The organism is Pseudomonas sp. GG8 (genome assembly GCF_052976945.1).
The window spans coordinates 4,309,628-4,367,298 of record NZ_JBRIIP010000001.1; the positions used below are offsets into that span (position 1 = coordinate 4,309,628).

Genomic DNA, 57,671 nt, shown 5'->3' on the forward strand with positions numbered 1-57,671 from the left:
CGAGCCGTTGTCGGCCAGGTCGGCGATACGCTTGTGGCCCAGCTTACCCAATACGCTGTCGTAGAAAGCACGGGCTTTGTTCAGGTCGTTGGTGCCGACTGTAACGTGGGTGAATATGCTCATTTATTATCTCTCTAAGGTAAAACGAGGGGGGTGGGTGTTGCAGCTCCGTCAGGGAGGGTTACCCCGACAGTTATCCGTTGTGCTTATTGACTCAACGATCGAAGTGAATAACGGTGCGGATGCTCTTACCTTCGTGCATTAACTCGAAGGCCTTATTGATCTCTTCCAACGGCAAATTGTGGGTGATAAAGGTATCCAGCGGGATCTCGCCCTTCTGCGCCTTTTCCACATAGCTCGGCAGCTCGGTACGACCTTTTACGCCACCGAAGGCCGAGCCACGCCATACGCGACCGGTCACCAGTTGGAATGGCCGGGTGCTGATTTCCTGACCAGCACCGGCGACGCCGATGATTACCGACTCACCCCAGCCCTTGTGGCAGCTTTCCAGGGCGGCGCGCATCAACTGCACGTTGCCGACGCACTCGAAGGAGTAGTCGACGCCTCCATCGGTCATCTCGACAATGACTTCCTGAACCGGCCTGTCGTAATCCTTCGGATTGACGAAGTCGGTGGCGCCCAGCTGCCTGGCGATCTCGAACTTGGCCGGATTGATGTCGACCACGATGATTCGTCCGGCCTTGGCCATGCTCGCGCCAATGATCGCCGCCAGACCGATGCCCCCCAAACCGAAGATCGCCACCGTAGCGCCCTCCTCGACTTTGGCGGTATTGAGCACCGCACCGATGCCGGTGGTGACGCCGCAGCCGAGTAGGCAGACCTTTTCCAGCGGGGCGTCCTTAGGAATCTTGGCCAAGGAAATCTCTGGCAGCACGGTGTACTCGGAAAAAGTCGAGCAGCCCATGTAGTGATAAATTGGCTGCCCCTGATAGGAGAAACGGCTAGTGCCATCGGGCATCACGCCGCGCCCCTGAGTACTGCGAACCGCCTGACAGAGGTTGGTTTTGCCGGATTTACAAAACTTGCACTCACGACATTCGGCTGTGTACAGCGGAATCACATGGTCGCCGACCTCGAGCGAGGTGACGCCAGGCCCCACTGCGACGACGATACCACCCCCCTCATGACCGAGAATACTTGGGAAAATGCCTTCTGGATCAGCCCCAGACAGGGTGTAGGCATCGGTGTGACAAACGCCAGTGGCGACGATACGCACCAGCACCTCACCGACCTGTGGCGGCGCGACATCCACCTCAACAATCTGTAATGGTTGGTTGGCAGCGAAAGCTACAGCGGCGCGCGATTTGAGCATGATCTAAATTCCTGTTCTTTCTGCGGATTGATATAAGCCATGTGCATCTCACTGAAGCGAATCATTGCGCGCTGCAAGGCAAGCACCTGCTCCGCCATGGCGACGATGACGTGCGCGGTGATCGGGTCGCACTGCCGATCAACCCGTCCGCTGAACGTTTCGGTGCCAGCGGGGTAAGCGCGGTCATCTGTAGCCCTCCAGTGGCTATTGCCGAAAACAGATTGCGCCCGACCAAATTCCAAGTCACGCTCATTATTCTTGGCTTTTTTGTGAATTTTTTTCAGGTTCTGTCCATGAAACTCAGTTTGGATCATCTGGTAATGCTGCAGTGCCTGTCGGAAGTCGATTCGATAACGGCGGTTGCCGAGCGGTTATGGGTGACGCCTTCGGCGGTCAGTCATCGTATCCGTGAGGCGGAACGGCGCTTGGGTGTGAAGCTGACGGAGCGCGCGGGAGGCAAGTTGCGACTGAGTCCCGCCGGCGTGCGACTGGAGCGGGCGGCAAGAGATATCACAGCGATTCTGAACGAGGCGGAGGCCGATGCTAGTTCCATGGCTGGCGGCGTATCCGCCTTCGTACGGCTGGGGGTCACTTCCTATGGCCCCTTCCGCTGGATTCCGAAATTCATCAAGCATTACGCCGCACTGCGTCCCGATATCGAAATCACGCTGGTCATGGTGCATCGCGACGAAATTTACACCAGCTTGATTCAAGGCAAGCTGGATGTCTCGATCATTGACGATGGGATGGTGCCAAGTAGCGTCGCTAAACTCCCACTGTTTCGTGACGAGCTGATCGCCATCATGGCGACAGATCATCCCTTGGCCGGAAGGCACACTATTCACGCTGAAGATTTCAAGACCTATAACCTGGTCACCTATTCGACCGAGCGATCCAAAGGCTGGGAATACGACCGTTTCTTTGCCCCGGCCGGTGTTCTGCCGCGTCGCATGATCACGGTGGAGGTGATCGAAGCCATTATCGAGCTGGTGCGCTCCGGCTACGGCCTCAGCATCTTGCAGCGTGATCTGGTGACACCCAGCCTGGAGCGAGGTGAGCTTGCCTGGGCGGCCCTTAATGACGGGCTCGATATTGCCTGGAATGCCATTGTCAGGCCCGCGGAGCCGGAGGGCAGCGAGGTGAATCAGATGGTTACAGAACTGACTAGCTGGATGACTACGCAGAGAAACGCTGAAAACTTTCAGGACTTGCCCTAACACAGCCTAAAGATTGCGCTCGCCCAACCAACAACTCTGGTGGGCTCAACCTGACCACACATGGCGTCACCTCGCGCAACTGTCAAAAACTATTTGGCCGTAGTCGTTATTTCCTCAACAGTGCCAGCATCCGCTTGATATCGGCACGGCCGGTCTTGGCGATGGGCACAAAGGAGCAGTAAGGATGACCCAGTCGTAGTGACACCGATGACAAGGCGATCAGTTGTCCAGACTCCAGATCACTGCGCGCCATAAGCTTTTGCCCCAGTGCGATACCCAGGCCCAGGCGCGCCAGTGAAATCGACAGACTGGATAATCCGCTACGTCGACCTTGTTTCGGGTCAGGATAGTGGCTACTTCCCACCTGGGAAAACCAATCGCGCCAGGTCGGATGGGACGCATAGTTGATGCCCCAGTGAGTATGAATGAATAGGTTCTGCTGGATTTGCGCGAGGTCGAATTCCTGGTTGCCATGGGTATGCCAGAACTCGGGAGAACAGACCGGGATCACTTCGTCATGCACCAGAGGTATCACTTCCAGGCCAGGATAGTGGTAATCCCCATAACTAACTCTAAGGTCAATATCATGGCGCGCGAGATCCACTGGGTCATCTTCCACGCGGATATCGATCGACAGCTGCGGATAGAACTCCAGCAGCGCTGGCAACTTCGGCGCGAGCCAGGATTCGGCGAGGGAATACGGAACGCTGACAACCAGCCGCCGCGCATGCAAGTCCCCCTCGAGAATCCGCGTTGTCATGGCGGCTATATCGCTCAGCGCCCGGGAGGCCTGCGGATAGATGGCATGCCCGGCATCCGTCAGGGTGAGGCGGTTGCCGGCTCGCACGAAGAGTTTGCGCCCGAGGAAGTCTTCAAGATGCCTGACTTGCTGGCTAACGGCCGCGGAGGATACGCCCAACTCCGCGGCCGCTAATACGAAGCTGCCCATCCGCGCGGCAACTTCGAAAGTTTTAACTGCATTGAGCGGTGGAAGCCGGTTCATATCGAACTCCTTCGAAAGATTTTCTAAGGAAACGCTAACAATTTATGCCGTTGTTGGAAAGTTTTTCAGGGGGTAATTTCGTACTTCACTCACGGGGGAGGTACTGATGAAAGACATTCTAGATCTCGAGCGCTATCCACTGGACCAAGAAGGCAGCCCACAATGGCAGGCCGCAGTCGACCGTGCCGCTGTCGAGATGCAAACCACGGGCATGTTCAATCTGAACCAGTTGATGAAACCGCAAGCCTTGAAAAAGGCCACAGCGGAAATCAAACCAGTCATGGACAGCCAGTCGCATGCTCACAAGCGCCGACACAACATTTATTTCCAGCCCGACTTCAAGGGACTCGACCCCAAGCACCCAGCGCTGCGCGAGGTCGAATCAACCAACCACACGCTGTGCGCCGATCAAATCGTGCAGAGTACAGTGCTGGCCATCTATGAATATCCACCTCTGCTGCGCTTTATCGCCGCAGTCATGGGCAAGCCAACCCTGCATGTAATGGAGGACCCTCTGGCACGCGCCAATGTCATGAGCTATCGCGAAGGTGAAGCGTTGAACTGGCACTTCGATCGGTGTGAATTCACCACCACATTACTGCTGCAGGAGCCACTCGACGGCGGCAAGTTCCAATACCGGAGCAATCTGCGTACGGCAGAGAACCCCAACTACGAAGGCATTGCGGCCGTGCTCGACGGACGTGACCCCGACGTTAAAACCCTTACACTTGAGGCCGGAACCTTAAACGTATTTCGTGGTGTGAACTCGTTGCACCGCGTGACACCCGTACAAGGGTCGAAGGAACGCATGATCGCCATCTTCTCCTATTACGAGAACACAGGCGTAATGTTCAGCGATGAGGAAAGCATCGGGTTTTACGGGCGCGCGTCTTGATTAGTTTCCCCTGGTAAGCAACAACGGCTTCGCGGTCCACACCGCAAGCCATTACCTATGCCATCTATCGCTCACTGCAATGCGGAGCATTTATGAAAACAACAAAAATAAAAAACTCAGCAAAACTGGCGAAGTACGCCCTGATCGGCGCTGCTTGGCTCTGCGCATCAGCATCCGAGGCTAAAGAGTGGACCTCTGTGACCATCGCCACCGAAGCCGCTTACCAACCTTGGAACATGACGCTTCCAGGTGGCGCCATCGGCGGCTTCGAACCTGAGTTGATGGCAGATCTATGTGCACGCATCAAGCTTCAATGCACCCTGCTCGCCCAGGATTGGGATGGGATGATCCCTAGTCTGCAAGCCGGCAAGTTCGACCTCATCATGGATGCCATTGTGATCACCCCCGAGCGCGAGAAAGTCATTACCTTCTCTCGGCCCTACGCCGCAACCCAGGGTGTACTGGCTGCAAGCGACCCGAAACTGATCGCCCAAGCAGGTGTAGCCGGGGAGATAGTCAAGTTAACCGGGGATGCCAAGGTGGACAAACCCTATATCGACAAGATGCGGATCTTACTCAAGGGTAAAACTATCGGCATTGCCTCCGGCACGGCGTATACCCAATTTGTCGAAACCAACTTCAAGGACATCGCGACCATTCGTGAGTACAAAAAGTCCGATGAGCATGTGCTGGATCTGCAGGCCGGGCGCATCGATTTCTCCTTCGATGACGTGACCTTTTTCAGCTCCGTACTCGACCAGCCCGAGAACAAATCGCTATCCATGGTCGGGCCCAGGATCGGCGGCACTATCTGGGGTCCGGGCGAGGCACTTGGCTTTCGTCAAGACACACCTGAGTTGAAAGCGAAATTCAACGAGGCGTTGAGTGCTGCGTTGGCGGACGGCACGGTGAAGAAACTCTCCGAAAAATGGTTCAAGGCTGACATCACGCCATAAAAGACTGACATCGGGCCGGTAATGGTAATAGAGAATTGCTCCCGCGCTTGCGGATACGCGGTAATTCAATGCCGGCCCAATAACTCCTTGACCCGTCGTTGCGAGCCTAGCCCATTGGCTAAGGGTCAACGATGAGCGTTTCGATAAAAGGATACAGTTATGGATACCTTGCAGATGCTCAGTTTCGGTGACACCGGCTGGGGCTTCACGTTGTTGAAAGCCGCAGGCATGACGCTGTCACTGACACTGGTGTCGTTGCTGGTCGGTGCCGTATTCGGCAGCCTGGTGGCAGCGGCCAAACTGTCACATCGACGTAGCCTGCGATTGTTAGGTGACTCGTACTCGGTGCTGTTCAGAGGCGTTCCCGAGCTACTGGTGATTTACTTGTTCTACTTTGGCGGTGCCACGGTAGTGTCTGCCGTCGGTCACTGGTTCGGCGCCACAGGTTATATCGACATGCCGCCTTTTGCGGTCGGCGCGCTCGCGGTCGGCCTGCTTTCGGGCTCTTATCAGGCCGAAGTCTATCGTGGCGCATTCCTCGCAGTCCCCCGCGGTGAACTGGAAGCGGCACTGGCCATTGGCATGGGCCGCGCAATGCGTTTCAGGCGCGTGTTGATCCCGCAAATATTGCGTTATGCGCTCCCTGGCTTGGGCAACGTCTGGCAGATGACCCTGAAAGACTCCGCACTGATATCCGTCATCGGCTTGATCGAACTGATGCGCGCCAGCCTGATGGCCGCCGGCTCTACTCGCCAATATTTCACCTTTTATATCATCGGAGGCATCGGCTATCTGCTGCTGACCGGGTTGTCGGGGCGAATATTCAATATCGCCGAGGCTCGCGTGCGTCGTACGCAGCGCCACAGTCCTATCCAACACTGAGACAGGTGAGCCTCGAATGATCGACTTCGCATTTTTGCTCGATACGCTACTCAAGTTGCTGGCGGCGCTGCCCACCACGCTGACTTTATTCTTCAGCTCGCTGTCACTGGGGCTATTGTTGTCATTCGCCATTGTCAGCATGCGCGTTTGCCGTTGGCCACTACTGAGCTATCCGGCACGCTGCTACATCATGATTTTTCGCGGCACGCCGCTGATCATTCAGATGTACCTGATCTATTACGGGCTGGGTCAATTCCCAGCGGTCCGCGATAGCGTCGCCTGGGTTGTTCTGCGTTCGTCCTACGGCTGCGCAGTCGTCTCGCTGGCGCTGTGCACAGCAGGCTATACCGCCGAAATCATCCGTGGCGGACTGCTCAGTATTCCCTATGGTCAGATCGAGGCCGGGCAAGCCATCGGCATGTCGCGCTGGGAGTTATTGCGCCGGGTCATCGCCCCGATCACCTTGCGCCAGGTGCTGCCGGCCTACTCCACGGAAGCCATCCTGATGCTCAAGGCCACAGCACTTGCCAGCCTGATAACCGTCTGGGATGTCACCGGTATCGCTCAACAGATCATCCAGCGGACCTACCGCACGATGGAAGTGTTCGCCTGTGCCGCACTGATCTACCTGGTGCTCAACTACATCATCGTGCGCGCCATCGGTTGGTTCGAGCATCGCTTGACTCCGCACTTGCGTGAGCGGCCAGCGTACGTGCCGACGAAAGCCAACCTCGACGCCAGCAGCAATCCGAAATCCCTGCGGAGCTCACTATGAATAGTCAGTCAACGGCCGCCCTGTCGGTTACCAATATCCAGAAATCTTATGGGCAAGCGCATGTGCTCAAGGGAATATCCCTGAAAGCCCATAAGGGCGACGTCGTGTCGATTCTCGGTGCAAGCGGCTCCGGAAAAAGTACATTTTTGCGCTGCATCAATCTGCTCGAAACACCCGATGAGGGCAGTATCAGCCTCAATGGCGAAACCATCGAAATGAAGCGCCTGCGTGACGGACGCCAAGTACCGAGTAATACACGCCAGGTTGAGCAGATACGCAGTCGTCTCGGCATGGTGTTTCAAAGCTTCAACTTGTGGTCGCACAGGACCGTAATAGAGAACGTTATAGAGGGGCCAATGCGGGTTCTCAAACGCTCTTATGCCGAATGCATTGAAGAGGCAGAACACTTATTGCAGAAGGTAGGACTGTACGATCGACGTGATTACTACCCTGCCCATCTATCCGGCGGCCAGCAACAACGGGTTGCGATTGCCCGGGCCTTGGCGATGAATCCACAGGTCATGCTATTTGATGAACCCACTTCAGCACTGGACCCCGAGTTGGTCGGTGAGGTACTCAAAGTCATGCGCTCGCTTGCGGAAGAAGGCCGCACCATGTTGGTAGTCACCCACGAGATGGGTTTTGCCCGGCACGTATCCAATCGAGTGGTCTTCATGCAGGGCGGCCGTATCGATGCTCAAGGCACTCCAGCGGAGCTGTTCGAAGGCTTGCCCACCGAGCGTTTTCGTCAATTCGTGGCCAGCCATCAGTTGAGGAGCGCAGAATGACTAGAACCGCCCCTGCAGGTGACATCGATATGAGTCCAGTATCAGAGGACGCCTTATCACCTCTGCACCTGACCGCCGACCTCACAACTGAAAACCTCCATAGCGTTACTCTTGCCGACACCCCGTTGACGTGGAGAGAGATCGTCAAGGTCGCACGACAGGGTGCCAAATTGCACCTCTGCGACTCGACCTGGGCAAGAATCGACAACGCTCGCGCCATCGTCGACCACATTGTGGCACAGGGTGAGCGGGCTTACGGTATCAGCACCGGTTTGGGCGCTCTAAGCGACGTTATGCTGCAAGGTCCGCAACTGGCGCAGCTGTCTCGAAACACCCTGCTGAGCCACGCGTGTGGTGTCGGCGCACCACTAACGGTCGAGCAAACCCGGGCCATCATGTGCGCAGCTGTTAACAACTATGCGCATGGTCACTCAGGTATCAGCCGCAGCGTGGTAGAAGCGCTGATTGCGCTACTCAATCTGGACATCACGCCAAGCGTGCCGTCACAAGGCTCTGTTGGCTATTTGACGCACATGGCGCACATTGGTGTCGCCTTACTGGGCTTCGGCGAAGTGATGTGGCAAGGTCGGCCAATGCTGGCGATGCAAGCGTTGCGCGAAGTGGGCATGGCGCCGCTGGAGCTGCGCGCCAAAGACGGCCTCAGCTTGGTCAACGGCACTCCCTGCATGACCGGCCTGGCCTGTTTGGGACTAGCCGATGCCTTCAATCTGGCCGAATGGGCAGACATCATCGGCGTAATGAGCTTCGAGGCACTGAGAGGTCAGATTGATGCCTTCGATGAAGTGGTCCTGGCGCTCAAACCCCACCCCGGTATCCAGCGAGTCGGTGCCAACCTGCGCGCGTTACTGGCGGGAAGCGAAGTCATTGCCAGCAGCCGAGGTATTCGAACGCAGGATGCCATGAGTATTCGCTCGATTCCTCAGATTCATGGCGCATGCCGCGATCAATTGATTCACGCCGAGCGGCAGATCAATGCTGAACTGGCTTCGGCCACCGACAATCCTCTGGTAATGGGTACACCTGAAAATTATCGCGTTCTGTCTCAATCCAACCCCCATGGCGAGTCCCTGGCAATGGCTGCCGATCTACTATGCATCGCGGTCGCTGAACTCGCGGGAGTTGCCGAACGCCGCCTGGATCGTTTGATCAACCCCTTGGTCAGCGGATTGCCAGCGTTCCTGGTCAGTCAACCCGGAGTTAACTCGGGAATGATGATCGCGCAGTACGTGGCAGCCTCCTTGGTCGGAGAAAATCGCCATCTGGCACAGCCAGCAGTGGTCGATAACTTTGTGACCTCTGCCCTGCAGGAAGACCACCTCAGTCTTGGTACCGGAGCAGCCCTTAAACTGCTCAAAGTCATCGACAATACGACCCAGGTTCTCGCTATCGAATACCTTCTGGCAGCCCAGGCATTCGAATTTCTCAAGGAACAGCGCTTCGGGGTCGGAACCGGTTCTGCCTGGCGCCTCCTGCGCGAGCAGGTTCCACCTTATGATGAAGATCGCTGGCTCGCGCCTGATATCGAAAGCGCCGCTCGCCTGGTTCGAAAAGAACCTCAGCTAGATAGTTTGCGCAGTGGCTCACTGTCCCGATGATGTGCTGAGTCACCGAGAGCCCCAGCGTAAACGACTTATACCCTAGCGATACATAGTTTTTAGTGAGCAACCAGAAAACCTAGGCAGCACAAGGTTTTATGCATCAAGTCCTTGCGATGTATAAATACATCCTAATGGCATCGTAGCTTCTAAGCGCCGGCAGTAATGTCGACGCTTTTTTATGACGCGATTCGTACCCGTTTGGGGCGCTGGCCCAGACTCCCATACTTTCCTGTGAAGCAGCCATCGAGGGGACTTTAGCGCTCCACGCGTTTGTCTAAGACGCTACTCCACTTCTGATTCATCGCCGCAAAAACCGAGTTGAAATGATCGTCAGGGAATTTGGCAATCTTGCCGAACTGATCGGTTGCATCCATAAGTACCTGCAACCCAATGGCGATGACTGCCTGTAGAAACTCTGGGAGGGTCGGCGTTTTGCAAGCTTCCAAGTGATGGCGTGATGCAGCAGGTCCTTTTTCTACAACGGCTCGCAACGGAGCTCGAACATTCCATGCCTGTCGACGCGCTAACCTATCCGGCGAGCCAGCAGCATGGCCAACACCGGTGCCAAAGCGAAACTGGCAAACAACCACACGGCAGCCGACTGCGTGCCCGCGATGCCGTCCTGCCCGCCGAGCCCTGCCGCATTCGCAACCAATCCTGCGACAGCCGCGCCCATGGCCATGCCGTACAGTTGAACCGTGGTGATTGCGGCAGACGCCATGCCGCCTTCACCGGGTGGCGCCAGGGTCAAAACGCGGGTCAGCAGATGAGGCCAGCAAATGCCGACCCCCGCACCCAAACCGGCCAGCGCCAGACCGCAGAAAAGTGTGCGTATACCTGCAGGCAGGTCGTCGACTGCCGGCATCAGTATTGCCAGCACCAGTAAGCTGGCGGCACAAAGCATTGGACCGGCGCGCAATAGACGCGCTGCAGTAACACCGCCGTGGCCTGACGAAAACAGCGACGCCATGCTCCAGCCAGCCGCCATCGCCGCAGTCAGATAGCCTGCCGCCAGCGGTGTCAGACCCTGCAGTTTCTGCAGGAAATAGGGCACGAAGATTTCCGTCGTGGTACCGATCAACAGCAGGGCCACGCTCGCATAGACAGCGCCCAGCGGCGTGCCGATAGCGGTCGCGCCGACAGGCAGCAAGCGCACCGTGGCACGCCGATCACACACGACGGCACTCATACCCAAGGCCAGACCAGCGACGACACCAAGGCACTGCCAAATCAGGGCTGCCGACAAGCTGCCCGCAGCGATGGCCAGCACGGAGGTTGCCAGCAGCCCGATCTGCATGAAAGGAATACGAGGCGTGCTATCCACGGAGGATTCCCGCTCATCCATCGGGCGCAATTGCCCGATCACCAGCATTCCTTGCAACAGCGCCACCGGCAACAGCGTCCAGAACGCCCAGCGCCAATGTCCCGACTCGGCGAACAGCCCGCCCAATGCCGGTCCGCATAGCGTGGCCACCCCCCACATACCAGAGACCAGTGCCACAGCCCGTGGCCATAGCCGCGGCTCGAACACGACCCGAATCAACGCATAACTGAGCGCCGCCAGGGTGCCGCCACCAAGACCCTGCACGCTGCGACCTGCCAGCATCCAGGGCATTGAAGTGGCGAGTGCGCAACCGGCCGACCCCACGGCGAACACCGCCAGCGCCGCAACACAGGCTCCCCGTTGACCCAGCACCGCCAGCAGCCAGACAGACAGCGCCGCACCGACAATGGAGGCCACCACGAAGAGCGTGGTGTTCCAGGCGTACCAGTCGAGTCCTCCAATGTCCTGCACCACTGATGGCAACACCGTAGTGACAATGTGTACGTTGATCGCATGCAGCGCCACGCCCCCCATCAGTGCCAGCGCCAGCACACCATTTCTGCCTCGCAGCAAGTCACCCCAAGCGGTGACAGTCAGTGAATCTGTGTGCATTCTCATTCCCTCGACAAGTGGACAACCAACGCCTAATATCCAAGCATTGGCTTGGATATTAGGTGGCTACATTGAATTACACAAGTGAAAGCTTTGATATGTCGGATTCACTGCCAACGTCGGATCGCATCCTGTTCTTCATCAAAACCAAGGGCTCCGTTTCAAACGCAGCCATTGCCAAAGCCCTGGACATGACTGCCGAGGCGGCGCGTCAGCAGGTGCAAAAGCTGGTAGCAGCGGGCTTGATCGAAGGTCGACTGGAAGCAGCATCCGGCGTCGGTCGCCCCCACCAGAACTGGGTGCTCACCGAGGCCGGTAACGGCCGCTTCCCTGATACGCATGCCCAATTGACCGTGCAGTTGATTGGTTCGGTGCGCCAGATTTTTGGGGACGAAGGTCTGGATCGCTTGATTGCGCAACGCGAAGTGGAAGCGCGAGCGAGCTATCAACAGGTCTGTACTGGCGACTCCTTGCAGGAGCGACTGGAGCAGTTAGCGATGATTCGCACACAGGAAGGGTATATGGCGCGCGTCGAGCGCGACGGCAAGGATTGGTTGCTGATTGAAGACCACTGCCCGATTTGTGCAGCCGCCCGCACATGCCAAGGCTTCTGCCGTTCCGAGTTGCAGCTGTTTCAGGAAATCGCCGGACAGGGCGCGACGGTTATCCGGGAAGAGCATCTACTCAGCGCCGCACGACGCTGCGTCTACCGCATTGCCTGCATTCGAATGACCACGACGTGACGCTTTCTATGATCAATCGATACTTAATCATAAGTCTGCTGCTAACGCTGAGCGCAAGCGCACAAGGGTCGATGCGTTGTGGTAGCGGCATCGTTTCCGGAGGAGAGACCACCTCAGAGGTCATCGAAAAGTGCGGCAAACCGTCGGAGTCCAGCGTGATCAACCCCGTCATCGGCGAGAACGGATATCCAAAGCAAGGATCTGTGACCGTTGAACATTGGGTCTATGGACCTGCCAACGGTGGTTACCGATACCTTAAATTCATAGATGGCAAACTGGTAGGGATTGAGTTCAAGCGGAAATAATTGCGTATCGCTATAATCGATGCGCTTCGGTCCAATGGATCAGAGCCTGTATCCAATCCCGGCGACCCACGCAGATTACGCCGCGTCCGCCGAGCCCCCATGCTCAAGGAGATGTCCATGAAGCGCGTAGTAATGACTGGATTGTTCCTTACCACTGCACTATTGGTGGCCCCGGTGTTTGCCGGGAACGAAAGCAGCCTGTGCCAGATAAACCTGCAAAAAGTCAGAGACGCTCTGGTGAGCAATCCCCAATTGAACGAGCAACTGAAGGGCGATGTCGAGACCACCATCCATAGAGCCGAAGCAGCCCTCGCCAGGAACAACGATGAAGGCGCGCGAGAATGCATTTCTCTAACGACCCAGGCACTGCAAAAAGCCCAGAGCCATTAAGGCGACAGGTAAGTCGCGGCGAGCCTCATCAACTCCGCTCCAGGCGGCAGGTGATGGGGCTCGACACGGCAACTGGCCGCTTGTTGTTGCTCCCCTTGCTTAAACTTTGAACTGCCCCACCAACCCTTGCAGTTGAGCACCCAGACTACTCAGCTCGCGGGCTGTCTGCGCGCCTTCTACAGCGTCGATTGCGACACTGTCCACGGCGACAGCTATCTGGTGAACGCTACGATTGATCTCCTCAGCGACTGCGGTCTGCTCTTCCGCAGCACTGGCAATTTGGGCATTCATCGAGTTAATCGTTGTGATCAACTGAGCCATGGCGTCCAGCGACGTACCGGCAAGATTGGAGTGCTCCTGAGTGTCCTCTCCCATCTGACTGGCATGCTGCATGGCCGCAACAGCTTTGCTGGTGGCCGTTTGCAAACGATCAATCATTACCTGGATTTCACCCGTGCTGTGCTGGGTCCTGCTTGCCAAGGCGCGTACTTCATCAGCAACCACCGCGAAGCCACGTCCCGCTTCACCCGCTCGCGCCGCTTCGATCGCCGCGTTGAGCGCCAACAAATTGGTCTGCTCGGCAATCGAACGGATCACGTCCAGAACGCTCACGATGCTCTGCACATCCTGACGTAATGTTTCCATGGTATCGCTGGAGCCTCGAACCTCGGTCACCAACTGATGGATTTGGGCGATACTTTTATCCACGACTTGCTTGGCCGTCTGCCCTTCCTTGTCAGTCTCGCTCGCTGCGTCGGCAGCTTGCTGAGCGCTGTGAGCAACTTCATGGGCGGCAGCGGACATTTCATTGATGGCTGTGGCGACCTGGTCAGTTTCATGGCGCTGAGCACTGATCGCCTGCTCGGAACGATGCGCCTGATTGGTCACGGCCGTGACGAGCGTGGAGAGTTTGCCGGTAGTGCCCGCGACCTGTTGTACCAACACATGAATCTTTGCAACGAACAGGTTAAAGGAGTTGGCCAGTTCCCCCAGCTCATCCTGGCTTGTCACCAGCAAGCGCTGAGTCAAATCGCCCTCGCCAGAAGCCATATCGTCCAGATTGCGTTTAATCCGTAACAGTGGCTTGAGCAAGGTGCTGCTCATCATGACGGCCAGCACCGCCATGAAGACAAGTAGACCCACCGCAGAGCCGATCATCACCATCAAGAGGTTGTGAACGCTGGTATCAAATTTACTGCGCGCGGCTTTTACTTGCACCTCTACATCATCAAGATTGACGGACGTGCCGATGACCATGTCCCACTTGGGGAGGGACAGGGAGTACCCCACTTTCGGCACTAACACATTGCTATCACCCAAGAGAAAACTGTAGCTGACATAGTGACTATTGTCTCGCCCTGCACTCACCAACTCGCGAATTGCATACACGCCATTGGGATCTTTGAACTCATAGAAACTTTGACCAATTTTATCATTGGTGTTGCCTTGAAAAATACGTACAGCATGACTGTCATATCCCCAGAAATAACCACTTTTACCGTAGTTTAAACGCTTCAGTAGGGTGACTGCCTCGTCACGCGCCGTTATGTCGTTATTATCCGACCGGTCATAAATAGGTGCGATGGCATTCATCGCCAACTCTACATATTGCTTTATTTCGACGCGATGATCTTCAATCAGACGCTCGCGGGTCTGGGTTTCTTGTTGATCCGCCAGCGTCTGCAACGCCTGGACGACGATCGCGCAAACGATAAAAGCCAGCGCACAAATGGGCACCAGCGTTAGCAGCAACAGCTTACTTCTCAACCGCAAATTAGTGAGCATGGAAGACCCCTTCTAGTTATTAATAATGGCGCACGTAATCGAATCTGTTAACGCAAATACCTAGGGAAACTCTGAAAAAGGTTTCCAAATCTGGTGAAATACCCTCCATCACATGAGCTGAACGGTTGAGCCCCATGAAGCAGATTTCTTTCGCTGATGCTGAGTACGCAGGTAAACGTAAGCGGACCCGCCGTGAGATTTTCCTGAGCGAGATGGACAAGGTCGTGCCCTGGAAGGGGTTTATTGCGTTGATCGAACCGCATTATCCAAAGGGTGTTGGGGGACGTCCGGCGTATCCGTTGATGGCGATGTTGCGTGTGCACCTGATGCAGAACTGGTTCGGCTACAGCGATCCGGCCATGGAAGAATCGCTGTATGAGACAACGATTCTGCGCCAGTTTGCGGGTTTGAATCTGGAGCGCATTCCCGACGAAACCACGATCCTCAACTTCCGTCGCCTGCTGGAGAAAAACCATCTTGCCAGGGGCATCATGGAGGTCGTTAATGGCTATCTGGGCGACCGAGGCTTGATGCTTCGTCAAGGCACTATCGTTGACGCCACGATCATTCATGCGCCGACCTCGACCAAGAATAAAGAGGGTAAACGCGATCCCGAGATGCATCAGACCAAGAAAGGAAATCAATATTATTTCGGGATGAAAGCGCATATCGGGGTGGACGCTGATACGGGCCTGACCCATAGCGTGGTGGGCACGGCAGCCAACGTCGCGGACGTTACCCAAGTCGATCAGTTGTTGCACGGCGAAGAGAGCCATGTCTGCGGCGACGCGGGCTACACCGGGGTGGAAAAGCGGCCGGAACATGAGGGGCGCGAGATGATCTGGTCGATCTCCGCCAGGCCCAGCAGCCGTCGCAAACATGGTGAAAAAAGCGTCATTGGCCGTGCGTTGCGCAAGATCGAATATGCTAAATCGCAAACTCGGGCCAAGGTTGAGCACCCGTTTCGGGTCATCAAACGCCAATTTGGTTACACCAAAGTGCGGTTTCGCGGACTGGTAAAAAACACCGCGCAGTTGGTAACACTGTTTGCGTTGTCGAACCTGTGGATGGCGCGCCGACATTTGCTGGAGCCTGTAGGACAGGTGCGTCCGCAGTATGGAAATTAAGGGTTAATAAGCGCCTAAAACCGGCTTATTCATCGAAAAAAGTCGATATTTCAGAAATTTCAGCGAGGTATTCTCTTTTTGAGCGTCTGACGCCCGATTTTCTGTAAAAAGAAGGCCTTACTTCAGACCTTCCCTAGGGCTCCTGTGGCTCCATATGACTGTTATTAATCGCCAGAATAGCGGGCCAGTTTTTATAAAAGTGCTCGGCCACTGTCGGATCAAAGTGCTTGCCGGCATTGTCTCCGATGTACGCGGCCGCGTCCTCCACCGGCCAGGCTTTCTTATAGGGACGTGCTGAAGCCAAGGCATCGAAGACATCGGCCACCGCAACGATACGCCCTGCTTCAGGAATGGCTTCACCCGACAGCCCGTTGGGGTAGCCACTACCGTCCCATTTTTCGTGATGGCTTAACGCGATAACACGTGCCAGGCACAGTAACTCTGAATCTCCATGTTCCAGAATTTCCGCACCAATCGCCGCGTGGGTTTTCATCACCTCCCATTCTTCGGGTTCAAACTTGCCGGCCTTGAGCAGAATCGAATCCGGAATACCAATCTTGCCGACATCGTGCATCGGGCTGGCGTGCAGCAATAGCTCACACTCGCTGTCAGACCATCCCATGCTCTTGGCCAGCAGTGCCGAATACAGACTCATTCGGACAATGTGCAGTCCCGTTTCGTTGTCGCGGTATTCCGCGGCACGACCAAGACAATGCACAACCTGTATCCGTGCCTGGTACAGAGCATCCGTACGGTGCTGCACCATGCGTTCCAACGTTGCTTTCTGCCCGTGCACTAATCGATGAGCCAAATGAGCATCCAGCAAATTACGCACACGCATCAGTAGCTCGACACGCATAAAGGGCTTGATGACAAAATCCCGCGCCCCCGCCGCAAGCGCTTTCAGCAGATAGTCCTGGCCGCACTGAGCGGTCAACATGATGATGGGCGGCAACAAGGGATCATCAAGCGCTTTAAGCTGCTCCATCACCTGATAACCGTCCAGGTGGGGCATATTGATGTCGAGCAAAATCAGATCGGGCTGTAACGCCTTATAGCGGTCAAGAACCAGGCGCGAATCCTGTATCAAGACTGGGTTGGAATACCCCTCACTGACTAGCATTTTGTGCAGCAGTTTGAGGTTGGTCGTCTCATCGTCAATGACAAAAATGCAGGAATGGTTCGTGGGCTGTACGCTCATGTCTGAGCCTCCTTACTGTCAGCCAAACAGCCTTCTACCGTGCTCATGAGCAGGCCGAAGTCGATGGGTTTGGTGAGACATTTGGCGAAGCCGGCGGAAAGGGCTTTTTCGATGTCATGGGGCATGGCATTAGCCGTCAACGCGATAATGGGCGTTTTCTCAAAGCGCCCTTCCAGTACGTTGAATACTTTATAGCCGTCCATGTTCTGCATGTTCAGGTCTAAAAGTATCGCATCAGGCCGATAGGCTAACGCCAACTCAAGACCTGACTGTGGTGTGGCTGCGGTCACCAAGTGTATATGACTGTGCCTTGCAAACGCGCCCGCCATCAACTTTATATTGACTGGGTTATCATCAAGGTACAGCACACACTCTTGGCGCGAGGGCTCATTGCCAACGGGCATTGTATTGCCGACGTTGTTATTCGAATCGGGCCTCTCTTCTGTGGATTGAGTAGGCAGCTCAACCCAGAAGGTCGTACCAACCCCCTCCTCGCTGACAACACCGACCGTCCCACGCATCAACGCTATCAAACGACGAGAAATAGTGAGCCCGATACCGGTACCTTCAATATCACTGTGTTCTGCGCCCAGTCGATTGAAGGGTTGAAAAAGTTCGTGGATACGGTCAGATGGAATGCCAATTCCCGTGTCCGTCAGCGTGACTCTAAGTGTGTCATCGTCAACAGACTGTACACCGACGCTAATATCACCGCCCTCACGGTTATACTTAACGGCGTTTGAAAGCAGGTTCAAAAGGACCTGTTTCAACCGCACTCGATCCGCACACACGACGCTCCCCGCGGGTACATTGAAATGCAAGGTAATGTGCTTTGCTTCCGCCAGAATTTGGATAAAACTCCAACACTCCTTGAACAGGCTGCCCAGCTCTATTGTCTCGAGTGAGAGGCTGACATGCCCCGATTCAATGCTGGCTAAATCAAGCACTTCATTGATGAGTTCCAGTAGGTGTTTACCGCCTTTTAGAATCTCCTGGACACTGTCTTTCTGATCAGCGTTCAGGTCACTGTCGCATTCGAGCATTTGCGCAAAACCGAGGACGGCGTTCATTGGCGTGCGCAGCTCGTGGCTCATGCTCGAGAGAAAATCAGATTTAGCCTGGTTCGCTTGATCCGCCGCTTTCCTGGCGTCGGCGAGTTCACTGCGACGGGCCAGTTCTTCACTAAAGTCGGTGAAGATGTTAAATAAATTCTGCAGTTCCCCTCGCTCGCCTCTGACGAAACCAATGCTGCTGGCGGAGATATAGACACTGCCATCCTTGCGGCGAATGGGAATATACCCCACCCAGTCTTTACCCTCAGCCGCTGAACTTAACAGCTCAGTGATGTAGGTCCCTGCAGTCTTCTCGGGCAGAAAAAAAGTAAACGGTTGCCCGATACACTCTTTGTCTGAATAGCCTAATTCTTGAGCATGCCGCTTATTCTGGTAAATAATCAGCCCTTGACCGTCGGTGATACTGACGCATTGACCACTGGCGTCAAACACATTGCGAAACAGGGCCAAGCGTTGCTCGGCAATTTTGCGCGCCGTAATGTCCTGCACTTGATAGACGAAATGGACGTACTGCCCGTCGTCGTTATGCACTACCGAAATATTGAGCAACACCCAAACAACCCGGCCACCCTTGGCGTAGTAACGCTTTTCGTGCTGCCAGTTTGACATTTCGCTACTGAGAAACTGGCTTAAAAAAGCTTGATCGACCGCGATATCATCCGGGTGGGTCAAGGTTTTGAAATCGGTGGCGAGTAGTTCATCCTCGCTAAAACCGAGCATTGAGCACAAGGCGCTGTTGACCAACAACCAAGCGCCTGACAATGAGATCAAGGCCATGCCGATACCAGAAGCTTCGAACGCCCCGCGAAAGCGAACTTCACTTTCTGCTAACGCAATTTCGGCCATCTTGCGCACGTGAACATCTTGCACAACACCCAGCATGTGAAGAGCGCCATCGGTCTCGTCACTGACAACAGCCCCTTTTTCTTGCAGCCAATGCACCGTGTTGTCTGGCCACACGACTCGAAACTCAACTTCATAGGATGAGCGGTTTTCAATGCTGGCGTTAATGATGCGGGTCAGGTTTTGACGATCATCAATATGCACCGCGATGAGAAAGTCACCGTAGTCCCTCTTTAGTATCCCTGCCGGATAGCCAAAAAGTTGTAAGGTTCGGTCCGAACAGGAGACATCACCGTTCGCCAGGTTCATGTCCCAGGTACCGATATGGGTGACTTCCTGACTTAAGCGAAGCCTTTCGTGGCTTAAGCGCAGCGCGTTTTCACTGCATTTCAATGCGGTAATGTCCGTGCGAACGGACATGTATTGAACGGGTTTTCCGGCAGCATCTAAAAAAGGGATGATCGTTGCCTCAACCCAATAGGCATCACCATTTTTGGCTCTATTGCACAGTTCGCCGCGCCATGTTTTACCGGCACTGATGGTTCCCCACAACGCTTGATAATAGGTTGAGTCGTGAACAGTTGACTTAATCAGCCGGTGATTTTTTCCCAGCAACTCCTTCCGGCTGTAACCACTGATCTGACAGAAGCGATCATTCACATGCACAATATTGCCAGCGCCATCCGCGACGCTAATGATGGCATGTTGATCGATCGCGGAACGCAACGCTTTAAGACGGACACGCGCTCGAAGTGCATCCTCGCGTACGCGAACAAAAGCACTTTTTACAGAACGATAACCCAACGCTTGCGAGGTGAGGGTCGCCACCAATAACGCTAAGCCGACAGGCTCGGTCAGAAAACAAACGCCGCTCGACACCTTGGCCTGCGGCATCGCCTCAACGTCAGCGCTTCTCGTTAAAAAGATGATGGGCAATAAAGCGTTGTCAGGTCGTTGCCGTGCAATGACCAAGAGTTCCCCGGCTGATAGGGAGGGCAAATGAGCGCTCGCCACCAAAACGTCCGGTTTGAAATGATTAACGGCGTCTAACGCCGCCAGCGGGTCGGAGGTGGAGAAAACATTAACACCGACATCTCTTAAGGCTTCTGACTTGGAGGTCAAGCTTGACTGATCGCAGTCAAGCAAAATGACGCGCAATGGCTGTGCGTTGCATCGAGCCTGAGCGGCTTCGATGAGAGAAACGACACCATCGACATCCAGCGGGCACTGGAAAAAAAGACTGACCCCGAGTCGCAGCCACTCAATTTGATCCGGGACGCTATCCGCTGCGTCGGATAACACAATCCACTCGGCTGCATCGCGTGCGCGTTCACTTAACTCCCCTCGCTCGGTTAATGAGCGTGTACTGAGCCACGACTGCTCTGTCAGCAGCACCTCTTGGCGGCCCGATGGAGCGGGGAGTAATTTGAGACTGCGACACTCACTAACCTCGAATCCTTTTAAATCGAGGCGCGTTACAAGCAACGACATCTCCGTAGAGAATTCACCGAGCGTTATTATTATCAATGACTGGGTACCAACATCAATTCGTCGAACCACACCAGGAGGGGCTAGACGGATTAGCCAATACATTCCCCCTGTACAATGTCAGGTCATTAGAAGGGCTATTCGCTATTGTGTCCATCGCTAAACGTGCCACCGCCTTCACTCATATGGGCAGTCACCGGTCTCGTTGCGTAAAATCGAGTTAAAATAAGATCTACGCAACCCATTGAAAAATATCAACTTAATTAAAAATATCCTTGAAGAATGCGTGTAGCATTGACACCTTTCTGGGGGCACACCTTTCGTCTATAGTACTTTGATCTAATCAAATTAAGCCTTGACGCCTCCTCTAACCGATAGCTGCCTATCAAGAGCATTTATCAATGTAACGTTGCCCGAATAAAGTCATACCGTTTCCTCCGGTTCCGCACTTGGCCGCCTTGATAATCGACCCTGTGATACGGCAACTTTGCCAGCAAGCTATGCCTATTGCCATGAAGTATGTCATGTGCAATCCAATGCCTAAGTGCACATACCTGGCACCTACAAAAACAGGCGCCGAAGCACCTGTTTTTTTACAGTTTAAACCCGCCTGTCAACTTTCCAGCGCGCGCACCCGCTCCATTCGCCCCTGCTCTTGGGTCGTGTCGGAGGATTGCACGGTGAAGTCGAAGTCGATTTCGGCAAAGCGGCCTTCGACACCATGGGCTCGCGCGGCAGCCGGGTCTTCACTGAAGCGAATGTCGGCGATCAGCTCGTCACGTGTGGCGTAGGCGAAGTCGTCGTGCAGGTACTGCTCACCTGACAGGTTGATCTGGGTCGTCAGGTGGCGATGACCGGGGGCCGAGATGAAGAAGTGGATATGCGCCGGACGCTGCCCGTGGCGCCCCAATTGGTCGAGCAGCTTTTGCGTTGGACCGTCCGGTGGGCAGCCGTAACCCGACGGCACGATGCTGCGAAAACGATAGTTGCCTTGGGCATCGGTCTCGATACGGCGACGCAGGTTGAATTCCGATTGCGTGCCGTCGAAGTACGAGTACGTACCCCCGGTATTGGCATGCCAGACATCGACAATGGTGTTAGCGACTGGCTTGCCGTCCAGATCCTTGACCTGGCCTTTCATGAACAACACGGTACCGGCATCAGTGCCATCGTCCAGTCGCGCTTCGACTTTGCTCAGGGGAGCACCAGCCACATACAACGGACCTTCGATGGTGCGCGGCGTGCCACCTGACTTGCCGGCCTCTTCGTCTTGGGCGTCCATCACCAAGTCGAGGTAGTGCTCCAGGCCAAGACCTGCAACCAACAAGCCTGCTTCCTGGCGAGCACCGAGTTCATTCAGGTAGTTGACCGCTTTCCAGAATTCTTCCGGGGTCACACTCAGCTCTTCGATGATGTTTACCGTGTCTTTCAGGATGCGATGCACCAGCGTCTTGACCCTCGGATTACCCGCGTCATTGAGCTGACCACTGGCTTCCTTGAGGAACTGCTGGACGCCTTCGGTTTGAGCAATTTTTACAGTCATTATCAGAGCCTCAAATTTTGTATTTATTAGGAAGCACGCAAGCACGGGAGTCGGCTATCGGTCGTCTTCGCGAATGGATGAAGGGTGACGGCACAAGGCATTCACTTCGATGGCCATGTACGGATACAACGGCAATTGCATCAGCAGGTCGTGCAGCTCCTGAACGCTGTCGACGTCGAACACGCTGTAGTTGGCGTACAACCCGGCGATGCGCCAGATGTGTCGCCACTTGCCGGATTCCTGCAGACGCTGGGAGAGCGCTTTTTCTTCAGCCTTGAGCCGGACGACCTTTTCCGGGTCCTCGTCGAGGGGGATATTCACGGTCATTTTTACGTGGAACAACATGTTGATGGCCTCCTCAGGCAAGGCTGATAGCAGTGGACGTCTTGTCACGGCGGAAGAACGCCAAGCGCTCTTCATCCAGGCTCAAACCCAGGCCAGGCGTGCGTGGAACGTGCAGTTGGAAATCGCGATACACCAGCGGTTGGGTCAAAATATCTTCGGTCAGTAACAGTGGCCCGAACAGCTCGGTGTCCCAGGTCAGTTTGGCAAGGGTCAGGAACGCGTGAGCAGAAGCCAGCGTGCCGATGCCGCCCTCGAGCATGGTACCGCCATACAGACCGATACCTGCCGCTTCGGCGATTGCAGCGGTACGCAACACCGCACGTGGGCCGCCGTTCTTGGCGATTTTCAGGGCGAACACCGAGGCTGCGCCTTCGCGAGCCAGGTTGAAGGCATCTTCAACACATTCGATGGATTCATCGGCCATGATCGGTGCCGGGCTGCGCGCATTCAGGCGGGCCATGCCCGCACGGTTATTGCGCGAAATAGGTTGTTCGATCAGGTCAATGCCATTGTCGGCCAATACCTGACAAGCACGGATTGCCACGGCTTCATCCCACGCCTGATTGACGTCGACCCGCACACTGGCGCGGTCGCCCAAGGCGTGTTTAATCGCGATAACGTGGGCCAGATCCTTGTGTACGTCTCCGGCACCGATTTTCAATTTGAAGATCCGGTGGCGACGGATATCGAGCATTTCTTCGGCTTCGGCGATGTCACGCACAGTGTCGCCACTGGCCAGGGTCCAGGCCACTTGCAACGCATCGCGGACCCGGCCACCGAGCAGTTCGCTGACGGGCATCCCCAAACGCTTGCCTTGCGCATCGAGCAGTGCACTTTCGATCCCGGATTTGGCGAAAGTGTTGCCCTTGGCGGCGCGATCAAGGCGCAGCATGGCTGCGTTGATATTGCCCGCATCCAGGCCCACCAGCAGGGGTGCCAAGTGGGTGTCGATGTTGGTTTTAATGCTTTCCGGACTTTCGTTGCCGTAGCTCAGGCCACCTATAGTGGTGGACTCGCCGACGCCTTCAACACCGTCGGAACAGCGCACCCGAATCACCACCAGTGTCTGATTCTGCATCGTGTGCATGGCCAGCTTGTGCGGGCGGATGGTCGGCAGGTCGACGATAATCGTCTCCAGCGACGTGATCACGGTAACGGTCATTTCAATACCCATCAGGTTCTTTTGTTTTCGAACTTGATATTGAGCCGACCTTTTTACTCTTTCCAATATAGAATTAGTCTCGTTCGATACTTTAAAGGTATGCAGAAGCCCCTCACGCGGCGCTGCCCAAGGAGTCCCTATGGAGCTTCGTCATCTGCGTTACTTTCAGGTGCTCGCCGAGACCCTGAACTTCACCCGTGCTGCGGAGCGGTTGCACATCGCCCAGCCACCGTTGAGCCGGCAAATCCAACAGCTCGAAGATGAACTCGGAGTTGTATTGCTGGAGCGCGGTCGCCCGTTGCGCCTGACCGAGGCCGGGCGTTATTTCTACGAACACTCTCATACCCTGCTCAATCAACTTGGCACCGTTTGCGACAACACTCGACGCATTGGCGCTGGCCAGAAGACCTGGATGGGCATCGGCTTCGCCCCTTCGACCCTGTATGGCGTGTTGCCAGAGTTAATTCGTCGACTGCGCAGCGACGGGCAGCTTGATCTGGAACTGGGGCTGTCGGAAATGACCACGCTGCAGCAAGTGCAGGCCTTGAAAGCCGGACGCATCGACATCGGTTTTGGTCGGATTCGCATCGACGATCCAGCGATCCATCAACGCATCCTCACCGAAGACCGGCTTGTCGCCGCCCTCCCCGCCGGCCATCCGCTGCTCGCGGGGCCCGCTACACTCGCGCAACTGGCACGCGAGCCTTTTGTGCTGTATCCCGGCAACCCGCGACCCAGCTATGCCGACCACATCCTGGCGCTATTCGCCGCTCATGGCCTGAGCATCAACGTCGCGCAATGGACCAACGAAATGCAGACGGCGATTGGTTTGGTAGGCGCAGGCATCGGCATCACCCTGGTGCCCGCGTCAGTGCAATTGCTGCACCGGGTGGACATTGGCTACACCACGTTGCTCGAATCAAACGCCACCTCACCCATCATCCTCAGCCGCCGCGTTGGTGATGTGACGCCCAGCCTGACTCATTGTTTGAGTTTGATTGATGAGTTGTTGGTGGAGTGAGTCTGCTGATGCCCCGTGGGAAGTTCTATATCGCGAATAACCTCGCCCCCACAAGGCCCCTGCACAACCTCTGTGGGCGAATTTATTCGCGAAAGGGTTGATGCGATATCACGTAATCGGTGCAGGGTTGAACAAAGTAATGTCGTTGTGCAGCCGCAGCGCTTCGGCGCAGGTTTTTTTCTTGCCGCTGGCAACGTCCAGGTAGAAGTGGAACAACTCCCAACCCAGGTCTTCGATGCTCGCGCGCCCCGTGGCGATGCGCCCGGCATCAATGTCGATCAGGTCCGGCCAGCGCCGAGCCAGCTCGGTGCGAGTCGACACTTTCACCACCGGCGCCATGGCCAAACCGTACGGCGTACCCCGCCCCGTGGTGAAGACATGCAGGTTCATCCCCGCCGCCAGCTGCAACGTACCGCAGACAAAGTCGCTGGCTGGTGTCGCGCAGAAGATCAGTCCTTTGCGCTTGAACCGTTCACCTGGGCCAAGCACGCCGTTGATTGCGCTGCTGCCGGACTTGACGATGGAGCCCAAGGACTTCTCGACAATGTTCGACAACCCGCCCTTCTTGTTGCCTGGCGTGGTGTTGGCGCTGCGATCCGCTTCGCCCTTAGCGAGGTAACGGTCGTACCAGTCCATTTCACGGACCAGTTCTTGCGCGACTTCTTTGGTTTCGGCCCTGGAAGTCAGCAGGTAAATGGCGTCGCGCACTTCGGTGACTTCGGAGAACATCACCGTCGCCCCCGCCCGCAGCAACAGATCCGAGGCGAAGCCCAACGCAGGGTTAGCGGTGATGCCACTGAACGCATCGCTGCCGCCGCACTGCATGCCCAGAATCAGCTCGGACGCCGGCACGGTTTCGCGACGACGCTGATCGAGCTTTTTCAAGCGAGCTTCAGCCATCGCCATGATCTCCTCGATCATTTCAACGAAGCCGTGGCTGGAATCCTGCAGGCGATACAGCCAGGGGTCATCGAGATCCACCGAGCTGTCGTTTTCATGCATGACCTGCCCTGGCTGCAACTTCTCGCAGCCCAGACTGATCACCAAGGCCTCACCGCCCAGGTTCGGGTTGCGCGCCAGATTGCGCACGGTACGAATCGGGATATAAGCATCAGTCGCGGTGATCGCCACGCCACAGCCATAGCTGTGGGTCAGTGCCACCACGTCATCGACGTTCGGGTACTTGGGCAGCAACTCATCACGGATACGTTTGACCGCATGATCGAGCACACCCGTCACGCACTGCACGGTGGTGGTGATGCCGAGGATATTGCGCGTACCGACGGTACCGTCGGCGTTGCGATAACCTTCAAACGTGAAACCTTCCAGCGGCGCCTGTTTTTCCGGCACATCGGTAGACAGTGGCAAGCTGTCCAGCGGTGGCGCGGTGGGCATGCGCAGTTGGTCTTCTCTCACCCAGCTACCACGCGGAATCGCTTGTAAGGCATAACCGATGGTTTGTCCGTAACGGATCACCGGTTGGCCTTCGGCGATGTCCACCAGATTGACCTTGTGGCTTTGCGGCACGTTATCGAGGGTCACCAGGCCGTTATCGAACCGTGTACCGGCCGGGACGCCTTGGTCATTGACCACAACCGCCACATTATCCAGTTCATGCAAGCGGATGTAGCGCGGCGAGTCGGCATGTTGAATCAGGTTCATCACGGTTTTCCTCAGGATTTTGCTTGAGAAAGTGTGCCGGCGTTGTCACCGGTCAAAGGCCCCTTGGCTGGCGGCTCGGTCAAGACGACACGCTTGATTGGCCCGACGATCACCAGGTAGCTGAACACCGCCACCAGCGCATTGGCGCCGACGAACACCAAAGCCCATTTGAATGAGCCGGTGGCGCTGATGATGTAGCCAATCACGATCGGGGTAGTGATTGAAGCGATGTTGCCGAACATATTGAACAGGCCACCGCTCAAACCGGCGATCTGTTTCGGCGAGGTGTCGGACACCACTGCCCAACCCAGCGCACCAACGCCTTTGCCGAAGAAGGCCAGCGCCATGAAGCCGACCACCATCCATTCGATATCAACGTAGTTACAGGCCACGATAGTGGTCGACAACAGCAGACCACCGATAATCGGCGCCTTGCGAGCAAAGGTCAGGGAGTGACCTTTACGCAACAGGTAGTCGGAAATGATCCCGCCCAGCACCCCACCGATAAAGCCGCAGATGGCAGGCAGCGAAGCAATAATGCCCGCCTTGAGGATAGTCATTCCACGCTCCTGAACCAGATACACCGGGAACCAGGTCAGGAAGAAGTAAGTGATGCCATTGATGCAGTATTGGCCCAGGTAAACGCCAAGCATCATGCGATTGGTCAACAGCTGACGCACGAAATCCCACTTCGGACCGCCGCTGGCGCCTTTGCCTTTGTCTTGATCCATGTCGACCATGCCGCCATTGTTAGCGATATGGTTGAACTCGGCTTCGTTGATCTTTGGGTGATTGCGCGGGCTGTGGATAACGTTCAGCCAGATCAGCGAAAACACGACACCGACGCCGCCCATGACCACGAATACATGCTGCCAGCCGTAGGTGTAGACGATCCATCCCATCAGCGGCGCGAACAACACGGTGGCGAAGTATTGCGCAGAGTTGAAGATGGCCGAGGCCGTGCCGCGTTCGGCGGTCGGGAACCAGGCGGCCACAATACGGGCATTGCCGGGGAAGGATGGCGCTTCAGCCAGACCGACCAGGAAGCGCAGCATGAACAGCGCAACGATGGCGGTCGAGACACCGAACTCACCGACATAACCTTGCAGCACGGTGAACAGCGACCACGTGAAGATGCTCAAGGCATAGACTCTTTTCGAACCGAAACGGTCGAGCAGCCAGCCGCCAGGGATCTGACCAGCCACATAGGCCCAGCCGAATGCAGAGAAGATATAACCGAGGGTAACCGCGTCGATGCCGAGGTCTTTTTGCAGGCTGGAGCCCGCGATCGCGATGGTTGCACGGTCGGCATAGTTGATCGTGGTCACCAGAAAAAGCATGAGCAAAATCAAATAGCGGACGTGAGTCGGCTTGGCCTGTTGCATGTGCATGTACTCCCACTAATTATTTTTTTGTGCGGGTAAAACATCTTTATGTGTGGCTCATGTAGACGCTGCCGAAGGCTGCGGCAGCGTCTACAGATCGTCGACTTACGAACCGATGTAGCTGGTTTTTACGACGGTATAGAACTCTTGCGCATAGCGACCCTGCTCACGCGAACCGTAGGACGAACCCTTACGACCACCGAACGGCACGTGGTAATCAACACCGGCCGTTGGCAGGTTGATCATCACCATCCCGGCCTGAGAATGACGTTTGAAGTGGTTGGCGTACTTCAGCGACGTCGTCGCGATGCCCGCCGACAGACCGAACTCGGTGTCGTTGGCCATGGCCAGCGCTGCTTCGTAATCCGCGACGCGAACAATGTTCGCAACCGGACCAAAAACTTCTTCCTTGCTGATGCGCATCTCTGCGGTGCTGTCAGCGAACAGGGTCGGTGCCAGGAAGTAACCTTCGGTGTCGCAAGTGACCAACTCACCGCCGGTTACCAGACGTGCGCCTTCATCCTGCGCGATGGCGACGTAGCTCATGTCTTGATCAAGCTGGGCCTTGGATACAACTGGACCGATATCGATGCCCGACTTCAGCGCATGGCCAACCTTGATCGAACGCATGCGTTCGGCCATGGCTTCAACGAATTTGTCATGAATGCCAGCCGTCACGATAAAGCGGCTGGAAGCGGTGCAACGTTGACCGGTGGAGTAGAACGCGCTCTGGACCGACAGCTCGACCGCTTGTTTGAGGTCAGCGTCATCGAGAATGACCTGCGGGTTCTTGCCACCCATTTCCAGCTGTACTTTGGCTTGACGCGCAATGCAATCGACCGCGATCTGGCGACCAACGCCGACCGAACCGGTGAAGCTGATGCCATCAACCTTGCGGCTTTTGACCATCACGTCACCGACCACACGCCCACTGCCCATCACCAGGTTAAACACACCCGCCGGGAAGCCTGCACGGGAGATGATTTCAGCCAGCGCCCAAGCACAACCCGGAACCAGGTCCGCAGGCTTGATCACCACACAGTTGCCGTAGGCCAGCGCTGGAGCGATTTTCCAGGCCGGAATGGCAATCGGGAAGTTCCACGGCGTGATCAGTCCGACCACACCCAGCGCTTCGCGAGTCACTTCAACGTTGACGCCCGGACGCACTGACGGGATGTAATCGCCAGAAATGCGTAGGCATTCACCGGCGAAGAATTTGAAGATGTTGCCCGCGCGGGTCACTTCGCCAATTGCTTCAGGCAAGGTTTTGCCTTCTTCACGGGCAAGCAAGGTGCCGAGCTCTTCGCGACGGGCGAGGATTTCGCTACCCACTTTGTCCAGCGAGTCGCTACGCGCCTGAATACCGGACGTCGACCACGCAGGGAATGCGCTGCGGGCTGCATCAATGGCGGCATTGACCTGCGCCACGTCGGCTTGGGCGTATTCACCGATCACATCCGACAGATCGGACGGGTTGATGTTGGAAGAGTAGGTCGCACCGGCAACCCACTCACCACCCATGTAGTTATCGAAACGCTTTGAATCAGACACGGACATTCTCCTGAAAAGGCAAAAAACCGCTGACGGATCAGCGGCCTTGATTCATACGACTTTTACTGCGCGCCCTGCTTGTCGATCAGCGCAGCCAGCATTTCGAACTCTTCAGGGGTCAGGTCGGTCAGTGGGGTCCGTACGGGACCTGCGTCGTAACCGGCGATTTTCGCGCCTGCCTTGACGATACTGACCGCGTAACCCGATTTGCGATTACGGATGTCCAGGTAAGGCAGGAAGAAGTCATCAATCAGCTTGCCGACGGTGGCGTGATCGTCACGGGCAATGGCGTGGTAGAAGTCCATCGCCATTTTCGGCAGGAAGTTGAACACCGCCGAGGAGTAGACCGGAACGCCCAGCGCCTTGTAAGCCGCGGCGTAGACTTCGGCGGTCGGCAAGCCACCCAGGTAGCTGAAACGATCACCCAGACGACGGCGGATCGACACCATCAGTTCGATGTCACCCAGACCGTCTTTGTAACCGATCAGGTTCGGGCAAGTCTCAGCCAGACGCTCCAGCAGCGGCGCAGTCAGGCGGCAGACGTTACGGTTGTAAACAATCACGCCGATATTGACCGATTTGCACACGGCTTCAACGTGCGCGGCAACCCCGTCCTGGCTGGCCTCGGTCAAGTAGTGCGGCAGCAACAGCAAGCCTTTGGCGCCCAGGCGCTCGGCTTCTTGAGCGTATTCGATGGCTTGACGGGTAGAGCCACCGACACCGGCCAGGATCGGCACACTGGTGGCGCAGGTGTCTACAGCCGTCTTGATCACTTCGGAGTATTCGCTGGCCGCCAGGGAGAAGAACTCACCGGTGCCGCCAGCGGCGAACAAGGCCGTGGCGCCGTAAGGGGCCAGCCACTCAAGACGCCTGATATAGCCCGCGCGATGGAAATCGCCCTGAGCATTGAAATCGGTGACCGGGAAGGACAACAGGCCGGAAGAGAGGATGGACTTCAGTTCTTGTGGATTCATTATTTGAACACCCTGGATAGCAAAATGTGGAGGAAGCACATCAGCTCCAAACTGATGTCGTACGTCATCGTACAACTGAAAATAAGATCACTCAACAGGAATGTGCGGGAATTTGATTTGGGGGTGTGAGAGCCAATCAGCGGTCAGGAAAACTGCATCGACTCAAATTTAGGAATTGTGACTTGCCTGCTAAGCCTGCTGCGACTCCGCCAGTTCATGGGCATGACGCAGGCGTTCACGGCTGTTGGTCAGGTGCAGGCGCATGGCCGCGCGGGCAGCGTCGGAGTCCTGGCGGGCGATGGCCTCGAAGATTTCTTCGTGCTCGCGGCTCAAGCGGTTCAGGTAGTGCTGCTGGTCATCATGAGCCAGACGCGCCGAATTGATTCGGGTGCGCGGAATGATGCTGGTACCCAGGTGGGTCATGATGTCGACGAAGTAGCGGTTGCCGGTGGACAAGGCTATTTGCAAGTGGAATTGAAAGTCTGATGCCACCGCATCACCGGCTTGGGACGCACTTTCAATCAAGGCATCCAGCGCAGCACGCATGGCGGCCAGTTGCTCGGGGGTGCGACGTTGCGCGGCCAATCCTGCGGATTCCACCTCAAGGCTGATGCGCAACTCAAGAATCGCCAACACATCACGCAAAGTGACAATGGTCGCCGGATCGATTCGAAAGCCGCTCGGGCTCGGCGTATCCAGCACGAAAGTGCCGATGCCATGCCGGGTTTCCACCAGCCCGGACGCCTGCAAACGCGAGATCGCCTCGCGCACCACTGTCCGGCTGACGCCCTGCTCTTGCATGATCGCCGACTCGGTCGGCAACTTGTCTCCGCGCTTCAATTGGCCGTCGCGAATCCGTTCAGACAGTTCAGTGACCAATTCCTGAGCGAGGCTGCGGTGCTTTCTGCGAACGCGGGGCGCAGGACTCTGATTATCCATGTCGAACATTTGTCCCAAGGCGATAAAAAACACATGATAGCTCAACCGAGTTGTACGACAACACTCGTAACAACTCGGCCGGTTTCAGATTATTGGTTTCAAACAACCAATTCAGGATGAGATTGCTCGCGCAGTTGCCCACCGTCAATCCGCAGATGCCGTCGATGGAAGCGTTTGAGACTGCTGCGATGGCCGATACTAAGCAAGGTCACGTCCGGTAACTCGTCGATCAGCGCCTGGTACAGAACCGCCTCGTCTTCCTCGTCCATGGCTGAAGTCGCTTCATCCAGGTACAGCCAGCTGGGTGCATAGAGCAACGCCCGGGAGAAGGCCACACGCTGTTGCTCGCCTGGGGACAACATGCGCTGCCAGTGATCGCTTTCATCCAGACGCGGTACCAAGTGCATCAAACGGCAGATTTCAAGCACCTGAGCAAAGCGCTCGACGGGATACGCTTCGGGTGCCTGTGGATAACTTAAGGCTTCGCGCAGTGTGCCGATTGGCAAATAAGGCCTTTGCGGCAAAAACAGATAACGCTCGGCGGGCAGCTTCACGTTGCCCTGCCCATCGCTCCACAACCCGCCCAACGCTCGCAGCAAGGTACTTTTGCCGCTGCCGGAACGACCGCTGAGCATGACCCGGTCACCGCGAACGATGTTCAGGTTGGCGCCAGCCAGCAGCTCACGACCATCCGCCAGGTTCAGCGCCAGATTGTCAAAATGCAGGCCATCACCGTCTCGGTCCAAATTGATGGTTGAGGTGCGCGCTTCATTGTCCGCCATGCCCTGCCGGAAGCTCAGCAACCGGTCACACGTGGCGCGCCACGAGGCGAGCGTGGTGTACGCATCAATGAACCAGCTGAAGTTTTCTTGCACGTTGCCGAATGCAGAGTTGATCTGCATCAGACCGCCCAGCTCGATCGCGCCGGAGAAATAACGCGGTGACGCCACGACGAAAGCAAATACGGTGGCAATCTGCGAATAACCCGCGGTGAAGAAGGTCAGGCGTTTGGAGACCTTCATGACGTTCCAGTAGTTGCTCCAGATCATGCCGAAGCGTGCGCTCAAGCGCTTGTTTTCATTAGGCTCACCGTTGGAGAACGCGATGCTTTCAGCATTTTCGCGAACCCGCACCAGGGCGAAACGCAAATCGGCTTCGTAGCGCTCTTGCTGGTTGCTCAGCTTGATCAGACGCTGCCCAATTTTGTGGGTCAGCCAGCTGCCCACTACCGCATACAGAAACGCGGCCCAAAACATGTAGCCGGGAATCGTGATGCCGAAGAGGTCGATACTGCCCGACACACCCCACAGAATGATCGAGAACGATACCAGACTGACCACCGTCCGGATCAAACCCAGTGCCAGACTCAGGGTGCTGGTGGTGAAACTGTTGAGGTCTTCGGACAGCCGTTGGTCAGGGTTATCGGTGTAGCCGTGTTGCTCCAACTGGTAGTAGTTCTTGTGGCTGAGCCATTTGGTAAAGTGCTGTTCGGTCAGCCAGCGACGCCAGCGGATGGTCAGCATCTGCGTCAGATAGAGACGGTATACCGCCCCCAGAATCGCCACCGTGGCGATGCCACAGAAATACAGAATCAGGTGGGTAAACGCTGCCAGGTCTTTCTCTTGCAGCGCGTTATAAAAGTCTTTGTACCAGCTGTTGATCATCACCGAGATCGCCACGCTGAACAGCGAAAGCGCGATCACGGAGACCAGCAGTAGCCAGGCCATACCCTTTTCTTCACTGCGCCAGTACGGCGTTATCAGCTTCCAGACGCGGCGAAAGAACTCTCCGCGTACGGCGTCATTGACCGCAGAATACTCGGCGTTGCGATTCATTATTCAGGCTCGATTGGGATAGAGAACTCGCGTCGGGCCGATCATAGATGATCGGCTTGCTGCTTCGCGAAGTCCTGAGACATTCGTTCAGTCCCCGTTCAGCGCCGAACCGGCCGCTTCTGCAATTTACGCTGCAAGGTCCTGCGATGCATGCCCAGCGCCCGCGCCGTCGCGGAAATATTGCCTTCGTGCTCAGTGAGCACACGTTGAATGTGCTCCCACTGCAGGCGATCCACCGACATCGGGTTGTCTGGCACCAGCGTATCCAGATCAGCGTGCTCGGACAGCAAGGCCGCCAGCACATCATCAGCGTCGGCCGGCTTGCACAGGTAGTTGCAGGCGCCACGCTTGATTGCTTCGACAGCAGTGGCGATGCTCGAATAACCGGTGAGGATCACCACGCGCATTTCCGGGTCGATTTCCAGCAGCTTGGGCAGCAGAACCAAACCGGAGTCGCCATTCATTTTCAGGTCGAGCGCAGCGTATTCAGGCACGTCATTCAAGGCCAGGGCCAGCCCCTCTTCTGCCGAACCTGCGGTGCTGACGCGGAAACCACGGCGGCTCATAGCCCGCGCCATCACGCGGGTGAAGGTGGCGTCATCGTCTACCAGCAATAAATGCGGCAGCTCTTCGCCTTCCACTTGGATCTCGTCACTCATGTTTGTCTCCTCGGGCGCCACGGGGCAGGCGAAGCTCAGTGAGCGTCCCGCCTTCCTCATGACTGTAGAGTTTTACCGAGCCACCTGCGCGGGTCACGCTGGCCTTGCTCAAAAATAGGCCTAGGCCGAAGCCTTTGCCTTTGGTGGTAAAAAACGGTTTGCCAATTTGTTCGGCGATTGCCGGCGGCACACCCGCCCCATGGTCACGAATACTGATGCAGATTTCTTCGGCGTCCCAGCCCAGATGTACTTCCAGCCCTTCCGGGCAGGCATCGGCGGCGTTGTTCAGCAGATTGAGCAATGCCTGAGTCAAGTCCGGCGGCGGCGCCAGGCTTGGCACTGTGCCTTGGCCCAGGCGCTGGAAGCGATAGCTGGCTTCGGGGCGCATCAGGTGCCAACGGTTAAGGGCTTGGTCCAGCCAATCGGTGACGTCTTGTTCATCGATCACCAATCGCCGGTTAGCTTCAGCCGCGCGCACCAGCTGTTGCAGGGTTTGCTTGCACTGTTGGACCTGCTCTTGCAGCACGCCGAGGTCTTCCTGTAACAGCGGATCGCTATGATCCTGGCGCATTTCCTTGATCAGCACACTCATGGTCGCCAAGGGTGTACCCAATTCGTGGGCCGCGCCAGCTGCCTGGGTCGCGACCGCCAATAATTGTTGATCACGCAGGCCTTCTTCCCGACGCTCTGCACGCAGTTGTTCCTGACGCCGCAACTCTTCGGCCATCTTCGCCGCAAAGAAAGTAATGACCGCCGCCGCCAGAGCAAAGCTCAGCCACATGCCATAGATCTGCATGTTCTCGCGGGCGATGGGAAAGGTGCCCATCGGATAAAACTGCACCAGCAACAGCGTGTAGCTGACCAGCGCCAGGCCCGAGAGCATCAGTGAGTACAGCCACGGCAGGGTCACCGCAGCAATGGTCAACGGCACCAGATAATAGGAAACAAACGGGTTGGTCGAACCGCCGGAAAAATACAGCAGCACACTGTGGATCAGCATGTCGAGTGCCAGCTGTACGGCGTACTCCAGCTCGGTAACCGGCCACGACGTGCGCAGGCGAATGGCCGTCATCACGCACAGGACCATGGAGACCCCGAGGGTGATCGCCAATGGCAGCCACGGTAGTGGCAGCAAGTCGAACAAATAGGCAATACCCACCGAACCCGCTTGCGCGGCCAGTACCAACGTACGGATAACGGTCAGGCGCCACAGGTTCTGGCGGGTAGCTGAAAGCAGTTGAACGGGGGCGAGCATGAGCTCTCCTGATGAGCGCTGCAGGCGAATCGCAGCGAGTATAACCAAGCAAAGGTGAAAACAGCGAAAACTGCGTCAAAGCGCCACATACGCTGAAAAGACGCAAACGCCTCTATACAAAAGGCCGCGTGGGAGCGGATTCATTCACGAATGAATTCTCCCACAGGGAAACGGCTGCCGGAACCTGAATGGTTCGTCTACAGTCTTATAGTTTTCCGTCTGACGGTTACCCGTCGCAGCCGGTTCGTTAACAAGGAGTTTTTATGTTCAGCCTTCGCCCCACTGCCGCCCTCTTCGCCCTTGGCGCCACAACGCTTGCCAGTCTGCCTGCGTTGGCTGAAGAGGTTCGTTACAACCAGGTTTCTGTACGTGCCGAAGTCAGCCAGGAAGTCCAACGCGACTTGATGATGGTCACGCTGTACAGCGAAGCGCAGGACACGGATCCGGCCAAACTGGCTGCACAAATCACCGAAACCATGAACAAGGCCCTCGGCCAGGCGCGCCAGGTCAAGGACATCACGATTCGTCAGGGCAGCCGCAACAGCTACCCGATCTATGATGACAAAGGCCAGAAAATCACCGGCTGGCGCGAACGCTCCGAATTGCGCCTCGAGAGCGCGGACTTTGCCGCACTCTCCAAACTGACTGGCGAACTGCTGGAAGATTTGAAAATGGGCGGCATGGACTTCGCCATTTCCCCTCCCACGCGCAAAGCCAGCGAAGACACCCTGCTCAAGGACGCCGTCGCCGCTTTCAAAAACCGTGCTCAGCTGGTGACCGACGCCTTGGGTGGCAAGGGTTACAAGCTGGTCAACCTGAACCTCAATACGTCGGGTTATCCGCAGCCATACCAGCGTGCCCCCGTCATGATGATGAAAGCCGCCCGCGCCGAGTCCGCCCCCACCCCGGAAGTCGAAGCCGGTACCAGCCAGGTCAGTGTCAACGCCGATGGCGTGATCGAAGTGTTGATGCAGTGATGCAATCACGGCGGCAGCCGCTGGTTGCCGCCGTTTTCTGTTCTTCCCCACCCACATTCCGCCCTCCCGCCAGACCGTTGCCCTACAGCACTCGCTGATCCGCCTGATTGGCATCAATTGCGCAAACCGTAAACTCCATCCTCGCAACACCTACTCATTCTTTTGCGCATTGAGCAGCCCTCAAACAGGGTGCATTGACGCGCCACTTTTTATGGAATCACGGATGAAGCCTCTTAACGACCCTTCAGATAACCCTCGTTGCTACACCGAACACTTGCTGCGCCCCACCAAACCAACTGCCCGGCGCCAGGTATTCATGTACATGGATCCCCCCCCAAACCAGTTGCACAGCACCTTTGCTCTGGACCACTTGATGGCACTGGCAGAGCGCACCACCGGATCAGAGTTCGCCCTCTTGATGGCACCGATTTTCGGGCTCGATATTCCGTCGCACACTTACATGAAACTTCAAAATGCATTAAGAGAAAGGACAATCCAAAACCCTGAATATCAGGTGGTATCCGAAGGACATTAGTATCCGTCCGGCCAACACACCTTCCTGACCCCGACGCCAAAGGGCGATGGTGTGCACTTAAATTAAGTGGACACCATTTCTAGCCTTTTAAGCGGGTCTTTCATGCAACCACAACGCCGTTCCTACTCCAAATCCTTCAAAGCCGGTGTCATTCAAGAGTGCTCTGAACTTGGCGCCTCGATTGCCAGCGTCGCGCTGAGCCACAACCTCAACGCGAACCTCGTCCATAAGTGGATTCGGCTGCAATCGCAAAAAACTGTCGCCCTACAACCTGCCTTCATCCCGCTGACATTACCGTCGCCGACGTCACGACCTGATATCACCGCTGCTACTATTTGCCTCGAAATTCCCCACCCACGCGGCACAGTCAAAGTGAACTGGCCGACCGAAAGCGCGGCTGCCTGCGCGACATTTCTTCGAGACTTGTTGCAATGATCCGCATCGACTCCATCTGGCTCGCCACCGAGCCCATGGACATGCGCGCCGGCACCGAAACCGCTCTGGCGCGTGTGGTCGCCGTGTTCGGTGCGGCGCAGCCGCACTGTGCTTATTTGTTTGCCAACCGCCGCGCAAATCGCATGAAAGTGCTGGTGCACGACGGGTTGGGTATTTGGCTGGCGGCGCGCCGCCTGCATCAAGGCAAGTTCTTCTGGCCGGGTTCTCGACACGGCTCTCAGGTGGAATTAGGTGCCGAACAACTGCATGCCCTGGTGCTGGGTTTGCCTTGGCAAAGAGTTGGGCCAGGCAGCGCGATTTCCATCGTGTGACGCCTGCCATGGCCAGCCTGGCCGTGCAATTGTCCGATGAGTCTATCGCCGGTGTAGCCTTGCTCTGGCAGAATCGGCGGCATGACTTCGCTCCCCAATCTCGACCAACTAAACCCTGAACAACTGCGCGCTCTGGCGGCGCAGTTGATGCAGCGTGTCGAGAGTCTCGATCAGAAAGTCGAGACAATGGGCAAGCAAATCCACCACCACAAAACGGTCAACGAGAAACTGGCCCACGAGATCGCGCAGCTCAAGCGCTTCAAGTTTGCCAAGCGCAGCGAGCAATTATGCCCGGATCAAGCCAGTCTGCTCGATGACCTGATCGACACCGATATCGCAGCCATCGAAGCCGAGCTTGAGGCGCTGCAACCTGCGCCGGTTTCGACCGAGACTCGGCAAAAACCTAAACGCACCGCGTTGCCGCCGCAGTTTCCGCGCACCCTGATCCACCACGAACCCGACAACAGCCACTGCCAATGCGGCTGCGCCCTCAAGCGTATCGGCGAGGATGTCAGCGAGAAACTCGACTACACGCCCGGCGTGTTCACCGTCGAGCGTCACATCCGTGGCAAGTGGGTCTGCGATCAGTGCGAAACCCTGATCCAGGCACCGGTTCCGGCGCAGGTCATCGACAAAGGCATACCGACCGCCGGGCTGCTGGCCCATGTGATGATCGCGAAGTTCGCCGACCACTTGCCGCTCTATCGCCAAGAGTCGATTTTTGGTCGCGCTGGTTTGGCCATCGCCCGCTCAACCTTGGCGCAATGGGTCGGCAACTGTGGCGTGCAGTTGCAGCCGCTGGTCGATGCCTTGCGTGATGCTGTGCTCGAGCATGACGTGATCCACGCCGATGAAACGCCGGTGCAGATGCTCACGCCGGGAGCGAAGAAAACCCATCGAGCTTATGTCTGGGCCTACGCCACCAGCCAGTTCTCGGATTTGGCGGCGATCGTTTACGACTTCAGCCCCAGCCGCGCAGGAGAACACGCCCGCAACTTCCTGCAAGACTGGAAGGGCAAGCTGGTCTGCGATGATTTTGGCGGCTACAAGGCAAGCTTTGAACTCGGCGTGACCGAGATCGGCTGCATGGCCCATGCGCGGCGCAAGTTCTTCGAATTGCACGCCACCAACAAGAGCCAGCTCGCCGAGCAGGCCTTGCGCTACATCCAGTTGCTGTACGAAATCGAACGTGAAGTCCGCGACCTTGAACCGGATTTACGCCGCCGAATACGGCAAGAAAAAGCGGTACCGGTGATGGATGCTCTGCATGCCTGGATGATCGCCCAGCGCCAGATCGTGCACGACGGCTCGGCGATAAGCAAAGCTCTGGATTACAGCCTCAAACGCTGGACGGCGCTGTCGCGCTATCTCGATGACGGTGCTGTGCCCATTGATAATAACTGGGCAGAGAACCAGATCCGGCCGTGGGCGTTAGGTCGCAAAAATTGGCTCTTTGCAGGATCACTGCGCAGCGGTAAACGCGCGGCGGCGATCATGAGTTTGATCCAGTCGGCGCGGCTCAACGGGCATGACCCGTATGCTTATTTGAAGGACGTCCTCACGCGCCTGCCGACGCAGCGGGCGAGTGAGATTGCGGAGCTGCTGCCGCACAGGTGGCAACCGGTTTAGTGACGCAAGACGGGATGCCCGGACGCATACGGACATTACCCTGCCGAATACGACAATCAGGACCGCACCATTCGAATCCATGCAACAGCATTGGAGTACGTCGTCACAAATCCAGAGACCTCATGGGAGTTGCTGGCGGTTCTGCTCCATGAATTCGGACATCATTTGGACAATGTATTACGCAAGGATCTGGCGGACGTAAAACCTGACGGCACCGCCCTCCTGAACAAGGATGCTCCTGGAGAAGAAGGATCGAGGTATGCATTGCATATGTCTCTGTTGAGCCCAATCGACCTGACCGAAGTGCATATAGCCCGCTATATCACAGACGATGGAAGCGAGTTTTCCATCCCTGTCAATTACACCGAAGCGATGCATTTGATCTCTCAGATTCCCATCGACGAGAAGCTGTCGTCATCGTCGCAGAATGCCGACAGGGAACGCTTCGAAGCCGGAGCCGGGGACAAAACGAAATCGACCCACCGGACCATTGAGGAGGTGCTGGCCTCCGTCGCATTTAGCACAAATGAGATTGAGGCCATTTATTTCGGTAACTGGTTGCGCGACTACTCGCAATTGCTTGATCCCAAGATTGTGCGAGCGACTACCATGCCTAAAAATTTCCCGGACGTGCTCTCCCGTGAGGCGTTGACGCAGATAGTGGATGTACTGGCCATCCGTGAATTCCCAGCGTTGATGAAGATAGATCGGGATAAATTCAAGGTGACGCCACAGAGGCTGGGCGTCTATCGTCCAAGCGAACACATTGATAATCCTAAAGTGGTGAAACCTGAACCGGCCGATCCCAAGCAGCGCGACGCGGACTTCGAACCTTGGGTTCTGCCTGACAATCCGTTGTTGCAAGTCGACTTCGAGACCTCGAAAAAACGCTATATCCAACGTTCGGTTGACGTTATGGTCGGCGAATTGAAGAAGGCAATGCAGGAAGGGCCATCATCTACCGACGGGCTCAGGTCGTTCGGCGCGGCACTGCATACTCTGGAAGATTTTTTTGCTCACTCCAATTTCGTCGAACTGAGCTTGATCAAAATGGGCTACGAGGATGTGTTGCCATGGACCTCGAAAGCCGATTGCAAGCGGAGCCTGCCGCTGGTCACCGGCATGTTCGGTACCAGCGATGTTATCGCCAGTCTGGCAGCACCTCTCGGGGAGATATTATTTTCGACAAAAGACACAACGTTTGAACCCACCAAGGCTGGCTTTCGCTCTGAACAAGACCAACTGATCCTGATTTTGCTCGGTGAGCATCCAAACGAAATGCTGCTTCCGGCCTTCGAAGGATACCTTCAGGTTCGTGATACATGGGCCGACTTGCCTTTTTCCGAATGGGTGGAGAAGCTGCAATGGCAGTTGGGTACCCCCCTACAAGTACTGAGCAATGCTGTCGGTACAATCATGCAAGGCATGCTGACATTGTTGGGAAACAGCATCGACGATAGCCAGACCTTGCTCGGTGACAACCCCAATACCAGTGGCTCAACTGACCCGACCCACTCACAGCTGGCCAAGGATCATGCCGAACACCCGCTTCATTCCCTTGCCGTGTTGCTGGCCCGAGATGCAGTTCTTCGGGTTGCACAAGCCATGCTAGGGCATTGGGAAGATAAGCCGGGTGCCGATCCTGTAACTGTCGCATCCTCTTACTTCGTCCACCCCCTGGATTGCGACTGGCAGGATGGTAAGGTACGAGAGTGGGCCGAAAAACACCCCGACCTCGTCCTTAGCAGCACGCGAATAAGCGATTTGGATAAAGTGCATGAGCAACTGCACAACAGCGTTGTGCAGGGACTGGAGAGATTTAAGGAAGACGGCTCCCACTTTTTAAACGCCCTGATCGGTACTGACGCTAATCCCCTACTTGAACTGTGGAAGCTCACCCCTGCTGGAGTCACCGCTACTAAATTCAAGGAGTTCCTGGGGCAAAAGGACTAAACAAACCTTGTAGGGAAACGAAGTAGTGCGACATTCTGTCGTTGTCTGGTAAGCGTCTGGCCAATACACCTTCCTGATCCCAACGGTTAGGGCGATGGTGTCCACCTATTTTGATCTGCACCCCAAAGGTTGGACATAACCGTTGGGGTGTCTCATGAATAAATACACAGAGCAGACGAAGCTGTCCGCCGTCGAAGATTACTGCTCCGGGAATGCGGGCCTTAAAGTTGTCTCACATCGTCACGGGGTAGATGCTTCATCGCTACGGAAATGGGTCGCAGCGTTCCGGGTGCATGGCATCGCAGGCATTCAAAACAAAAAGAAGAAGCACTACAGCGCAGCCTTCAAACTGAACGTATTGCAACGCATGCGCGATGAGGAGCTGTCCTACCGTCAAGCTGGTGCGCTGTTTGATATCCGGAAATTCGACATCATTGGTCAGTGGAAGCGCCGGTATGATGAGGGCGGGCTAGATGCCTTGTCCCAGCAGCCAGGAAGCGGACTTCATAAACAGATGCCGAAACTGACACCACCTACTGAAATCGAATCTTCAGGCGAGAAGCTGGACTACACGCCGGGCGTGTTCACCGTCGAGCAGCACGTGCGTGGGGAATGGGCCTGCCGCGAGTGTGAAACGCTGACTCAGGCACCCGTTCCAGCCCAGGAAATCGACAAGGGCATCCCGACCGCAGGGCTACTGGCTCACGTGATGGTGGCCAAGTTCGCTGACCATTTGCCTCTGTATCGCCAAGAGAAAATTTTTGGCCGCGCCAGTCTGGCAATCTCCCGCTCGACACTGGCGCAATGGGTCGGCCAAACCGGCGTGCAACTCCAACCCTTGGTCGACTCGCTGCGCGAGATAGTGCTTGCTCAAGGCGTGATCCACGCTGACGAAACGCTGGTGCAGATGATCGCGCCGGTTACAAAGCAAGCTTCCAGCAAGGCATCACCGAAATCGGCTGCATGGCTCACGCCCGCCGCAAGTTCTTCGACCTGCACGCGACGAACAAAAGCCAACTGGCTGAGCAGGCACTGCACTCAATTGGCGGGTTGTACGAAGTCGAGCGGCAAGCGCGGGAAATGACCGACGAAGATCGTTGGCGAATACGGCAGGAAAAAGCGCCGCAGCGATCATGAGCTTGATCCAGTCGGCGCGCATGAATGGGCATGCCCCATATGCTTATCTCAAGGATGTGCTTGTGCGTCTGCCGACACAGCGTGCGAGTGAGATCGGACAATTGCTGCCGCATCAGTGGGTGCCTTCCTGACTTACGCAAGGTGAGTTGGGCAGACGCTTACTTTGAGGCGTATGAAGTCGGGCTGTTTTTTCTTTGAATCGGTCGTGTCCTTTACCCACTCAAACTAACCCGTCAGGACTCAGATGTTGCGCTCTGCAGCGCTCAGCCCTAAATCCTGAACTGTGACACCTGCTTATCCAGCATCAGCGCTAACTTCTCGATGGCCGTCGCATTTCGCGATGCTGCTGTGATGTTATGGCTGCTGCTTTGGGCCATCTGAGCAATGCGCTCGACGCTGCGGGCAACGTCCTGACTCGCTGCGCTTTGTTCGTTAAGCGCCATTGAAATTTGATCGACGACGCCGACAATTTGGCTGGCACCGCCGCGAATCTGGTCAATTGCAGTATTGGCAGAGTTCGCCAATACCAACCCGCTATTGACCTGTTTCACACCCACTTCCATCTGTTTGACGGCGTCTTGTGCGCTGATCTGAATTTTCTGGATCATTTCGCCGATTTCAGACGTCGACTTGCCGGTGCGCTGCGCCAGCAATCTCACTTCATCGGCGACGACGGCAAAGCCACGACCCTGATCTCCTGCGCGTGCAGCCTCGATGGCGGCATTCAACGCCAAAAGATTGGTCTGCTCGGCGATTGCACTGATCACGTTCACGATGGAGGTAATTTGCTCAATGTCTCGGCCCAAATCAGCTATTTGGTGAGCGGAACTCTGCACCGTACTGGCTATCAGGTTCATGCTTTGCAGTGTGTTTTGAATGACCGTACCACCCTCGATCGAGTGCCTCCCGGATTCAGTGGAGATGCCGTGTGCTTCATTTGCACTAGCCGCTACGTGACTGATGCTCACCGTCAGTTCTTCGACTGTGGCAGCCATTGACGAAACTGATTGAGACTGATCCAACGCTGCTGCCGATAAGTCATCAGAGGTGTGAGAAATCTCGGTGGCCGAGCTCAGCAATTTTTCAGCGCCGCTCTTGATCTCGGTGATCATTGTGCGTAGCCGTGTTTGCATCTCGCTGAAAGCTTCGAGCAGCCTGCCAATCTCATCTTGGCTTACGTTTTCGATTGGGATGTCGAGACGTCCAGCGGCAATATGCTTTGCAGCGTCAATCGCCAGATTCAGACGCCTGCGAATCAATGAGGACAGGCTTAAGGCCACCGCCAGCGCCGCCAATGCCGCAAGCAGGCCACCGATGAGCATGCTCAAATTGGCCGATCTGGCTGCATCTTCCAACGTCTTGGTGCGTACGCCCAGGAGCTTCTGCTCATCCCCTTGCAAATCGGCAATCAGCTTGCGCATGCCGTCCATCTTCACTTTGTCCTGACGACCCTTGATGCGCAGAACGAGGTCATCGAAGGTCGCTTTTCCTGCGACCACAGACCGCTTCAAGGCCAGCGTGCCCTCAATGTCTTCGCTATACCATTTTTGCTGCGTTGCCTTAATCTCCATCAAGCGTTGCTGTTGCGCCGGATTATCGGAGGTCAGCCGTTGAAGTTCTCCAAGCGACTGGTCGAAGCTGCTTCGTCCAGACGTCAACGGGGCCAAAAAATCGTCTTCACCACTCAGTGCGAAACCCCGCATCCCCGTCTCGATATTGGTCAGACTGATGACAAGTCTATTGCTGATATCCAGAACCATATAGGTATGAATATTCCAGTTCGTGGCGTCTTCGATTTTGCTGAAGGCGTCGCGAACCAGACCGATCAAAATGCAGATAATCAGAATGATTAATCCGAATCCAGCGCTTAGTTTCTGAACAATAGTGAATCTGGAAAGCATGGGGTGACCTTCAGGGTTAGGTAAGCGCTCATTGTCATTATCGCTAAGTCTTCAGAAAACTTGAGCCGAGTTTTTCTGCTCAAGGACTGTGAGCGTCCACCCGACATCTGCGCGTCAATCGTTTACGTGTACTGAAGCTGCAATTGCGCCAAATTCGTATCTGCAAATAGCCAGTCTGAGCGCCCACGCTGGCGTGGCCATCGCCAAGTACAGCCTGAAACGCTGAAAGGCCTTGTCTCGCTGTCTCGATGACGGTGCAATACCCATAAATATCAACCACGCAGAGCAGCAGATCAGGCCTTGGGCGACAAGTTGCAAGAATGGACTCTTTGCTGGATCGTTGCGCAGCGGCAAACGCGCCGCAGCGTTGATGAGCCTGATCCAGTCGGCCAAGCTCAATGGGCATTGATCCGTACGAGTATCTGAAGGACGTACTGATGCGACTGCCGACGCAGCGGGCGAGTGAAATTATCGAGCTGTTGCTGCATAACTGGGTGCCGTGATGCAACCTGTAATGCCCGCTCGCTTACGTTTATCGTGGCGATCCACATCGCCGGATCATTTCCGACAACGCGCTTGCACTACTTCCTCGAGGCCACTATGGACAAGACTGCCTTTAAACCACTGCTCCTCGCCGCCGTATTGCTGGCCTGCACGCCTGTCGCCCAGGCCGCCAGCACCCTGGTGTACTGCTCGGAAGCCAGCCCTGCAGGTTTCGATCCAAGCCAATACACCAGTGGCACTGACTTCGATGCGTCGGCCGAAACCGTGTTCAATCGGTTGACGCAATTCGAGCGCGGCAGCACGGAAGTCGAACCTGGCCTGGCCACCCGCTGGGAGGTGTCCAGCGATGGCCTGAGTTACACCTTCCACCTGCGCGAAAACGTTAAATTCCACACCACCGATTACTTCACACCCACTCGGGATTTCAACGCCGACGATGTGTTGTTCACCTTTGATCGCCTGCTCGATCCGAATCATCCGTTTCGCAAGGCTTACCCGTCCGAGTCGCCGTACTTCAACGACATGGGCCTGAACACCACGATCAAGAGCGTCGACAAGGTTGATGAACACACCGTGCGTTTCAGCCTGAACAACGTCGATGCCGCCTTTATCCAGAATCTGGCCATGAGCTTCGCCTCGATCCAGTCCGCTGAATATGCCGCGCAGTTGCTCAAGGAAGGAAAGGCCGCCGACATCAATCAAAAGCCGATTGGCACGGGGCCTTTCGTGTTCAAGCGCTATCAAAAGGACTCGCAGATCCGCTACAGCGCCAACCCGACGTATTGGAAGCCAGAGGATGTGAAACTCGACAATCTGGTGTTTTCTATCAACAGCGATGCTGCGGTGCGTCTGCAAAAACTCAAGACCGGCGAATGCCAGGTCAGCGGTTACCCGCGCCCACAAGACATCGAACTGATGGAAAAAGACCCGAACATCCAGGTGCTCAGCCAACCCGGCTTCAACCTTGGTTTTCTCGCCTATAACGTCACTCACAAACCGCTGGATCAGCTCAAGGTACGCCAGGCGCTGGACATGGCCATCGACAAGCCGGCGATCATCAAGGCGGTTTACCAGAGCGCCGGGCAACTCGCGCAAAACGCCCTGCCACCCAACCAGTGGAGTTATGACCCCACGATCAAGGATGCACCCTACAACCCAACCAAGGCCAGGCAACTGCTCAAGGAAGCAGGGATCGCGCCGGGCACCGAAATCAGCCTGTGGGCCATGACCGTACAGCGGGCGTCGAACCCCAATGCGCGAATGTCAGCGCAGATGATCCAGGCCGACTGGGCAAAAATCGGGATCAAGGCCAACATCGTCAGTTACGAATGGGGTGAGTACATCAAGCGCGCCAAGAATGGCGAGCACGACGTGATGATTTATGGCTGGACCGGCGACAACGGCGACCCTGACAACTGGCTCGGCGTGCTCTACAGCTGCGCGGCGGTCAACGGCAGCAACTTCGCCAAGTGGTGCGATCCGGCGTATGACACGCTGGTGCAGCAGGCCAAATTGAGCCGTGACCGCGCAGAGCGGATCAGGCTTTATCAGCAGGCTCAGCACATTCTCAAGGAGCAGGTGCCGATTACTCCGATTGCCAATTCCAAGGTATTTCAGCCACTGCGCAAAGAGGTGCAGAACTTCAAACTCAGCCCGTTTGGCCTGACTCCGTTCTATGGTGTCAGTCTGAATAAATAGCAATCAGTAACACTCTCGCGCTAACCGGGTGCATTTCACACGCCCGGCTGCCCTCCTGCGGTGCAGCGAACTCCTCTGAAAACAACCACGCAAACGATCAAATAGGCACGAACGTACATGAATGCGACATTCTTGTACGCTCGTACCACTGTTTGACGATTCCTTGGCGCCACCATCTTGCTTTGGGTACGGCCCCTGCATAAGTATCGGCAGGATCGACTCACGAGGTCGCACCCTCTATCTAAAAAATGACAACAACATGAGGCCACCATGCTCAAAAACGCGGTCATTCCGTTTCTACTCAGCGCAGGTTTGATTGCCAGCGCTCCCTTCGCCCAAGCCGCTACCAACCTGGTGTTTTGCTCCGAAGGCAGCCCGGCCGGTTTCGACCCAGGCCAATACACCACCGGCACCGACTTCGACGCGTCAGCCGAGACCATGTTCAACCGTCTGAGCCAGTTCGAGCGCGGGGGCACTGCGGTCATTCCAGGGTTGGCGACCAGTTGGGACATTTCTCCTGACGTCCTGACCTACACTTTCCATCTGCGCGACGGGGTGAAGTTCCACACCACGCCTTACTTCAAGCCGACGCGTGACTTCAATGCCGATGACGTGCTGTTCACGTTCAACCGCATGCTCAACAAAGACGATCCGTTCCGCAAAGCCTACCCGACCGAGTTCCCGTACTTCACCGACATGGGCATGGATACCAATATCGATAAGGTCGAGAAACTTGACGACCACACCGTCAAGTTCACGCTCAAGACTGTCGACGCTGCGTTCATCCAGAACATGGCCATGAGCTTCGCGTCCATTCAGTCCGCTGAATACGCCGCGCAGTTGCTCAAGGAAGGCAAGGCTCAGGACATCAACCAGAAGCCGATCGGCACCGGTCCGTTTGTGTTCAAGAGCTACCAAAAAGATTCGAACATCCGTTACACCGGCAACAAGGATTACTGGAAGCCTGAAGACGTCAAAGTCGACAACCTGATCTTCGCCATCACCACCGACCCGTCGGTGCGTATGCAGAAGCTCAAGAAAGGAGAATGCCAGATCACCCTGTTCCCGCGCCCAGCCGATCTTAAAGCGCTCGAAGCGGACAAAGAGCTGAAAATGCCGCACCAGGCAGGTTTCAACCTCGGCTACATCGCTTACAACGTCATGGACAAGATCAAGGGCAGCGACACGCCAAACCCGATGGCCCAGCTGAAAGTACGTCAAGCGCTGGACATGGCGGTGAACAAACAGCAGATCATCGATTCCGTGTATCAGGGTGCGGGCCAACTGGCCGTCAACGCCATGCCGCCGACTCAATGGTCGTATGACACCACCATCAAAGATGCGGGCTACAACCCTGAGAAAGCCAAAGCGCTGCTCAAGGAAGCCGGCGTTAAAGAAGGGACCGAGATCACTCTGTGGGCGATGCCGGTTCAGCGTCCGTATAACCCCAACGCCAAGTTGATGGCCGAGATGCTCCAGTCCGACTGGTCTAAGATCGGTATCAAGGCCAAGATCGTCACGTACGAATGGGGCGAGTACATCAAACGCGCCAAAGCGGGTGAAAACGGCGCGATGCTGATTGGCTGGAGCGGCGATAACGGTGACCCGGACAACTGGCTGGGCACCCTGTTCGGTTGCGACGCACTGAACGGCAACAACTTCTCGAAATGGTGTGACAAACCGTACGACGCCATCATCAAGCAAGCCAAGGCAACCCCGGATCAGGCCAAGCGCACCGAACTGTACAAGCAGGCGCAACACCTCCTCAAAGACGCCGTGCCGATGACGCCTATCGCGCACTCCACCGTCTACCAACCTATGCGCAGCAACGTGCAGGACTTCAAGATCAGCCCATTTGCTCTGAACTCCTTTTACGGTGTGAGCGTTAGCAAGTAAGGGTGTTGTCACTGCGCTGTTATACACGGCGCAGTGACATCCACTTCCGGGACTTATAGAAACTCAGGTCAGTTGGGTAACTGCCGAATCGGCAGTTACCCACACTCTCTAGGTATGTTTCCTACAAGTTCTGAAGCACTCGGGACTATTTACTGGACGGCCTGACGAACATACCTTCGAAGGCTTATGGCTTTGCTATTGGCGAACATAACTGAGTGATCAGAGCACACGTCTGGATCACGGATGTTCCGTCGTCGTTTGCTCGATATTCACGCTGGGGCGAGATCTTCGCTTCCGGCAACGCTATTCCGGCGATTTGATGCCTTGCGTGCACAGAGGCATTGAAGCGTGCGCTAGCCGTGTTCCATCAAGCCAGATCACCCATAAGACTGGCCCTTATAAAAGTAGTAAAGGGAGCTTCATATCGTGAGAAAGACCAGTACCGTTCTATTAGCCGTGTCCGTTACCACCTTGGGCGCCATGGCTCATGCAGAAAACGCCAGCCAGGCGTTCGTCCCGACAACGTTGAGTACCTCCAACGCTCAAGACGGCGCCAAAGGCTTTATCGAAGACCAGCATCTGACAGGATCCACCCGTAACTTCTACGCACGGGAACGCAGTACGCGCGAAGACCTCTTCAGCTATCAAAAAAACGGCCAAAAAGTTCCCACCAACCGTCGTGATACCTGGACCCAAGGCACCATCTTCAACTACACCTCGGGCTTCACCGAAGGCACGGTCGGGATTGGCACTGAAGTCGCCATTTACAACGAAGTCGCGCTTGAAGCGGGCCATGCGCGTATCGCCGGCGGCGGAAACCGTACCCTCACCGATAGCAACGGTGATGCCGTCGACCAATGGAGCAAAATGGGCCTGGGCAACGTCAAGGCGCGTATTTCCAACAGCACATTGACCGCCGGTCGCCAGTCCATGAACACGCCGGTCATTGCCTACATTGGCAACCGTGCGCTGCCTTCGAGCTTCAACGGTTTCAGCCTGCTCAGCGAAGAGTTCAACAACCTGTCATTTCAGGCGGGCAGTTTCGACCGCGTATCGCCGCGTACCGAACAGAGCATGACCCGATTCCGCTCCGAGTACGCCAGCAGCACCGCCACCGCCGACCGCCTGAGCATGGCCGGTGTTGACTACAAACCCTCCAAAGCCCTGACGGCCAGCTTCTACGCATCTGACCTGGAAGACTTCTGGAAGCAGTACTACGTCGGCATCACTCACGACCTGGGTGACACCTCGATCGTGGGCCTGACCACCGGGTTCAACTACTACAAAACCAAGGACTCAGGCCAAAGCAAACTCGGCGCGATCGACAACGACACCTTCAGCCTGTCGTTCACCGCGACTCACCTTGCGCACAGCCTGACCTTCGCGTACCAGGAAGTGGCCGGTAACGAGTACTTCGACTACGCCCACGAGACCAACGGTATTTTTCTGGCCAACTCCCTGCTCTCGGACTTCAACGGACCGAACGAAAAATCCTTCCAGATCGGTTACGTGCTGAACATGGCTGCGTACGGCGTACCAGGGCTGAAATTCAATGTGTACGAGGCTCGTGGCTGGGGCATCGACGGTACTCACTACACCGGCACTGCCTACGACGTGAAAAAGATGGACGGTGAGAAACACCAGGAATACGGGATCGGCACCAGCTACACCCTGCAGAATGGCCCACTCAAGGACACCACTGTGCGCGCGACTTACACCACCCACCGCGCCAGTGAGAACCAAGTCGACGGCAGCCTGAACGAGTTGCGTCTGGTGACCACGATTCCATTCAACATTCTTTAAATCGTCGATAGCGCCTTGTGCGGCTGAAACCCGGAGCCCTCCGCAATCAGCCGCACAGGCCATCACCGCTCATGTGTTTACGGAGGGTCTATATGAAATTGCTTTCTCTACGAACCTCGATTGCGTTAGCTCTGCTCAGCGTCGCCGTCAGTGTTTCAGCCAAACCCCTGGTGGTCTGCACCGAGGCCAGCCCTGAAGGTTTCGATATTGTGCAGTACTCGACGGCCGTCACAGCCGACGCCTCGGCGGAAACTATCCTTGATCGACTGGTAGCGTTCATACCCGGCACCAGCGATACCGCACCGGGTCTGGCCGAACGTTGGGACATCAGCCCGGACGGCCTCAGCTATACCTTCCACTTGCGCCACGGGGTGAAATTCCAGACCACTGATTACTTCAAGCCGACGCGTGAGATGAATGCCGATGACGTCCTGTGGAGCTTCCAGCGTCAACTGGACCCGAAGCACCCATGGCATGATAAATCACTCCTCGGATTCCCCTATTTCGAGAGCATGGGTTTTAATGACCTGCTCAAAAGCGTCGAAAAACTCGACGACTACACCGTCAAGTTCGCCCTGTCCCGTCCTGAATCTCCTTTCCTGCGCGACTTGGCAATGCCCTTTACGTCGATCTACTCAGCCGAGTACGGCGATCAATTGCTCAAGGCCGGTAAAACCGGCGAGCTGAACAGCAAACCTATTGGCACCGGCCCGTTCATCCTGGTTCGCTACGCCAAAGACGCACAGGTCCGTTTTAAAGCCAACCCTGACTACTGGAAGGGGACTGTGCCCAGCGAAGCGCTGATTTTCGCCATCACGCTCGACAACAATACTCGCCTGCAAAAGCTCAAGGCTAACGAGTGCCAGATCGCGCTTTATCCAAAACCTGACGACATTGCCAGCATCAAGGCTGACCCCAATCTCAAGATTGACGAGATGGAAGCCATGATGACCAGTTACATTGCGATCAATACGTCACACCCTTATTTGAGCGATGTGCGGGTGCGTGAAGCGATCAATATGGCCTTCGACAAAAAAGCCTATATCAGAGCCTTGTTCGGTGAAGGCAAAGCCACCGAAGGGGTCAACCCGTATCCGCCAACGCTTCTCGGCTACGCTGCAGATATCCAGAATCCACCTCGTGATCTGGACAAGGCCCGCGCACTATTGAAAGAAGCCGGTGTCCCAAAAGGGCAGGTGTTCACCCTGTTCAGCCGTAACGGTGGTGCCGTCACCAACCCGAATCCGCTGGTCGGCGCTCAGATGCTGCAATCGGATCTGGCGCAGATAGGTATCAAGGTGGATATTCGCGTTCTGGAATGGGGCGAGATGCTTAAGCGCGCCAAGAACGGAGAACATGACATGGTGTTCGCCGGCTGGGCAGGTGACAACGGTGACCCGGACAATTTCCTGACACCGATCCTCAGTTGTGACGCCGCAAAAAATGGTGAAAATTACGCTCGTTGGTGCAACAAGGCATTCGAAGAAGCTATCTCCAAGGCACGCGCGACGACCGACCCCGCAGAACGAGCCGTACTCTACGAGCAAGCCCAGCACATTTTTCACCAGGAACAACCGTGGATAAGTTTGGCCCACCCCAAACTGTTTACGGCGATGCGCAAGAATGTCGAGGGCTATCACATCAGTCCGCTGACCAATAACAACTTCGCCACCACTCGGGTGAAGTAGATAAAAACACCGGTGCCGCTCGTAACCCGAGCTTCACCGGGGCACGCCTAACCGGCTGATGAGGTACACCAGAAGATGTTTAGTTTTATTGCCCGCCGCGTGGGATTGTTGATACCCACCTTCTTCGGCATCACCCTGCTGACCTTTGCCTTGATTCGCTTGATCCCGGGTGATCCGGTCGAAGTCATGATGGGGGAGCGCCGGGTCGATCCGGAAATGCACGCTCAAGCCATGGAACGTCTTGGCCTGAACAAACCCCTGTATGCGCAGTACCTCGATTACGTCGGCAAGCTCGCCCACGGCGATCTCGGCGAATCGTTGCGCACGCGCGAAAGCGTCTGGACGGAGTTCACCGCGCTGTTCCCCGCCACCCTGGAGCTGGCGACTACCGCGCTGATTTTCGCGGGCATCCTGGGCCTGCTGGCCGGGGTGATCGCGGCACTCAAGCGGGGATCGCTGTTCGACCATGGGGTCATGGGCATCTCCCTCGCGGGGTATTCGATGCCGATCTTCTGGTGGGGCCTGATCCTGATCATGTTCTTCTCGGTATCGCTGGGCTGGACCCCCGTGTCCGGGCGCATCGACCTGCTGTACGACATACCGCCGAGAACCGGCTTCATGCTGATCGATACGTTGCTCAGTGATGAAGCAGGCTCCTTCCTAGATGCCCTGCATCACTTGATTCTGCCGGCCATCGTGCTGGGCACCATCCCCTTGGCGGTGATCGCCCGGATGACTCGCTCTTCGATGCTCGAAGTGCTGCGTGAAGACTATGTGCGTACCGCCCGGGCCAAAGGCCTGTCGCCGGCGCGGGTAGTGTTCGTTCACGGCCTGCGTAATGCGCTGATCCCGGTACTGACTGTATTCGGTCTGCAAGTCGGCACACTGCTGGCGGGTGCGGTACTGACCGAAACGATTTTCTCCTGGCCCGGTATCGGCAAGTGGCTGATCGAAGCCATTGGCGCCCGGGACTATCCCGTGGTGCAAAACGGCATCCTGTTAATCGCCTGCCTGGTGATTCTGGTCAACTTCGTGGTGGACATCCTCTACGGCTTTGCCAACCCACGCATCCGTCACCAGCGCTGAGATCATCCTAATGAGCACACCTACTCCCGTGGTAGCAGTCGATCAAAGCCTGCTGTACCCCTCGCCGTACAAAGAATTCTGGCAAGCATTTGCGCAAAACAAAGGCGCCGTTGCCGGTCTGATATTCATGACCTTGATCGTGTTCTGTGCCCTTTTCGCCCCGTGGGTCGCGCCCCATGACCCCACCGAGCAATACCGCGACTTCCTGCTGACCCCACCGGTCTGGCTCGCAGGCGGCCAATGGCAATTCCTGCTCGGCACCGATGAATTGGGCCGCGACCTGCTGTCGCGTCTGATCACAGGCTCGCGCCTATCGCTGCTGATCGGTTTGTCCTCGGTGGTCATGTCATTGATTCCGGGGATTCTGATGGGCCTGCTCGCCGGGTTCTTCCCGCGTATTCTCGGCCCGTCGATCATGCGCCTGATGGACGTCATGCTGGCCCTGCCATCGCTGCTGCTGGCTGTAGCCATTGTCGCCATCCTCGGCCCTGGCCTGATCAACACCATCATCGCAATTGCTGTCGTGTCCCTGCCTTCGTACGTGCGCCTGACCCGTGCCGCAGTGATGGGCGAACTGAACCGCGACTACGTCACTGCTGCCCGTCTGGCCGGTGCCAATCTGCCGCGCTTGATGTTCATCACCGTGCTGCCTAACTGCATGGCGCCGCTGATCGTACAAGCGACCTTGAGCTTTTCCTCGGCGATTCTCGATGCCGCGGCTCTGGGCTTCCTTGGCCTGGGCGTGCAACCGCCAACCCCTGAATGGGGAACCATGCTGGCGTCGGCCCGTGACTACATCGAACGCGCCTGGTGGGTCGTAAGTCTGCCCGGTCTGACCATTTTGCTCAGCGTGCTGGCAATCAACCTGATGGGTGACGGACTGCGCGACGCGCTGGACCCGAAACTCAAGAATGCCGCCTGAGGAGATTCGTATGTCACTTTTAGAAATCAAGAATCTCAACGTTCGCTTCGGCGACGCCAAGGCCGTGCCGGTTGTCGACGGCCTGGACCTCAGCGTGGAAAAAGGCGAAGTACTGGCCATTGTCGGCGAATCGGGTTCCGGTAAATCGGTCACCATGATGGCGCTGATGAGCTTGATCGATCCACCCGGCGTGGTCTCTGCCGATTCCCTGAGCTTCGATGGCCAGGAACTGCTCAAGCTCAGTGCGCGTCAGCGTCGACGGATCATCGGCAAAGACATGGCGATGGTCTTCCAGGACCCGATGACCGCACTCAACCCCAGCTATACCGTGGGTTTCCAGATCGAGGAAGTGTTGCGCCAGCACTTGAACATGTCTGGCAAAGCCGCACGCCAACGCGCACTGGAACTGCTGGAGAAAGTAGAGATCCCCGGCGCTGCTGCTCGCTTGCACGCCTACCCGCACCAACTGTCCGGCGGCATGAGCCAGCGTGTGGCGATTGCCATGGCGATTGCCGGCGAGCCGAAACTGCTGATCGCCGACGAACCGACCACGGCGCTGGACGTGACCATTCAGGCACAAATCATGGACCTGCTGCTGAGCCTGCAAAAAGAGCAGGACATGGCACTGGTGCTGATCACCCACGACCTGGCGGTAGTCGCCGAAACGGCCCAGCGCGTGTGCGTGATGTACGCGGGGCAAGCCGTTGAAATCGGTCAGGTGCCGGGGTTGTTCGACGTCCCCGCTCACCCTTACAGCGAAGCCTTGCTGGCCGCGATCCCCGAACACAGCATGGGCGCAGAACGTCTGGCGACACTGCCCGGCATGGTGCCAGGACGTTATGACCGACCACAGGGCTGCCTGCTGTCACCGCGCTGCCCCTACGTGCAAGACAACTGCCGGACACAGCGTCCAGGCCTGGACTCGAAAGCCCATAGCCTTGCCCGCTGTTTTTACCCGCTGAATCAGGAGCTGGTGTTATGAGCGTCGTTCTTACCGCCCGCGACCTTACCCGTCACTACGAAGTATCCCTTGGCCTGTTCAAAGGGCACGCTCTGGTTCGCGCCCTTAACGGCGTGTCCTTCGAGCTGGAAGCTGGCAAGACCCTGGCGGTGGTCGGCGAATCGGGCTGTGGCAAGTCCACCCTGGCGCGCGCCCTGACCCTGATCGAAGAGCCCTCCTCCGGCTCGCTGAAAATCGCCGGGCAAGAAGTTACCGGTGCCAGCAAAGCCGAACGCAAACAGATGCGACGCGACGTGCAGATGGTGTTCCAGAGCCCTTATGCATCGCTTAATCCACGGCAGAAAATCGGTGATCAGTTGGGCGAGCCGTTGCTGATCAACACCAATCTGACCCGTGCCGAGCGCCGGGAAAAAGTCCAGGCGATGATGCAACAGGTCGGGCTGCGACCCGAGCATTATCAGCGTTACCCGCACATGTTCTCTGGCGGTCAGCGCCAACGTATCGCCCTGGCGCGCGCCATGATGCTGCAACCCAAGGTGTTGGTGGCGGATGAACCGACCTCCGCGCTGGACGTTTCGATTCAGGCGCAGGTACTCAACCTGTTCATGGATTTGCAGAAGGAGTTCAATACCGCTTACGTGTTCATCTCCCACAACCTGTCGGTGGTGCGTCACGTGGCCGACACGGTACTGGTGATGTACCTCGGACGTCCGGCGGAGATGGGACCCAAGGAAGAAATTTATAACCGGCCACTGCACCCTTATACCCAGGCACTGCTGTCGGCGACCCCGACTATCCACCCGGACCCGCTGAAGCCGAAGATCAAAATCATCGGTGAACTGCCCAACCCGCTCAACCCGCCAAGAGGCTGCGCCTTCCACAAGCGTTGCCCCTACGCGACCGAGCGCTGCACTATCGAAGAACCAGCCCTGCGTCTGCTGGACAACCGCCAGGTTGCCTGCCATCACGCAGAACAGTTCATCGTGTGACGGACTGAAGGCGGTGTGTCAACCACACCGCCTTCGCGAACGTTTGACGCGGTGTGTCTGACACACCGCGCTCAATACACATCCCGTCGATAACGCCCCTGCTCGACTAAACTCGCGACCTCTAGCGCCCCTAGCACGTCGACCAGTACATCTTCGACACCCATTGCCATGCCTTGCAGGCTGCCGCAGATATAAATGACCGCGCCTTCAGCCATCCACTTGCGCAACTCATCCGCGGATTCACGCAAACGGTCCTGCACATAGATTTTCTCGGCCTGATCGCGAGAAAACGCCAGGTCCAGTCGTGCCAGATCACCTGCCGCCAACCAACCTTGCAGCTCCTCTCGGCAATTAAAGTCGTGGGCGATATTGCGCTCGCCGAACAACAGCCAGTTGCGTTGCTGTCCTTGGGCAATGCGCGCTTTAAGCAAACTGCGCAACCCCGCCAGACCCGTGCCGTTGCCCAGCAGGATCATCGGCACCGCCTCGCGTGGCAGATGAAAGCTGCTGTTTCGTCTTAGACGCAGACTGATGGACGCGCTGAGCGTGGCCTGCTCAGTCAGCCAGCCTGAACCCAGCCCAAGGCGGCCATCTGCATGCACTTCCTGACGAACGATGAGCTGCAGGCTGCCGTCCGCCGGAATCGACGCGATGGAATATTCGCGTACGACAGCACTGTCAGGCGGCAGCACTTCGACCAGGTCCCCAGCGTCCCACTCCTGCGCAGTCGGTGGCGTCAGGCTCAGCAAAAACACCTTCGAACCTCCACTGCCGGGGTTCAGCCACTCACGTCGGCTCAATGTCCAATGGCTGAACGCCGGTGCCTGCCAAGCCATCGACGGCGCGCTACCGGTCAATTCCCCGAGCTGCCGTTGCCACTGCTGCAGCGCGACGCTGTCAGCACTGTCGACTTCAATCGGCGCGAACAGCGTGTTACCGCCGCGCTCGGCCAGCCAGCCGTGCAAGCGTCTGGCGAAGCCGCAGAAATGCTGATACTGGCGGTCGCCCAGGGCCAGCACCGCGTAGTTCAGGTTACTCAGCGACAAGGGCTGGCCGAGCAACGTGCGCTCGAAGCCTCGAGCACTGTCTGGTGCCTCGCCGTCACCAAAAGTGCTGACGACGAACAAGGCATTGTGGCTTTGCTTCAAATCCTGCGCCGTGATGTCCGCCAAGCGCTGTACACGCACCGGCAAGCCCGTCGCCTGTAGCTGCCCGGCTGTCTGCCACGCCAGCTGTTCAGCGAAACCGCTTTGGCTGGCGAAGCCGATCAGCCAGGCAGGCGCGTCGCTGGCCGTGCCGACATCTCGCATCAGTTGGCCACGCGCAGTTTTGATCTGGCGTTTCTTGCGCCGACGGTCTAGGTACAACAACCACCCGGTGATAAAAAACAGCGGCATCATCAGCGATGCAACCGTCACCACCACGCGCCCGACGATCCCGAAATAACTGCCCACGTGCAGCGCATAATTGCTGATCAACACCTGCGCGGAGAGGCTCTTGTCGGCATAGCGGGATACGGCGCCGACCTTACCCGTGGCCGGGTCGAGGGTGATCTGGTTCAGGGCTCGCGGGTGCGGCGAATCCTTGAGCAGGTAATAGACCGTCGCTGCCTGCCCCGCCACAGGGGGCAGTCGCAGGTTCCAGCTGCTCAGTTCAGGGCCTGCGACGCTTTGAATACTGGTCCACACCGCAGGGTAGTCAACCATCGGCAACGGACCTTCTGCTGCCGGCTGCCCACGACTTGGGCGACCGCCGCCGCCCTTGCGCTGCTCGCCAGCGGGCGCGTCGCCCAGCAGTTTAGTCACACCGTTGCTGTACCAGTCGTAGGACCACATCAGGCCAGTCAGCGCTGACACCAGATAGAACACCAGGCACCACGTGCCCAAAACCGAGTGCAAATCCCATTTGAAACCTCGGCCTTTTTTTGCCCAGTCCAGGGTCAACCAAATGCGCCAGTTCAAGGCTCTGCGCGGCCAACGCATATAAAGACCAGACAGACATAAAAACACCAGAATCAAGGTGCTGGCAGCGGTGACCTGCTTACCGAACTCGCCCAACACCAGGCTACGGTGCAACTGCAGATTCAGACCGAAAAAATCCTGCCCGAAGACCTCTCCCTGCAATTGGCCGGTGTAGGGGTCGAAGTACTTCAGCTCGCCACGACGCTCCCCCGGCGGCGGCGTAAATGCCACCCGTGCAGCCTTGTCACTGTCGGCATCGACCCACAGCGAAGCGACCACCTTGCCCGTCTGAGCCTCAAGTTTGCTGACCAGTTCAACCGGCGATAAAACCCCTGAGACGCGTTGCTCCACGCGTAACTGACTCGGGTTGAGCGCCTCCAATAGCTCGTCCTGAAACGAGTTGATCGCCCCCGAAACACCCATCAAGGCCAGGACCAGTCCGGCGCTGATACCAAAGAACCAGTGCACCTGAAACAGGTTTTTTTTCAACACCGTGGCTTACCTCACTCAACCGCTGCGGCACATCACGCGCCCAGGCAGCATGCATTCTCGATTGCACAGGCAAGCGCCCGGG

General features: G+C 56.6%; 46 protein-coding genes and 3 pseudogenes (1 of these 49 cut by a window edge). 29 read left to right on the forward strand and 20 right to left on the reverse strand.

Features of this window, described 5'->3' with window-relative positions; all coding sequences use genetic code 11:
- Both ACVBEG_RS20705 and ACVBEG_RS20710 read right to left on the reverse strand, forming a co-directional pair.
- A protein-coding gene (locus tag ACVBEG_RS20705; protein WP_322278261.1) for a VOC family protein crosses the window boundary here: on the reverse strand, positions 1-123 show its start. It extends 261 nt beyond the left edge of the window; 123 of the gene's 384 nt are visible here — the first part of the coding sequence; its start codon is at positions 121-123; its stop codon lies off the left edge, out of view.
- Between the two features lie 91 nt (positions 124-214).
- On the reverse strand, positions 215-1,333 hold the full coding sequence (locus ACVBEG_RS20710) for an S-(hydroxymethyl)glutathione dehydrogenase/class III alcohol dehydrogenase (protein WP_322278259.1): 1,119 nt from the start codon (positions 1,331-1,333) through the stop codon (positions 215-217).
- Between the two features lie 200 nt (positions 1,334-1,533).
- On the opposite strand from ACVBEG_RS20710, the gene ACVBEG_RS20715 reads away from it, so the two are divergent.
- On the forward strand, positions 1,534-2,550 hold the full coding sequence (locus ACVBEG_RS20715) for a LysR family transcriptional regulator (RefSeq protein WP_323568096.1): 1,017 nt from the start codon (positions 1,534-1,536) through the stop codon (positions 2,548-2,550).
- 106 nt (positions 2,551-2,656) lie between these two features.
- Here ACVBEG_RS20715 and ACVBEG_RS20720 read toward each other — a convergent pair whose 3' ends face one another.
- The gene (locus ACVBEG_RS20720) at positions 2,657-3,553 is read right to left on the reverse strand and encodes a LysR substrate-binding domain-containing protein (RefSeq protein WP_322278253.1); all 897 of its coding nucleotides are present in this window, start codon (positions 3,551-3,553) and stop codon (positions 2,657-2,659) included.
- A 106-nt stretch (positions 3,554-3,659) separates the two neighbouring features.
- On the opposite strand from ACVBEG_RS20720, the gene ACVBEG_RS20725 reads away from it, so the two are divergent.
- The 6 genes from ACVBEG_RS20725 to ACVBEG_RS20750 all read left to right on the forward strand — a co-directional run bounded on the left by ACVBEG_RS20725 (position 3,660) and on the right by ACVBEG_RS20750 (position 9,465).
- Positions 3,660-4,448, forward strand: a complete 789-nt coding sequence (locus ACVBEG_RS20725; RefSeq protein ID WP_322278251.1) for a HalD/BesD family halogenase — start codon at positions 3,660-3,662, stop codon at positions 4,446-4,448.
- 197 nt (positions 4,449-4,645) lie between these two features.
- On the forward strand, positions 4,646-5,404 hold the full coding sequence (locus ACVBEG_RS20730) for a transporter substrate-binding domain-containing protein (RefSeq protein WP_407074634.1): 759 nt from the start codon (positions 4,646-4,648) through the stop codon (positions 5,402-5,404).
- A gap of 159 nt (positions 5,405-5,563) precedes the next feature.
- Positions 5,564-6,286, forward strand: a complete 723-nt coding sequence (locus tag ACVBEG_RS20735; RefSeq protein WP_322278247.1) for an ABC transporter permease — start codon at positions 5,564-5,566, stop codon at positions 6,284-6,286.
- Positions 6,287-6,302: 16 nt separating this feature from the next.
- Complete coding sequence (locus ACVBEG_RS20740) at positions 6,303-7,061, forward strand: ABC transporter permease (RefSeq protein WP_322278245.1); 759 nt, start codon at positions 6,303-6,305, stop codon at positions 7,059-7,061.
- On the forward strand, positions 7,058-7,849 hold the full coding sequence (locus ACVBEG_RS20745; protein ID WP_322278242.1) for an ABC transporter ATP-binding protein: 792 nt from the start codon (positions 7,058-7,060) through the stop codon (positions 7,847-7,849). Before ACVBEG_RS20740 ends, ACVBEG_RS20745 begins: the two co-directional genes overlap by 4 nt.
- Positions 7,850-7,878: 29 nt before the next feature.
- Entirely contained in the window at positions 7,879-9,465 is a 1,587-nt protein-coding gene (locus tag ACVBEG_RS20750) for an HAL/PAL/TAL family ammonia-lyase (protein ID WP_323566294.1), read from the forward strand.
- Between the two features lie 526 nt (positions 9,466-9,991).
- Here the strand turns inward: ACVBEG_RS20750 and ACVBEG_RS20755 are convergent.
- Complete coding sequence (locus ACVBEG_RS20755; protein WP_323569224.1) at positions 9,992-11,404, reverse strand: MFS transporter; 1,413 nt, start codon at positions 11,402-11,404, stop codon at positions 9,992-9,994.
- A 98-nt stretch (positions 11,405-11,502) separates the two neighbouring features.
- Between ACVBEG_RS20755 and ACVBEG_RS20760 the strand changes: the two genes are divergently transcribed.
- From ACVBEG_RS20760 to ACVBEG_RS20770, 3 genes are all read left to right on the forward strand, one after another.
- Entirely contained in the window at positions 11,503-12,147 is a 645-nt protein-coding gene (locus ACVBEG_RS20760; protein ID WP_322278236.1) for a helix-turn-helix transcriptional regulator, read from the forward strand.
- A gap of 71 nt (positions 12,148-12,218) precedes the next feature.
- Positions 12,219-12,452, forward strand: a complete 234-nt coding sequence (locus ACVBEG_RS20765) for a DUF2845 domain-containing protein (RefSeq protein ID WP_323568108.1) — start codon at positions 12,219-12,221, stop codon at positions 12,450-12,452.
- 117 nt (positions 12,453-12,569) lie between these two features.
- Positions 12,570-12,842 (forward strand): hypothetical protein, encoded by a 273-nt coding sequence (locus tag ACVBEG_RS20770; RefSeq protein WP_322278231.1) that lies wholly within the window; start codon positions 12,570-12,572, stop codon positions 12,840-12,842.
- Positions 12,843-12,941: 99 nt separating this feature from the next.
- Here the strand turns inward: ACVBEG_RS20770 and ACVBEG_RS20775 are convergent, their stop codons facing one another.
- Complete coding sequence (locus ACVBEG_RS20775) at positions 12,942-14,627, reverse strand: methyl-accepting chemotaxis protein (protein ID WP_322278496.1); 1,686 nt, start codon at positions 14,625-14,627, stop codon at positions 12,942-12,944.
- Positions 14,628-14,761: 134 nt separating this feature from the next.
- Here ACVBEG_RS20775 and ACVBEG_RS20780 point away from each other — a divergent pair, with 134 nt between their 5' ends.
- Positions 14,762-15,754 carry an IS5 family transposase gene (locus tag ACVBEG_RS20780; protein WP_447107587.1) on the forward strand — a complete coding sequence of 331 codons (993 nt, stop codon included), beginning with the start codon at positions 14,762-14,764 and terminating at the stop codon, positions 15,752-15,754.
- A gap of 133 nt (positions 15,755-15,887) precedes the next feature.
- Here the strand turns inward: ACVBEG_RS20780 and ACVBEG_RS20785 are convergent, their stop codons facing one another.
- The 5 genes from ACVBEG_RS20785 to ACVBEG_RS20805 form a co-directional block, all read right to left on the reverse strand.
- Positions 15,888-16,955 carry an HD-GYP domain-containing protein gene (locus ACVBEG_RS20785; RefSeq protein WP_447108269.1) on the reverse strand — a complete coding sequence of 356 codons (1,068 nt, stop codon included), beginning with the start codon at positions 16,953-16,955 and terminating at the stop codon, positions 15,888-15,890.
- On the reverse strand, positions 16,952-20,356 hold the full coding sequence (locus ACVBEG_RS20790; protein ID WP_322278226.1) for a PAS domain S-box protein: 3,405 nt from the start codon (positions 20,354-20,356) through the stop codon (positions 16,952-16,954). The genes ACVBEG_RS20785 and ACVBEG_RS20790 overlap by 4 nt, the downstream gene beginning before the upstream one ends.
- 616 nt (positions 20,357-20,972) lie before the next feature.
- A complete protein-coding gene (gene catA / locus ACVBEG_RS20795; RefSeq protein ID WP_322278224.1) occupies positions 20,973-21,902 on the reverse strand; it encodes a catechol 1,2-dioxygenase in 930 nt (309 codons plus the stop codon).
- A gap of 54 nt (positions 21,903-21,956) precedes the next feature.
- Positions 21,957-22,247, reverse strand: coding sequence for a muconolactone Delta-isomerase (gene catC, locus ACVBEG_RS20800; protein ID WP_322177734.1), 291 nt, complete (start codon positions 22,245-22,247; stop codon positions 21,957-21,959).
- 13 nt (positions 22,248-22,260) lie between these two features.
- On the reverse strand, positions 22,261-23,409 hold the full coding sequence (locus ACVBEG_RS20805; protein ID WP_322278222.1) for a muconate cycloisomerase family protein: 1,149 nt from the start codon (positions 23,407-23,409) through the stop codon (positions 22,261-22,263).
- A gap of 139 nt (positions 23,410-23,548) precedes the next feature.
- Here ACVBEG_RS20805 and ACVBEG_RS20810 point away from each other — a divergent pair, with 139 nt between their 5' ends.
- The gene (locus ACVBEG_RS20810) at positions 23,549-24,430 is read left to right on the forward strand and encodes a LysR family transcriptional regulator (protein ID WP_323566291.1); all 882 of its coding nucleotides are present in this window, start codon (positions 23,549-23,551) and stop codon (positions 24,428-24,430) included.
- A 108-nt stretch (positions 24,431-24,538) separates the two neighbouring features.
- Here ACVBEG_RS20810 and garD read toward each other — a convergent pair whose 3' ends face one another.
- The 8 genes from garD to ACVBEG_RS20850 all read right to left on the reverse strand — a co-directional run bounded on the left by garD (position 24,539) and on the right by ACVBEG_RS20850 (position 34,690).
- Positions 24,539-26,092 (reverse strand): galactarate dehydratase, encoded by a 1,554-nt coding sequence (garD, locus tag ACVBEG_RS20815; protein WP_322278217.1) that lies wholly within the window; start codon positions 26,090-26,092, stop codon positions 24,539-24,541.
- Between the two features lie 11 nt (positions 26,093-26,103).
- A complete protein-coding gene (locus ACVBEG_RS20820) occupies positions 26,104-27,477 on the reverse strand; it encodes an MFS transporter (RefSeq protein WP_322278215.1) in 1,374 nt (457 codons plus the stop codon).
- A gap of 105 nt (positions 27,478-27,582) precedes the next feature.
- Positions 27,583-29,028, reverse strand: coding sequence for an aldehyde dehydrogenase family protein (locus ACVBEG_RS20825; RefSeq protein ID WP_322278213.1), 1,446 nt, complete (start codon positions 29,026-29,028; stop codon positions 27,583-27,585).
- 62 nt (positions 29,029-29,090) lie between these two features.
- On the reverse strand, positions 29,091-30,002 hold the full coding sequence (gene kdgD, locus ACVBEG_RS20830) for a 5-dehydro-4-deoxyglucarate dehydratase (protein ID WP_323566389.1): 912 nt from the start codon (positions 30,000-30,002) through the stop codon (positions 29,091-29,093).
- Positions 30,003-30,191: 189 nt separating this feature from the next.
- Positions 30,192-30,941: a FadR/GntR family transcriptional regulator gene (locus ACVBEG_RS20835; RefSeq protein ID WP_323566388.1), complete on the reverse strand. Its 750-nt coding sequence runs from the start codon at positions 30,939-30,941 to the stop codon at positions 30,192-30,194.
- Positions 30,942-31,039: 98 nt separating this feature from the next.
- Positions 31,040-32,776: an ABC transporter ATP-binding protein/permease gene (locus ACVBEG_RS20840; RefSeq protein WP_322278202.1), complete on the reverse strand. Its 1,737-nt coding sequence runs from the start codon at positions 32,774-32,776 to the stop codon at positions 31,040-31,042.
- Between the two features lie 98 nt (positions 32,777-32,874).
- Positions 32,875-33,435, reverse strand: coding sequence for a response regulator transcription factor (locus ACVBEG_RS20845; RefSeq protein ID WP_322177726.1), 561 nt, complete (start codon positions 33,433-33,435; stop codon positions 32,875-32,877).
- Positions 33,428-34,690: an ATP-binding protein gene (locus ACVBEG_RS20850; protein WP_323566387.1), complete on the reverse strand. Its 1,263-nt coding sequence runs from the start codon at positions 34,688-34,690 to the stop codon at positions 33,428-33,430. The genes ACVBEG_RS20845 and ACVBEG_RS20850 overlap by 8 nt, the downstream gene beginning before the upstream one ends.
- A 263-nt stretch (positions 34,691-34,953) precedes the next feature.
- Between ACVBEG_RS20850 and ACVBEG_RS20855 the strand changes: the two genes are divergently transcribed.
- From ACVBEG_RS20855 to ACVBEG_RS20890, 8 genes and pseudogenes are all read left to right on the forward strand, one after another.
- Positions 34,954-35,667, forward strand: a complete 714-nt coding sequence (locus ACVBEG_RS20855; protein ID WP_322278198.1) for an SIMPL domain-containing protein — start codon at positions 34,954-34,956, stop codon at positions 35,665-35,667.
- 223 nt (positions 35,668-35,890) lie between these two features.
- Positions 35,891-36,202, forward strand: a complete 312-nt coding sequence (locus ACVBEG_RS20860) for a hypothetical protein (RefSeq protein ID WP_447108270.1) — start codon at positions 35,891-35,893, stop codon at positions 36,200-36,202.
- 66 nt (positions 36,203-36,268) lie between these two features.
- On the forward strand, positions 36,269-36,637 hold the full coding sequence (gene tnpA / locus ACVBEG_RS20865; RefSeq protein WP_447108271.1) for an IS66-like element accessory protein TnpA: 369 nt from the start codon (positions 36,269-36,271) through the stop codon (positions 36,635-36,637).
- Positions 36,634-36,969 carry an IS66 family insertion sequence element accessory protein TnpB gene (tnpB, locus tag ACVBEG_RS20870; protein ID WP_447108272.1) on the forward strand — a complete coding sequence of 112 codons (336 nt, stop codon included), beginning with the start codon at positions 36,634-36,636 and terminating at the stop codon, positions 36,967-36,969. The genes tnpA and tnpB overlap by 4 nt, the downstream gene beginning before the upstream one ends.
- 81 nt (positions 36,970-37,050) lie before the next feature.
- A complete protein-coding gene (tnpC, locus tag ACVBEG_RS20875) occupies positions 37,051-38,598 on the forward strand; it encodes an IS66 family transposase (protein WP_447108273.1) in 1,548 nt (515 codons plus the stop codon).
- A gap of 372 nt (positions 38,599-38,970) precedes the next feature.
- The gene (locus tag ACVBEG_RS20880; RefSeq protein WP_447108483.1) at positions 38,971-40,551 is read left to right on the forward strand and encodes an HET-C-related protein; all 1,581 of its coding nucleotides are present in this window, start codon (positions 38,971-38,973) and stop codon (positions 40,549-40,551) included.
- Between the two features lie 154 nt (positions 40,552-40,705).
- A pseudogene (locus ACVBEG_RS20885) lies at positions 40,706-40,789 on the forward strand (hypothetical protein); the annotation flags it as partial.
- Positions 40,790-40,921: 132 nt separating this feature from the next.
- A pseudogene (locus ACVBEG_RS20890) lies at positions 40,922-41,819 on the forward strand (IS66 family transposase); the annotation flags it as partial.
- A gap of 138 nt (positions 41,820-41,957) precedes the next feature.
- On the opposite strand, the gene ACVBEG_RS20895 reads toward ACVBEG_RS20890, so the two are convergent.
- Complete coding sequence (locus ACVBEG_RS20895; protein WP_323566386.1) at positions 41,958-43,589, reverse strand: methyl-accepting chemotaxis protein; 1,632 nt, start codon at positions 43,587-43,589, stop codon at positions 41,958-41,960.
- A 208-nt stretch (positions 43,590-43,797) separates the two neighbouring features.
- Here ACVBEG_RS20895 and ACVBEG_RS20900 point away from each other — a divergent pair.
- The 9 genes and pseudogenes from ACVBEG_RS20900 to ACVBEG_RS20940 all read left to right on the forward strand — a co-directional run.
- A pseudogene (locus ACVBEG_RS20900) lies at positions 43,798-44,092 on the forward strand (transposase domain-containing protein); the annotation flags it as partial.
- A gap of 97 nt (positions 44,093-44,189) precedes the next feature.
- Positions 44,190-45,791, forward strand: a complete 1,602-nt coding sequence (locus ACVBEG_RS20905; protein ID WP_323566385.1) for an ABC transporter substrate-binding protein — start codon at positions 44,190-44,192, stop codon at positions 45,789-45,791.
- A 270-nt stretch (positions 45,792-46,061) separates the two neighbouring features.
- On the forward strand, positions 46,062-47,687 hold the full coding sequence (locus tag ACVBEG_RS20910; RefSeq protein ID WP_322278190.1) for an ABC transporter substrate-binding protein: 1,626 nt from the start codon (positions 46,062-46,064) through the stop codon (positions 47,685-47,687).
- 426 nt (positions 47,688-48,113) lie between these two features.
- The gene (locus tag ACVBEG_RS20915) at positions 48,114-49,490 is read left to right on the forward strand and encodes an OprD family porin (RefSeq protein WP_322278189.1); all 1,377 of its coding nucleotides are present in this window, start codon (positions 48,114-48,116) and stop codon (positions 49,488-49,490) included.
- A gap of 92 nt (positions 49,491-49,582) precedes the next feature.
- Positions 49,583-51,178, forward strand: coding sequence for an ABC transporter substrate-binding protein (locus ACVBEG_RS20920; RefSeq protein WP_322278187.1), 1,596 nt, complete (start codon positions 49,583-49,585; stop codon positions 51,176-51,178).
- Positions 51,179-51,253: 75 nt separating this feature from the next.
- The gene (locus ACVBEG_RS20925; RefSeq protein ID WP_322278185.1) at positions 51,254-52,264 is read left to right on the forward strand and encodes an ABC transporter permease subunit; all 1,011 of its coding nucleotides are present in this window, start codon (positions 51,254-51,256) and stop codon (positions 52,262-52,264) included.
- A gap of 10 nt (positions 52,265-52,274) precedes the next feature.
- Positions 52,275-53,186 (forward strand): ABC transporter permease subunit, encoded by a 912-nt coding sequence (locus ACVBEG_RS20930; RefSeq protein WP_322278183.1) that lies wholly within the window; start codon positions 52,275-52,277, stop codon positions 53,184-53,186.
- A 10-nt stretch (positions 53,187-53,196) separates the two neighbouring features.
- On the forward strand, positions 53,197-54,168 hold the full coding sequence (locus tag ACVBEG_RS20935) for an ABC transporter ATP-binding protein (RefSeq protein ID WP_322278181.1): 972 nt from the start codon (positions 53,197-53,199) through the stop codon (positions 54,166-54,168).
- Positions 54,165-55,136, forward strand: a complete 972-nt coding sequence (locus ACVBEG_RS20940; protein WP_447108274.1) for a peptide ABC transporter ATP-binding protein — start codon at positions 54,165-54,167, stop codon at positions 55,134-55,136. The genes ACVBEG_RS20935 and ACVBEG_RS20940 overlap by 4 nt, the downstream gene beginning before the upstream one ends.
- Positions 55,137-55,207: 71 nt before the next feature.
- On the opposite strand, the gene ACVBEG_RS20945 is transcribed toward ACVBEG_RS20940, so the two are convergent.
- Positions 55,208-57,589 (reverse strand): PepSY domain-containing protein, encoded by a 2,382-nt coding sequence (locus ACVBEG_RS20945; RefSeq protein ID WP_447108275.1) that lies wholly within the window; start codon positions 57,587-57,589, stop codon positions 55,208-55,210.
- Positions 57,590-57,671 lie beyond the last annotated feature (82 nt).

What these genes read in the sequence shown, in the direction of transcription:
- ACVBEG_RS20710 (WP_322278259.1), bottom strand. Translation starts at nt 1,333, where the DNA reads ATGCTCAAATCGCGCGCCGCTGTAGCTTTCGCTGCCAACCAACCATTA.
- ACVBEG_RS20720 (WP_322278253.1), bottom strand. Translation starts at nt 3,553, where the DNA reads ATGAACCGGCTTCCACCGCTCAATGCAGTTAAAACTTTCGAAGTTGCC.
- ACVBEG_RS20725 (WP_322278251.1), top strand. Translation starts at nt 3,660, where the DNA reads ATGAAAGACATTCTAGATCTCGAGCGCTATCCACTGGACCAAGAAGGC.
- ACVBEG_RS20735 (WP_322278247.1), top strand. Translation starts at nt 5,564, where the DNA reads ATGGATACCTTGCAGATGCTCAGTTTCGGTGACACCGGCTGGGGCTTC.
- ACVBEG_RS20740 (WP_322278245.1), top strand. Translation starts at nt 6,303, where the DNA reads ATGATCGACTTCGCATTTTTGCTCGATACGCTACTCAAGTTGCTGGCG.
- ACVBEG_RS20745 (WP_322278242.1), top strand. Translation starts at nt 7,058, where the DNA reads ATGAATAGTCAGTCAACGGCCGCCCTGTCGGTTACCAATATCCAGAAA.
- ACVBEG_RS20750 (WP_323566294.1), top strand. Translation starts at nt 7,879, where the DNA reads ATGAGTCCAGTATCAGAGGACGCCTTATCACCTCTGCACCTGACCGCC.
- ACVBEG_RS20755 (WP_323569224.1), bottom strand. Translation starts at nt 11,404, where the DNA reads ATGCACACAGATTCACTGACTGTCACCGCTTGGGGTGACTTGCTGCGA.
- ACVBEG_RS20760 (WP_322278236.1), top strand. Translation starts at nt 11,503, where the DNA reads ATGTCGGATTCACTGCCAACGTCGGATCGCATCCTGTTCTTCATCAAA.
- ACVBEG_RS20765 (WP_323568108.1), top strand. Translation starts at nt 12,219, where the DNA reads ATGCGTTGTGGTAGCGGCATCGTTTCCGGAGGAGAGACCACCTCAGAG.
- ACVBEG_RS20770 (WP_322278231.1), top strand. Translation starts at nt 12,570, where the DNA reads ATGAAGCGCGTAGTAATGACTGGATTGTTCCTTACCACTGCACTATTG.
- ACVBEG_RS20775 (WP_322278496.1), bottom strand. Translation starts at nt 14,627, where the DNA reads ATGCTCACTAATTTGCGGTTGAGAAGTAAGCTGTTGCTGCTAACGCTG.
- ACVBEG_RS20780 (WP_447107587.1), top strand. Translation starts at nt 14,762, where the DNA reads ATGAAGCAGATTTCTTTCGCTGATGCTGAGTACGCAGGTAAACGTAAG.
- ACVBEG_RS20785 (WP_447108269.1), bottom strand. Translation starts at nt 16,955, where the DNA reads ATGAGCGTACAGCCCACGAACCATTCCTGCATTTTTGTCATTGACGAT.
- catA (WP_322278224.1), bottom strand. Translation starts at nt 21,902, where the DNA reads ATGACTGTAAAAATTGCTCAAACCGAAGGCGTCCAGCAGTTCCTCAAG.
- catC (WP_322177734.1), bottom strand. Translation starts at nt 22,247, where the DNA reads ATGTTGTTCCACGTAAAAATGACCGTGAATATCCCCCTCGACGAGGAC.
- ACVBEG_RS20805 (WP_322278222.1), bottom strand. Translation starts at nt 23,409, where the DNA reads ATGACCGTTACCGTGATCACGTCGCTGGAGACGATTATCGTCGACCTG.
- ACVBEG_RS20810 (WP_323566291.1), top strand. Translation starts at nt 23,549, where the DNA reads ATGGAGCTTCGTCATCTGCGTTACTTTCAGGTGCTCGCCGAGACCCTG.
- garD (WP_322278217.1), bottom strand. Translation starts at nt 26,092, where the DNA reads ATGAACCTGATTCAACATGCCGACTCGCCGCGCTACATCCGCTTGCAT.
- ACVBEG_RS20820 (WP_322278215.1), bottom strand. Translation starts at nt 27,477, where the DNA reads ATGCAACAGGCCAAGCCGACTCACGTCCGCTATTTGATTTTGCTCATG.
- kdgD (WP_323566389.1), bottom strand. Translation starts at nt 30,002, where the DNA reads ATGAATCCACAAGAACTGAAGTCCATCCTCTCTTCCGGCCTGTTGTCC.
- ACVBEG_RS20835 (WP_323566388.1), bottom strand. Translation starts at nt 30,941, where the DNA reads ATGGATAATCAGAGTCCTGCGCCCCGCGTTCGCAGAAAGCACCGCAGC.
- ACVBEG_RS20840 (WP_322278202.1), bottom strand. Translation starts at nt 32,776, where the DNA reads ATGAATCGCAACGCCGAGTATTCTGCGGTCAATGACGCCGTACGCGGA.
- ACVBEG_RS20845 (WP_322177726.1), bottom strand. Translation starts at nt 33,435, where the DNA reads ATGAGTGACGAGATCCAAGTGGAAGGCGAAGAGCTGCCGCATTTATTG.
- ACVBEG_RS20850 (WP_323566387.1), bottom strand. Translation starts at nt 34,690, where the DNA reads ATGCTCGCCCCCGTTCAACTGCTTTCAGCTACCCGCCAGAACCTGTGG.
- ACVBEG_RS20855 (WP_322278198.1), top strand. Translation starts at nt 34,954, where the DNA reads ATGTTCAGCCTTCGCCCCACTGCCGCCCTCTTCGCCCTTGGCGCCACA.
- ACVBEG_RS20860 (WP_447108270.1), top strand. Translation starts at nt 35,891, where the DNA reads ATGAAGCCTCTTAACGACCCTTCAGATAACCCTCGTTGCTACACCGAA.
- tnpB (WP_447108272.1), top strand. Translation starts at nt 36,634, where the DNA reads ATGATCCGCATCGACTCCATCTGGCTCGCCACCGAGCCCATGGACATG.
- tnpC (WP_447108273.1), top strand. Translation starts at nt 37,051, where the DNA reads ATGACTTCGCTCCCCAATCTCGACCAACTAAACCCTGAACAACTGCGC.
- ACVBEG_RS20880 (WP_447108483.1), top strand. Translation starts at nt 38,971, where the DNA reads ATGCATTTGATCTCTCAGATTCCCATCGACGAGAAGCTGTCGTCATCG.
- ACVBEG_RS20895 (WP_323566386.1), bottom strand. Translation starts at nt 43,589, where the DNA reads ATGCTTTCCAGATTCACTATTGTTCAGAAACTAAGCGCTGGATTCGGA.
- ACVBEG_RS20905 (WP_323566385.1), top strand. Translation starts at nt 44,190, where the DNA reads ATGGACAAGACTGCCTTTAAACCACTGCTCCTCGCCGCCGTATTGCTG.
- ACVBEG_RS20910 (WP_322278190.1), top strand. Translation starts at nt 46,062, where the DNA reads ATGCTCAAAAACGCGGTCATTCCGTTTCTACTCAGCGCAGGTTTGATT.
- ACVBEG_RS20920 (WP_322278187.1), top strand. Translation starts at nt 49,583, where the DNA reads ATGAAATTGCTTTCTCTACGAACCTCGATTGCGTTAGCTCTGCTCAGC.
- ACVBEG_RS20925 (WP_322278185.1), top strand. Translation starts at nt 51,254, where the DNA reads ATGTTTAGTTTTATTGCCCGCCGCGTGGGATTGTTGATACCCACCTTC.
- ACVBEG_RS20930 (WP_322278183.1), top strand. Translation starts at nt 52,275, where the DNA reads ATGAGCACACCTACTCCCGTGGTAGCAGTCGATCAAAGCCTGCTGTAC.
- ACVBEG_RS20935 (WP_322278181.1), top strand. Translation starts at nt 53,197, where the DNA reads ATGTCACTTTTAGAAATCAAGAATCTCAACGTTCGCTTCGGCGACGCC.
- ACVBEG_RS20940 (WP_447108274.1), top strand. Translation starts at nt 54,165, where the DNA reads ATGAGCGTCGTTCTTACCGCCCGCGACCTTACCCGTCACTACGAAGTA.